At 61.8% G+C, this 57,671-nt stretch carries 46 protein-coding genes, 1 other RNA gene and 1 pseudogene (2 of these 48 only partly in view); 26 read left to right on the forward strand and 22 right to left on the reverse strand.

The window, feature by feature from the left end:
- Together AB1Z25_RS20895 and AB1Z25_RS20900 are read left to right on the forward strand one after the other, a co-directional pair.
- Nucleotides 1-20 carry the 3' end of a lytic polysaccharide monooxygenase gene (locus AB1Z25_RS20895; RefSeq protein WP_486636081.1) on the forward strand. The gene continues 1,144 nt to the left of window position 1, outside the view, so 20 of the gene's 1,164 nt are visible here — the last part of the coding sequence; its start codon lies beyond the left edge, outside the window; the stop codon is at nucleotides 18-20.
- A gap of 195 nt (nucleotides 21-215) precedes the next feature.
- On the forward strand, nucleotides 216-743 hold the full coding sequence (locus AB1Z25_RS20900) for a cytochrome b (protein ID WP_235085850.1): 528 nt from the start codon (nucleotides 216-218) through the stop codon (nucleotides 741-743).
- Here the strand turns inward: AB1Z25_RS20900 and yedA are convergent.
- The 3 genes from yedA to tsaC form a co-directional block, all read right to left on the reverse strand.
- A complete protein-coding gene (gene yedA, locus AB1Z25_RS20905; protein WP_227105589.1) occupies nucleotides 740-1,603 on the reverse strand; it encodes a drug/metabolite exporter YedA in 864 nt (287 codons plus the stop codon). The two genes, AB1Z25_RS20900 and yedA, sit on opposite strands and share 4 nt — an antisense overlap.
- A gap of 85 nt (nucleotides 1,604-1,688) precedes the next feature.
- Complete coding sequence (gene tolQ, locus AB1Z25_RS20910; RefSeq protein WP_019101077.1) at nucleotides 1,689-2,357, reverse strand: protein TolQ; 669 nt, start codon at nucleotides 2,355-2,357, stop codon at nucleotides 1,689-1,691.
- A gap of 26 nt (nucleotides 2,358-2,383) precedes the next feature.
- A complete protein-coding gene (gene tsaC / locus AB1Z25_RS20915) occupies nucleotides 2,384-2,944 on the reverse strand; it encodes an L-threonylcarbamoyladenylate synthase type 1 TsaC (protein ID WP_227105591.1) in 561 nt (186 codons plus the stop codon).
- Nucleotides 2,945-3,567: 623 nt separating this feature from the next.
- Between tsaC and AB1Z25_RS20920 the strand changes: the two genes are divergently transcribed.
- The 17 genes and pseudogenes from AB1Z25_RS20920 (at nucleotide 3,568) to rfbC (ending at nucleotide 24,297) form a co-directional block, all read left to right on the forward strand.
- Nucleotides 3,568-4,542 (forward strand): KpsF/GutQ family sugar-phosphate isomerase, encoded by a 975-nt coding sequence (locus tag AB1Z25_RS20920; RefSeq protein ID WP_486636082.1) that lies wholly within the window; start codon nucleotides 3,568-3,570, stop codon nucleotides 4,540-4,542.
- Entirely contained in the window at nucleotides 4,496-5,317 is an 822-nt protein-coding gene (locus tag AB1Z25_RS20925) for an ABC transporter permease (protein ID WP_486636083.1), read from the forward strand. The genes AB1Z25_RS20920 and AB1Z25_RS20925 overlap by 47 nt, the downstream gene beginning before the upstream one ends.
- Nucleotides 5,314-5,985: an ABC transporter ATP-binding protein gene (locus AB1Z25_RS20930; protein WP_227105603.1), complete on the forward strand. Its 672-nt coding sequence runs from the start codon at nucleotides 5,314-5,316 to the stop codon at nucleotides 5,983-5,985. Before AB1Z25_RS20925 ends, AB1Z25_RS20930 begins: the two co-directional genes overlap by 4 nt.
- Entirely contained in the window at nucleotides 5,969-7,087 is a 1,119-nt protein-coding gene (locus tag AB1Z25_RS20935) for a KpsE/RkpR family capsule polysaccharide export protein (protein WP_486636084.1), read from the forward strand. Before AB1Z25_RS20930 ends, AB1Z25_RS20935 begins: the two co-directional genes overlap by 17 nt.
- Before the next feature lie 4 nt (nucleotides 7,088-7,091).
- On the forward strand, nucleotides 7,092-8,750 hold the full coding sequence (locus AB1Z25_RS20940; protein ID WP_486636085.1) for a polysaccharide biosynthesis/export family protein: 1,659 nt from the start codon (nucleotides 7,092-7,094) through the stop codon (nucleotides 8,748-8,750).
- Between the two features lie 15 nt (nucleotides 8,751-8,765).
- The gene (wecB, locus tag AB1Z25_RS20945) at nucleotides 8,766-9,899 is read left to right on the forward strand and encodes a non-hydrolyzing UDP-N-acetylglucosamine 2-epimerase (RefSeq protein WP_486636086.1); all 1,134 of its coding nucleotides are present in this window, start codon (nucleotides 8,766-8,768) and stop codon (nucleotides 9,897-9,899) included.
- A gap of 8 nt (nucleotides 9,900-9,907) precedes the next feature.
- Nucleotides 9,908-11,278: a UDP-N-acetyl-D-mannosamine dehydrogenase gene (gene wecC, locus AB1Z25_RS20950; protein ID WP_486636087.1), complete on the forward strand. Its 1,371-nt coding sequence runs from the start codon at nucleotides 9,908-9,910 to the stop codon at nucleotides 11,276-11,278.
- Entirely contained in the window at nucleotides 11,268-13,967 is a 2,700-nt protein-coding gene (locus tag AB1Z25_RS20955; protein WP_486636088.1) for a glycosyltransferase family protein, read from the forward strand. Before wecC ends, AB1Z25_RS20955 begins: the two co-directional genes overlap by 11 nt.
- 172 nt (nucleotides 13,968-14,139) lie before the next feature.
- Complete coding sequence (locus AB1Z25_RS20960; RefSeq protein ID WP_486636089.1) at nucleotides 14,140-14,580, forward strand: hypothetical protein; 441 nt, start codon at nucleotides 14,140-14,142, stop codon at nucleotides 14,578-14,580.
- Between the two features lie 339 nt (nucleotides 14,581-14,919).
- The gene (locus tag AB1Z25_RS20965; protein ID WP_227105612.1) at nucleotides 14,920-16,371 is read left to right on the forward strand and encodes a glycosyltransferase family 2 protein; all 1,452 of its coding nucleotides are present in this window, start codon (nucleotides 14,920-14,922) and stop codon (nucleotides 16,369-16,371) included.
- 30 nt (nucleotides 16,372-16,401) lie between these two features.
- Nucleotides 16,402-17,274 (forward strand): UTP--glucose-1-phosphate uridylyltransferase GalU, encoded by an 873-nt coding sequence (galU, locus tag AB1Z25_RS20970; protein ID WP_227105613.1) that lies wholly within the window; start codon nucleotides 16,402-16,404, stop codon nucleotides 17,272-17,274.
- The gene (locus AB1Z25_RS20975) at nucleotides 17,271-19,310 is read left to right on the forward strand and encodes a capsular polysaccharide biosynthesis protein (RefSeq protein ID WP_486636090.1); all 2,040 of its coding nucleotides are present in this window, start codon (nucleotides 17,271-17,273) and stop codon (nucleotides 19,308-19,310) included. Before galU ends, AB1Z25_RS20975 begins: the two co-directional genes overlap by 4 nt.
- Before the next feature lie 13 nt (nucleotides 19,311-19,323).
- Entirely contained in the window at nucleotides 19,324-20,568 is a 1,245-nt protein-coding gene (locus AB1Z25_RS20980) for a capsule biosynthesis protein (RefSeq protein ID WP_486636091.1), read from the forward strand.
- A gap of 426 nt (nucleotides 20,569-20,994) precedes the next feature.
- Nucleotides 20,995-22,056 (forward strand): dTDP-glucose 4,6-dehydratase, encoded by a 1,062-nt coding sequence (gene rfbB / locus AB1Z25_RS20985; protein ID WP_227105619.1) that lies wholly within the window; start codon nucleotides 20,995-20,997, stop codon nucleotides 22,054-22,056.
- Nucleotides 22,049-22,975 carry a dTDP-4-dehydrorhamnose reductase gene (rfbD, locus tag AB1Z25_RS20990; RefSeq protein ID WP_486636092.1) on the forward strand — a complete coding sequence of 309 codons (927 nt, stop codon included), beginning with the start codon at nucleotides 22,049-22,051 and terminating at the stop codon, nucleotides 22,973-22,975. The genes rfbB and rfbD overlap by 8 nt, the downstream gene beginning before the upstream one ends.
- A pseudogene (locus AB1Z25_RS20995) lies at nucleotides 22,972-23,735 on the forward strand (sugar phosphate nucleotidyltransferase). The gene rfbD and the pseudogene AB1Z25_RS20995 overlap by 4 nt, the downstream one beginning before the upstream one ends.
- 16 nt (nucleotides 23,736-23,751) lie before the next feature.
- Entirely contained in the window at nucleotides 23,752-24,297 is a 546-nt protein-coding gene (gene rfbC / locus AB1Z25_RS21000) for a dTDP-4-dehydrorhamnose 3,5-epimerase (protein WP_486636093.1), read from the forward strand.
- A 69-nt stretch (nucleotides 24,298-24,366) separates the two neighbouring features.
- On the opposite strand, the gene purD is transcribed toward rfbC, so the two are convergent.
- The 6 genes from purD to rnpB all read right to left on the reverse strand — a co-directional run bounded on the left by purD (nucleotide 24,367) and on the right by rnpB (nucleotide 29,877).
- Nucleotides 24,367-25,644: a phosphoribosylamine--glycine ligase gene (purD, locus tag AB1Z25_RS21005; protein ID WP_107801027.1), complete on the reverse strand. Its 1,278-nt coding sequence runs from the start codon at nucleotides 25,642-25,644 to the stop codon at nucleotides 24,367-24,369.
- Between the two features lie 53 nt (nucleotides 25,645-25,697).
- Nucleotides 25,698-26,258, reverse strand: a complete 561-nt coding sequence (pagP, locus tag AB1Z25_RS21010; protein WP_486636094.1) for a lipid IV(A) palmitoyltransferase PagP — start codon at nucleotides 26,256-26,258, stop codon at nucleotides 25,698-25,700.
- Between the two features lie 65 nt (nucleotides 26,259-26,323).
- Nucleotides 26,324-27,901 (reverse strand): bifunctional phosphoribosylaminoimidazolecarboxamide formyltransferase/IMP cyclohydrolase, encoded by a 1,578-nt coding sequence (purH, locus tag AB1Z25_RS21015; protein ID WP_107801029.1) that lies wholly within the window; start codon nucleotides 27,899-27,901, stop codon nucleotides 26,324-26,326.
- A 73-nt stretch (nucleotides 27,902-27,974) separates the two neighbouring features.
- A complete protein-coding gene (gene fis, locus AB1Z25_RS21020) occupies nucleotides 27,975-28,211 on the reverse strand; it encodes a DNA-binding transcriptional regulator Fis (RefSeq protein ID WP_019100932.1) in 237 nt (78 codons plus the stop codon).
- Between the two features lie 30 nt (nucleotides 28,212-28,241).
- Entirely contained in the window at nucleotides 28,242-29,285 is a 1,044-nt protein-coding gene (dusB, locus tag AB1Z25_RS21025) for a tRNA dihydrouridine synthase DusB (protein WP_107801030.1), read from the reverse strand.
- 128 nt (nucleotides 29,286-29,413) lie between these two features.
- Nucleotides 29,414-29,877: RNase P RNA component class A (gene rnpB, locus AB1Z25_RS21030), an RNA gene on the reverse strand.
- Between the two features lie 106 nt (nucleotides 29,878-29,983).
- Between rnpB and AB1Z25_RS21035 the strand changes: the two genes are divergently transcribed.
- A complete protein-coding gene (locus AB1Z25_RS21035; protein WP_227105627.1) occupies nucleotides 29,984-33,163 on the forward strand; it encodes a bifunctional diguanylate cyclase/phosphodiesterase in 3,180 nt (1,059 codons plus the stop codon).
- A gap of 32 nt (nucleotides 33,164-33,195) precedes the next feature.
- Here AB1Z25_RS21035 and AB1Z25_RS21040 read toward each other — a convergent pair whose 3' ends face one another.
- Both AB1Z25_RS21040 and AB1Z25_RS21045 read right to left on the reverse strand, forming a co-directional pair.
- On the reverse strand, nucleotides 33,196-34,488 hold the full coding sequence (locus AB1Z25_RS21040; RefSeq protein WP_227105628.1) for an MFS transporter: 1,293 nt from the start codon (nucleotides 34,486-34,488) through the stop codon (nucleotides 33,196-33,198).
- A complete protein-coding gene (locus tag AB1Z25_RS21045) occupies nucleotides 34,485-35,672 on the reverse strand; it encodes a M20 aminoacylase family protein (protein WP_107801033.1) in 1,188 nt (395 codons plus the stop codon). The genes AB1Z25_RS21040 and AB1Z25_RS21045 overlap by 4 nt, the downstream gene beginning before the upstream one ends.
- A gap of 162 nt (nucleotides 35,673-35,834) precedes the next feature.
- On the opposite strand from AB1Z25_RS21045, the gene AB1Z25_RS21050 reads away from it, so the two are divergent.
- Complete coding sequence (locus AB1Z25_RS21050; RefSeq protein WP_235085836.1) at nucleotides 35,835-36,782, forward strand: LysR substrate-binding domain-containing protein; 948 nt, start codon at nucleotides 35,835-35,837, stop codon at nucleotides 36,780-36,782.
- Nucleotides 36,783-36,825: 43 nt separating this feature from the next.
- Here AB1Z25_RS21050 and AB1Z25_RS21055 read toward each other — a convergent pair whose 3' ends face one another.
- The 10 genes from AB1Z25_RS21055 to AB1Z25_RS21100 form a co-directional block, all read right to left on the reverse strand.
- Nucleotides 36,826-40,650 carry a translocation/assembly module TamB domain-containing protein gene (locus AB1Z25_RS21055; RefSeq protein ID WP_486636095.1) on the reverse strand — a complete coding sequence of 1,275 codons (3,825 nt, stop codon included), beginning with the start codon at nucleotides 40,648-40,650 and terminating at the stop codon, nucleotides 36,826-36,828.
- Nucleotides 40,651-40,663: 13 nt separating this feature from the next.
- Nucleotides 40,664-42,406 carry an autotransporter assembly complex protein TamA gene (locus AB1Z25_RS21060; RefSeq protein ID WP_235085830.1) on the reverse strand — a complete coding sequence of 581 codons (1,743 nt, stop codon included), beginning with the start codon at nucleotides 42,404-42,406 and terminating at the stop codon, nucleotides 40,664-40,666.
- A 318-nt stretch (nucleotides 42,407-42,724) separates the two neighbouring features.
- Nucleotides 42,725-44,521: a dihydrolipoyl dehydrogenase gene (gene lpdA, locus AB1Z25_RS21065; protein ID WP_486636096.1), complete on the reverse strand. Its 1,797-nt coding sequence runs from the start codon at nucleotides 44,519-44,521 to the stop codon at nucleotides 42,725-42,727.
- Nucleotides 44,522-44,635: 114 nt separating this feature from the next.
- A complete protein-coding gene (gene aceF / locus AB1Z25_RS21070; RefSeq protein ID WP_486636097.1) occupies nucleotides 44,636-46,303 on the reverse strand; it encodes a dihydrolipoyllysine-residue acetyltransferase in 1,668 nt (555 codons plus the stop codon).
- A 120-nt stretch (nucleotides 46,304-46,423) separates the two neighbouring features.
- Nucleotides 46,424-49,087, reverse strand: coding sequence for a pyruvate dehydrogenase (acetyl-transferring), homodimeric type (aceE, locus tag AB1Z25_RS21075; protein ID WP_235085826.1), 2,664 nt, complete (start codon nucleotides 49,085-49,087; stop codon nucleotides 46,424-46,426).
- Nucleotides 49,088-49,399: 312 nt separating this feature from the next.
- A complete protein-coding gene (locus AB1Z25_RS21080; RefSeq protein WP_107801040.1) occupies nucleotides 49,400-50,836 on the reverse strand; it encodes a M48 family metalloprotease in 1,437 nt (478 codons plus the stop codon).
- A gap of 57 nt (nucleotides 50,837-50,893) precedes the next feature.
- Entirely contained in the window at nucleotides 50,894-52,618 is a 1,725-nt protein-coding gene (locus tag AB1Z25_RS21085; RefSeq protein ID WP_486636098.1) for a SulP family inorganic anion transporter, read from the reverse strand.
- Entirely contained in the window at nucleotides 52,615-53,043 is a 429-nt protein-coding gene (locus tag AB1Z25_RS21090; protein ID WP_486636099.1) for a DUF6691 family protein, read from the reverse strand. The genes AB1Z25_RS21085 and AB1Z25_RS21090 overlap by 4 nt, the downstream gene beginning before the upstream one ends.
- 2 nt (nucleotides 53,044-53,045) lie before the next feature.
- Nucleotides 53,046-53,477 (reverse strand): YeeE/YedE family protein, encoded by a 432-nt coding sequence (locus AB1Z25_RS21095; protein ID WP_486636100.1) that lies wholly within the window; start codon nucleotides 53,475-53,477, stop codon nucleotides 53,046-53,048.
- Nucleotides 53,477-53,791 carry an ArsR/SmtB family transcription factor gene (locus AB1Z25_RS21100; RefSeq protein ID WP_043589439.1) on the reverse strand — a complete coding sequence of 105 codons (315 nt, stop codon included), beginning with the start codon at nucleotides 53,789-53,791 and terminating at the stop codon, nucleotides 53,477-53,479. Before AB1Z25_RS21100 ends, AB1Z25_RS21095 begins: the two co-directional genes overlap by 1 nt.
- Before the next feature lie 160 nt (nucleotides 53,792-53,951).
- Here AB1Z25_RS21100 and AB1Z25_RS21105 point away from each other — a divergent pair, with 160 nt between their 5' ends.
- From AB1Z25_RS21105 to rlmH, 5 genes are all read left to right on the forward strand, one after another.
- A complete protein-coding gene (locus tag AB1Z25_RS21105; protein WP_486636101.1) occupies nucleotides 53,952-54,989 on the forward strand; it encodes a DUF2804 domain-containing protein in 1,038 nt (345 codons plus the stop codon).
- A gap of 255 nt (nucleotides 54,990-55,244) precedes the next feature.
- Nucleotides 55,245-55,823: a beta-class carbonic anhydrase gene (locus tag AB1Z25_RS21110; RefSeq protein WP_107801045.1), complete on the forward strand. Its 579-nt coding sequence runs from the start codon at nucleotides 55,245-55,247 to the stop codon at nucleotides 55,821-55,823.
- Between the two features lie 4 nt (nucleotides 55,824-55,827).
- Complete coding sequence (nadD, locus tag AB1Z25_RS21115; protein ID WP_486636102.1) at nucleotides 55,828-56,466, forward strand: nicotinate-nucleotide adenylyltransferase; 639 nt, start codon at nucleotides 55,828-55,830, stop codon at nucleotides 56,464-56,466.
- A 173-nt stretch (nucleotides 56,467-56,639) separates the two neighbouring features.
- On the forward strand, nucleotides 56,640-57,008 hold the full coding sequence (rsfS, locus tag AB1Z25_RS21120; RefSeq protein WP_019101317.1) for a ribosome silencing factor: 369 nt from the start codon (nucleotides 56,640-56,642) through the stop codon (nucleotides 57,006-57,008).
- Between the two features lie 75 nt (nucleotides 57,009-57,083).
- Nucleotides 57,084-57,554 (forward strand): 23S rRNA (pseudouridine(1915)-N(3))-methyltransferase RlmH, encoded by a 471-nt coding sequence (rlmH, locus tag AB1Z25_RS21125; RefSeq protein WP_227105648.1) that lies wholly within the window; start codon nucleotides 57,084-57,086, stop codon nucleotides 57,552-57,554.
- A 15-nt stretch (nucleotides 57,555-57,569) separates the two neighbouring features.
- On the opposite strand, the gene AB1Z25_RS21130 is transcribed toward rlmH, so the two are convergent.
- Nucleotides 57,570-57,671 carry the 3' portion of a hypothetical protein gene (locus AB1Z25_RS21130; protein WP_486636103.1) on the reverse strand. The gene runs 57 nt beyond the window's last position, so only the last 102 of its 159 coding nucleotides appear in the window; its start codon lies off the right edge, out of view — the gene reads right to left on this strand; it ends in the stop codon at nucleotides 57,570-57,572.

The raw sequence follows: 57,671 nt of genomic DNA on the forward strand, positions 1-57,671 counted from the left end.
CCTTGTGGGCTCCGGCCTGACCGTCCCCTTGTCAGCGCGCGGGCTGAACGCCTGACGCGCTGACTCGCCGGCCTTCCCCGTCCCGGAAGGCCGGTCTCTCCCACACTCCTCCTGCCGCAGGCCCATTCCTTGGATGGCCACCGCGCCATGCCCGCGACGCAGGCAGGACGGCGGCCGCGCGTCGCCTGCCGGGATTCGCAAGAAAGCCGATTCCGATGGAAACTTCAACCCAGACCTATCCGCCCATCGCCGCCTGGCTGCACTGGATTTGCGCAGTCGTGATCCTGTGGGCGATGATCAGCGGCTTCGCGCTCGCCTCCGGCGCGCTGCCGCCCGCCGTCGCCGCGGCGATTCCGCCGTTCAACGTTGCGCTGACCACCTTGTTGATGCCGGTCTTCCTGCTGCGCGTCGTCTACCGCGCCAGCTTCCGCATGCCGCCGCCGGCCGGCGTTCCGCCCGCCAAGCACCGGCTGGCGCGCCGCGCCCACGCGCTGCTCTATCTGCTGAGCTGTCTATCGCTGGCCAGCGGCTGGCTGATGATGGAGCGGCCGGTCGACGTGTTCGGCCTGATCACGCTGCCGCCCAGCCTGGAAGCCGGCGCGGCCACGCGCGCGCTGGCCAGGCTGCACTTCGCCAGCAATGTGCTGCTGGCTCTGCTATTGACCGCCCACATCGGCGCGGTGATTCAACACCAGCGCCAAGGCCGGCGCCTGCTACGGCGCATGTCGCTGCTGACGGGCTAACGCCGCCAGCTGATCAAGACCACCGCCGCCACGATCACGCTCATCGCCAGCATCTCGTGCAGGCCGATATGCTCGCCGAGGAAGACCACGCCCAGCAAAACCGCGATCACCGGGTTGACGTAGGCGTAGCTGGTGGCGGCGGCCGGAGACACCGTCTTCAGCAAGTGCAGATAGGCGCTGTAAGCGATGATGGAGCCGAACACCGCCAGGTAAAACAAGGCCAGCCAGCTTGACAGCGTCGGCATCGCCTGCAGCTTCTCGCCATAAGCCTGGCTGGCCAGCAACAAGGCTGCGCCGCCGAAAATCATCATCCAGGCGCTGCCCATCGGTCCCTTGGGCTGAGCCAGATGGCGGCTCCAGGCCGAGCCCAGCGCCCAACCGGCGGAGGCCAGCAGCAGCAGCGCGGCGCCGCTGGGGCTGGCCTTCAGATTGGCCCCCATATTCAACAGCACCATGCCGCAAACGCCCAGACCGATGCCGGCCCATTCCACCTTGCGCGCCTTTTGGCCGAACATGCGCGCGAACAACAGGGTGAACAGCGGCACGGTGGCGATCACCAAGGCGGCCACGCCTGAGGACACGTCTTTCTCCGCCACCGTGACCAAGCCGTTGCCCACCGCCGGCATCAGCACGCCGAGCAAGGCGGCGCCGCCCAGCTCCCGCGCGTTCGGCATCGGGTATTTGCGCAAGCATAGATAGGCCAGCATCAGCCAGCCGGCCAGGGAAAAGCGCAGGCCGGCCATCATCATCGGCGGCCAGGACTCGATGCCTATGCGTATGCCCATATAGGTGGAGCCCCAGATCACGTACAGGGCGAAGAAAGCGGCTAAGGTCAGCGGGGGGATGCGCGAAAACGGCATGGTGCGGCTCGGGAAAGTGGAACCGGATACCATGCCGTATGGGAATGTCCGTGGCAAGTCCAATTTTGCCGCGGACGGGCCAGGCTTAACGCGTGGCCAAGCGCTGCAGGATGTTGGAGAACTCTTCCATATAACTGTCGAAGCGGGTAGCCAAGCGGTCGACGTCGGTGGCGAAGCGGTTGTAGGCCACCACCGCCGGAATCGCGGCGAACAGGCCGATGGCGGTGGCCACCAGCGCCTCGGCGATGCCCGGCGCCACCGTGGACAAGGTGGCCTGGCCGGCGTTGCCCAGGCCGATGAAGGCATGCATGATGCCCCACACCGTGCCGAACAGGCCGATGTAAGGACTGACCGAACCGACGGTGGCGAGGAAGGAGGTATGGCTGTCCAGGGCGTCCAGCTCGCGCTGCGCCGCCGCCTTCATCGCCCGGCGCGAGCCGGCCATGATGTCGGACAGCTCGGTGCCGTTGCGGCCGCGCAGCTTCAGGAACTCGGCGAAACCGGACTGGAAAATGCGCTCCATGCCCACGGTGTCGCTACGGCGGCTGGCGTCCTCGTACAAGCGGTTCAGGTCCGCGCCGCTCCAGAAATTACGCTCGAACTCATCGCTATTGCGCCGCGCCGCGCGCAGCACGGCGATCTTGTTGAAGATCAGGGCCCAGGACAGCACCGACATCAAGGCCAGGCCGGCCATCACCAATTGCACCATCAGGCTGGCGTCCAGGATCAGGCTCAGGAAGGAAATCTGTTGCACGGCAACTCCTCTTGTAATCGCCAGGCTCAGCGCAACACGCGGCCTGTTTCCAAATCAATGATGGTGGACGGTTTGCGCCGCTTGCCGATGCGGCCCGGCAGGGTCAGCACCCGCTGGCGGAAAGCCTCGCGGCAGGCCCGCGCGGTTTTCAGCGATTGCTGGCCGGCGCGGTTGGCCGAGGTGGACACCAGCGCCGTGCCCAGGCTGCGGCACAAGGCCGCCGCCTCGCCATGCGCTGTCACGCGCACGGCGATCTTGTCGTGTTTGCCGCGCAAGGCCGGCGGCACCCGGCTCGAGGCCGGCAGCAAAAAAGTATATGGACCGGGCCAGTAGCGCGCCAGTTCCGCGTATTGGGCGGCGCTCAACGGACGGATCAGATGACGGATCTGGGAGACGTCGGCCGCGATCACGATCAGCCCCTTGTGATTGGGCCTGGCCTTGATCGCCAGAATTTTGCGGATAGCGCGCACATCCAGCGGATTGCAGCCCAGGCCGTAGCAGGACTCGGTGGAATAGGCGATGACCTCGCCTTGCTTCAAGGCGGCGCGGGCCTGCTGTTGCAGGGCGCGGCCGGGCAGACGGGGCACGGGCCGCACCTGGCCTGGCGTGAACTTCATGATGGACGGCGATGCGAAAGTAAAGCCGCATTGTACCGCTGTCCGCGGCGGCGACCTAGCGCTTCGACGCCGCGTCGTCAACATCCTCCGGCGCCGGCCGCCAGGCGTAGCAGCGAAGCGGCGGCCTGTCGCTGCGAAATTGCTTCAACCAATACGCCAGCCGGCGCCAGCAGCGGCGCTCATGACGCAGGAAATATGTTAGTTGGCGACGCCAGCTCCCTGGCTCAGCAGCCTCTCCCTCGTCCACCTCCAGCATGATGCCTCCCTAGGGTATACGCGCCGCGAGTCCTGCAAGAGCCGCGGCCCAAGCCAGCGATCAGGCCTGACAGGGATACTCTACAAAAACACATATAAATATAAAATATAGATAAATATATATTTTATTAAGAAATAGAAAACAATCCTTTCAATATTAATATATTAATTAAAAATCATGAACAACCTCATGCTCAGCACAGACAGGCAAAACCTAGTTTTTTTAAGACTTTTCCTAATGATGATATTTCATGTCAATGCTAGCATCATGGGCAAACCTATAACCTACAACAAACAAAAGCTTATACAGCTTAAAACCCTCAAAAATTCATCAAAGGATGCGGCAACGAAAGCCCTATCTGGATATAAAAATCATGAATGCCATTCAAACCGGAATAAATGTCCTGCGCACGCAAGGACAGGCCTTGATCCGACAAGCCGACACGCTGTCGGCGTCCTTCTCTCGCGCCATTGACTTCATGTACGCCACCACCGGAAAAGTCATCGTTTCCGGCATGGGCAAATCCGGCATCATCGGCCGCAAAATCGCCGCGACCCTGGCCTCCACCGGCACCCCCAGCTTCTTTGTCCATCCCGGCGAAGCCTTTCATGGCGATCTTGGAATGATCATGTCCAATGACTGCCTGCTGCTGATCTCCAATAGCGGGGAAACCGAGGAGGTGCTGCGTCTGCTGCCCTATCTCAAACACATCCAGGCCAAGGTTATCGCCATCACAGGCAAATCGGGCTCCACCCTGGCCACGCAAGCCGATTTGTCGCTCCCCATCCCAGTGGAGCGCGAAAGCTGCCCCAACAATCTGGCGCCCACCACCTCCACCACGCTCGCTCTGGCCATGGGCGACGCACTGGCCATGGCGCTGATGGAAAGGCGCCAGTTCCAGGCCGAAGATTTCGCCCGTTTCCATCCCGGCGGCGCGCTCGGCCGAAAGCTGCTGACCAAGACGAGAGACGCAATGCAGGCGCGCGTTCCCTTCAATCTTCCGGACGATAGCTTCAAAACCATCGTCAGCTCCATTACCGAAGGCTGCCTGGGCTTAACCGTGGTAGGCGCTCCCGACGCCCCCGCCATAGGCATCATCACCGACGGCGATTTGCGCCGCGCCATTGAACAGCACGAAGACCTCAAATCGCTGCGCGCTCGCGACATCATGAGCCCATCGCCATTTCACATTGCCGCGGAAGCCATGCTGTCGGAAGCGGAAACGCTGATGCAGCAGCACAAGATCACGGCCTTGCTGGTCACCGATGAAGAGCGGCGAACCGTCGGCGTCATCAAATCGTTCGATATCTGATATGCGCAGCGGCTTCGACATCATGCGCACCACCGTGCACGCGCTACTGCTCAGAGAGCTGAAAACCCGCTTTGGCAAGTATCGGCTGGGTTATCTATGGGCGTTGTTGGAACCTGTGGCGCATATGGCCATCCTGTTGCTGGCGCTTGGCTTCATCATGCGACGCGCGATGCCCGGCGTTTCATTCCCGGTCTTTTTGCTCAGCGGCATTGTGCCTTACATGCTGTTCAGCAATATCTCCCTGCGCTCCTTGAACGCCATTGAGGCTAATCGCGGCCTGTTCAGCTACCGCCCGGTACACCCGCTGGACGCGGTACTGGCCCGGGCACTGCTCGAGAGCCTGATCTATGTGCTGGTTTACCTCATGCTGATGAGCGGCCTGTGGCTGGCAGGAGAAACCATACAGCTCAGCCAATTGCCGCTGCTGACCACGGCATGGCTGCTGCTGAGTCTGCTGGCCTTGGGCTGTGGCCTGGTCTTCATGGTCCTGGGCCATGCGTTCAAAACGGCCGAAAAACTGTTACCCATCTTGATGAAGCCACTTTACTTCCTCAGCGGGATCATGTTCCCCCCCAGCCTGATCCCCGGCGATTATCGCTGGCTGGTGGATTGGAACCCTCTGCTGCACGCCTTCGAATTGATGCGGCACGCGATCTTGCCCGGCTACCCGCTGAACGACGACAGCCTGTCCTACCTCTTCGCCTGGACGCTGGCCCTGCTGTTTGCCGGCTTATCTCTCTATAAGGGCCGGGAACCGGCCATGTTGCGCTCATGATCCAGATACACAAACTCAGCAAATCCTATAAGACGCCAAGCGGACGCTTCTATGTCTTCAAAGACCTCAACCTTGAGATTCCATCCAATGTCAGCGTCGGCCTGATCGGCCGCAACGGCGCGGGCAAATCAACCTTGCTGCGCATCATCGGCGGCATGGATCGGCCGGACGGCGGCAGCATCGCCACCCGGCACAGCATCTCCTGGCCGGTGGGTTTGGCCAGCGGCTTTCAAGGCAGTATGACCGGGCGGGAAAACGTCAAATTCGTCGCCCGGCTCTATGCCCCCAAAAACGCACTGAACGACAAGGTCGCCTTCGTCGAAGACTTTGCGGAACTGGGCAACTACTTCGATATGCCGATCAAAACCTATTCCTCCGGCATGCGATCGAGACTCGGCTTTGGCCTGTCGATGGCCTTCCCTTTCGACTACTACCTGGTCGATGAGGTCACCGCGGTGGGCGACGCCGCCTTCAAACGGAAAAGCGCGGCACTGATGCAGGAGCGCCGCCAACACAGCCAGTTCCTGATGGTGTCGCACTCCATGTCCGAACTGAAGAAATTCTGCGACGCCGGACTATTGATCGGCCGCTCTCAGGTCCGCTATTTCCAAAACATTGACGATGCAGTCCAAGCCTATCGGGAAGAAGAAAATGTCGACGTGGTTTGACCGTTTCCGGCCCCAGGCCCTGCTCGCCCACCTTGTCTCTCCATGGGTCTGCATCGGCCTGCCGCTAGCCTTGTGCGGCGGATATTTTGCCCTGATCGCCCAGGACCGTTATGTCAGCGAATCCAAAGTCATCGTCAAGCGCTCCGGCGATGGCGGCGGCGATCTGAACCTGAGCACGCTGCTGGGGGCCGGGGCCTCCACCATCCGGGAAGACGCCATGCTGTTGCAGCAATACATACATTCGCCGGACATGCTGCAGCGGCTGGAGCGGCGGCTGGCGCTCAAGCAGGCTTATCTCGCCGCCGGTCTGGACTGGCCGCATCAGTTGGCCAAATCGGCCAGCAAGGAAGACACGCTGGCTTTCTACCGTAACAAGGTCGGCGTCCAATTCGACGATAAAACCTCCTTGCTGACGATACGCAGCCAAGGCTTCACCCCCCAGTTCGCCCAACAACTGAATCTCGCCATCCTGCAAGAATGCGAGCGCTTCATCAACGGGCTGTCGCAGGCCATCAGCCGCAATGAACTGGCCTTCGCCCAGCAGGAGGCGGAACGCGCCTATCTGGGCCTGAACGCCGCCAAGGAAGCCTTGCTGAAATATCAGAACAGCCATGGTCAGCTCGACCCTGTCGCCCAAGCTCAGGCCGCCGGCCAACTCCTAGCGGAACTGCAGGCCAAGCAAACGCAGTTGGAGGCGGAGCTACGCAATTTACAAAGCTATCTGCAAAGCGATTCCCCACAAGTCACCGCTCTGACGGGTGCGCTCGAGGCGCTGAAAGCCCAGCTTCTCCATGAAAAGAGCAAGCTGGCCGCCCCCGAGGACGGAAAGCTGAATCGTCAAGCCGCCCAATATCAGGAACTGAAGTCAAAAGTCGACTTTCAAGCCGACCTGTACAAGTTGGCGCTGACCGCGTTGGAGAAAAGCCGGGTAGAGGCCAGCCATAAACGCAAAAGCCTTGCCGTCGTGAGCTCGCCACAACTGGCGGAAGACGCGGAATACCCACGCAAGCTTTATACCCTGGCCACGCTGCTGATCGCCTGCAGCCTGCTCTACGGCTTCGTACGCCTGGCCCTGTCCATCATCGAAGATCACAAGATTTAGCCCCATGATGCAACACGCCAAGATCCTCCCGTTTCTTTGCCTGGCCCTAAGCCAGGCCCACGCAGTGTCGCTTCTGCCCGGCTCGCAAGCAGAGTCGGAGCAGCCCCTGCGGCAGCAGGCCGCCGAGCGGGCAATACCGCCTCCGCCACAGGAGGCCCCGATCATCGTCCCGCCACAAGCGCCCGGTCGCATGTTCGGCTCGCAACTTTTTGGCGGCGCCTTCCGCAATAGCGCAGGCCAGGGCTTCAACCCCAACTACCAGCTGAGCATCGGCGATCGCATCGCGCTGCGCCTATGGGGCGCCTTCAACTTTGACGCGCAGCTGCTCATCGATCCCCAGGGCAATATTTTCATTCCGAACATAGGCCCCGTGTCGGTCGCCGGCATACGCAACGGCGAATTGAACGCGGCGGTGTCAAACCGAGTGCGTCGCGTCTACAAGGCCAACGTCAACGTCTACGCGGCGCTGGACATCGCTCAGCCGGTCAAGGTCTTCGTCACCGGCTTCGTCAAACAACCCGGCCTCTACGGCGGCATCGCGGCCGACAGCGTACTCAGCTATCTGGACAAGGCCGGCGGCGTCGACGCCGAGCGCGGCAGCTATGTCGACATTCAGATCAAGCGCGGCGACATCCTGCGCCAGCGCGTCAACCTCTACGACTTTCTGCTTCAGGGCCGGATGGACATGACGCAGTTCTCCGACGGCGACGTCATTGTGGTCGGCCCGCGCCAGCATACCTTCACGGTCAGCGGCGAGGTGTTCAATGCCTATGACTTCGAATTTGGACAGAACAGCATCAGCCTGCAGCAAGCCTTGCAAGTCTCCCGCCCCAAGCCCGGAGCCACTCACGCCAGCATCATTCGTCGCCAGGGCACGCAGAAGCGCAGCGAATACTACCCGCTGGAACAAGCTGGAAATGTGGTGTTGCAGGATGGCGATCAGCTATTGATCAGCGCCGACCGTTACGTCGGCACCATCCAGGTGCGAGTGGAAGGCGCCCATTCCGGCGAACACGCCATCGTACTGCCCTACGGAGCCAGCATGGCCGACGTGCTGGCCAAGCTACAAGCGAACAGCATGTCTCAGATAGAAGCGCTGCAGCTGTTTCGCAAATCTGTGGCCGAACGGCAAAAAACCATGCTGGAACAATCATTGCAGAAATTGCAGGAGGCTGCGCTCTCCGCCCGCTCCGCCACCAAGGAAGAAGCGGATTTACGGGTTAAAGAAGCCGAGTTGATTGAACGCTTCGTGGCCCAAGCCAGCAAGATTGAACCACGGGGACAAGTGGTACTGAATCAGGACAACCTGCAAACCACCTTGCTGGAGGATGGCGACATTATCCGCATCCCTGAAAAAACCAGCGTCGTGATGGTACATGGCGAGGTGCTGTTTCCCAATGCCGTTAGCTGGCAGAAAAACTTTAATGTCGGTGACTACATCAACCGTGTTGGCGGCTATTCCCAAGGGGCTGACCACTCCCGCCTGATCTTGATAAAACAAAACGGCGAAGTTCAAGCCGCGGCCTCTCGCGACCAGGTGGTTGCCGGTGACGAAGTCATGGTGCTGCCGAAAATTAGCAGCAAAAACATTGAAGTAGTACGCGGAATATCCCAAATCATTTACCAAATTGCCGTTGCCGCAAAAGTCATTCTCAATCTGTGATCGCTGGAGAACATCATGCGTGTTTTAACTATATTCGGCACTCGACCCGAAGCTATCAAAATGGCTCCTCTCGTTCAAGCACTGGCACGCAGCACCCAAATCGAGGCAAAAGTCTGTGTCACCGCTCAACATAGACAGATGCTGGATCAGGTACTTGAGCTATTCGATATTGCACCGGATTATGATCTGGACATCATGCGTCCAGGACAAAATCTACAAAGCATCACCACGGATATCATCACTAGACTCTCACCAGTACTTGACTCACTCCAACCCGACTATGTGCTGGTGCATGGCGATACCACCACTACGCTGGCTGCAGCTCAGGCCTCCTTCTACAAACAAATCCGCGTCTGCCATGTAGAGGCGGGGTTGCGCACTGGCAATATCCTCTCGCCATGGCCGGAAGAAGGCAACCGCCGCATCACCGGAGCGCTGGCCGCTTATCATTTTGCCCCGACGCTGAACGCCTATGACAATTTGCGCAGTGAGAACATCCCCTCTGACAAAATTCTTATTACCGGCAACACAGTCATTGATGCACTGCTGATAGCCATAGATAAGCTTGAAAATAATAGTAACTTACGTAACAGCGTGCACAAGCAATTTCCCTTCTTGGATAAAGGTAAACGCACAGTACTAGTGACAGCGCACCGACGTGAGAACTTTGGCGATGGCATTCTCAATATCTGCGAGGCCATAAAGCAATTGTCTAAAAAATATCCAGAAATCGATTTTGCTTACCCGGTGCACCCCAATCCAAATATCAAACAACCGGTAGAACAAAACCTCTCTAATCTAAACAATGTGCAGCTTATTCCCCCATTAGACTATCTACCCTTTGTCTATCTAATGTCCCGCTCCACGCTAATCCTGACAGATTCAGGAGGCATTCAAGAAGAAGCACCGTCGCTGGGTAAACCTGTACTCGTCATGCGGGATACGACTGAACGCCCGGAAGCGGTTGCCGCAGGTACTGCACGTTTAGTCGGCACTGATCCTCAACAAATTCTGCATGCTTGTAGCGAACTACTTGATCAGCCATTGCAGTACCAAAAAATGGCTCAAGCCCATAACCCCTATGGCGACGGTCAATCCAGTTCTCGCATTATCGATTTCCTCTTAAAAAACCATCAACACAACCTTTGAGACCACACATGATCAATAAAACCATTTCAGTTATAGGCTTAGGTTATATCGGGCTACCTACCGCTGCTATTTTTGCCGCCCAAAAAACTAAAGTCATTGGCATCGACATCAATCAACATACTGTCGACACTATCAATCAAGGCCGAATTCATATTGTAGAACCCGGTCTGGACAGCATTGTCCATACGGCCGTCACCGCAGGCTACTTGCGGGCATCCACGCAGCCAGAACCCGCTGATGCATTTTTAATCGCGGTGCCAACTCCATTTAAAGAAGATTACAAGCCAGATCTTTCTTACATTCAGGCCGCAGCAAAAAGCATTGCCAATGTGTTGAAACGAGGCGATTTGATTATTTTGGAGTCTACATCTCCCGTAGGTACAACAGAGAAGATGGCGGAATGGTTAAAGCAATGGCGGGAAGATTTAAAATTCGCTAATGCGAAATCAGAAGATTGCGATGTTTATATTGCCTATTGCCCAGAGCGAATATTGCCAGGTCAAGTTATTCGCGAACTAGTTGAAAACGATAGACTTATAGGCGGCATCAATAATATCTCAACACAGAAAGCCAAAGATATCTACAAAATATTTGTCAAAGGAGAGTTAATACCCACCAATGTGCGTACTGCAGAAATGGCAAAACTAACTGAGAACGCATATCGCGATGTTAATATTGCATTCGCCAATGAATTATCTTTAATTTGCGACAAACTGGACATCAATGTCTGGGAGTTGATTAGAGTTGCCAACCACCATCCGCGAGTCAATATTCTACAACCCGGCCCTGGTGTCGGTGGACACTGTATCGCTGTCGACCCTTGGTTTATCGTTCACAGCGCATTTGAACAAACCCGCCTGATCCGCTCTGCACGAGAAATCAATGACAGCAAGCCATTCTGGGTGATCCAACAAGTAAATCAAGCTATAGAAAATTTAAACCAACAAGGCATGTCCAAGAAAGACATCAAAATTACGTGTTTAGGTCTAGCTTTCAAGCCTGATATTGATGATCTACGCGGCAGTCCTGCACTCGACATCACTCTTGGTTTAGCCCAGCTTTACCCTGGCCAGATTCTTGCCGTCGAGCCCAATATTGAACACGTACCCACACAAATTCACGCCTCAGCGATTCCACTCGTCACATTAGAAACAGCTATTGCAAAATCTCACATACTAGTTTTTCTTGTGGCTCATAAAGATTTTAATCAGTCAACAAACATCCAGTCTGAAAGACCAATAAATCAACTAATTATTGATACTGTTGGTGCATACAATCGTCAACCATGTCGATTGGTATCGACAAATAAATCGAAGACGCAACACAACCTCCCCCTTCCAAAAATCACGCTGCCCGAAACTTTAAGTCATGAACATTAAAAAAACGCTGCAGGATAAAAACCTAAAGAGTGTCGTAAGAAAGTACGACGAAATACTTACGACCATTTTCGCCACCATCACAAAAAAAGTCGGAAGTAATATTTTTTCCGAGATAAATAGTTCATTTTTTTCATTTAATAAGAACACTCAGCTTACTCAATGGTCTGTCTCAGACACAACTCAAGCACACCTAATTAAAAATGTTGCTAGCGGTAATGATGAAATAATTGTAGAGGTCAAGACAGAGTCGGGAAAGAGCATCTACATCTATACTGATGCGGGATTCCTCGACTTACCACCTAAAGAGAAGAAATGGGCGGTTGAAACTAAGAAAACCTATCAAGTACATATACACTGTAAGTACGGCTCCAAGCGTCCATCCTGTGCAGTGTTTATAATTTTTTATGATGAAAAAATGAGAATTGGACACAAATACCAACTCATTTACAACAACCTTAACAAGGTTGAGTTTCAGCCCCCCGAAGAGACTAAAAGCTTCCGTCTCGCAATCAAACTCTCAGGAGAAGGATGCGTAACGATCAGAAAACCTTCCATGTGGATATCTCAGGAACCTGCATTGCCTGAAACAACCTTTGATGACACTGATCCAATAAATCAAATTAGTAAACAGGTCGAGTGGAAACTACAAACTATTCAAGAGTTACTCGCGGATGTCCCGCAAGGAGTCGAAGAGAAAGACAAGTATGAAGAACTGCTTACTAACAAACTTGCAAAAGCACTATATGAAAAAGAAAAACTAGCCTCCTCATTTCAATACCACCTTGGAAAGACGGTTGCGCAAATGGTAAGCGGCTCGTGGCACGATTTTTTCCTCACACCCAAACGTTTGATAAAAATTAGGGCGGCAAAGAAAAAAGGAAAGCTCCAAGCAAAACCATTCAACGACGAATTAAAGGCCAAACTTCTTGAAAGTGTTGGAATTATTTATTCAGGCAGGCGACGCGACAATGTCTCTTGGCCAGAGTTTGAAGCCAAAGGCCATAAACGCAATCAGCACCTCAACGTTGTATGTATTACCGATAAATTTACTTTTGACTGTTTCCATTACGAGGCCAACTTTATTCCTTTGACCAAAAGTCATTGGAGAGATGAAATTGACAATAACTCTCCGACAATGTTTTTTATTGAATCCGCCTGGAATGGAAACGATGGTGAGTGGATATACTCTATGTCGAGCTTTCAGGGAAAGCATGGAGACCCACTACGAGCCGTTATTCAATATTGCAAAATAAAAAATATTCCCGTGGTTTTTTGGAATAAAGAAGACCCTACTAACTACGATATATTTATTGATGTTGCTGCCGAATGTGACTACATTTTCACTACCGACTCAAATTTAATTGAAATCTATAAATTACGAGTGGGTCACAATCGCGTCTATCCACTCGCTTTTGCTGCTCAACCAGCCCTTCATAATCCAATCCGAAATAAGAAACTTCCAATATACGATATTTGTTTTGCTGGTAGTTGGTATAACAATGGCCATGACACTCGTAGAATACAGACAGAAATAATTCTCGATGGCATTTTGGACCGCCAGCTTCACATCTATGATCGCATGCTATATGCGACAAAACATCGAGAGTCTCGCATCTTCCCGATAAAGTACCAGCCTTTTATCGTGGGATCATTAGACTATGCGCAAATGATAACGGCCTATCGCCAGTATAAGGTCTTTCTGAATATTAATACGATACAAGATTCTCCAACCATGTTTTCACGCCGGGTATTTGAAATCTTGGCTTGTGGCACATCAATTATCTCTACTCCATCTAAGGGTATTGATGAGATGCTGGCTGGTCATGTAAAAATTGTCAACTCACAAGAACAAACCGCCGAGACCGTGAAATTTTTACTAAGTTCAGACCTTGAGCGTGAGGCAATGAATCATCAAGCAACTAGGCACTGTCTACAAAAACATACTTATGCGAAGAGATTCGCAGATATTGCTTATAGATTAAAACTCCCCGTTGAACAGGTCGAAGTCGACAAAGTCAGCACTATCATGTGCACTAACCGTCTACAAAATATAAAAATAATGATAGAGAATTACTGTAGGCAGCTTCATAAAAACAAAGAACTGATCATCATTCTGAATAATGATCAGTTCAATATTGGCCAAGTAAAAAACCAGGTTTCCCATCTTAAAAACACTCAGGTATTTCAATTACCACAAGAAAAAACTCTTGGCGAATGTTTGAATTTTGGCATTTACAAAGCCTCTGGGGATTATATTGCTAAAATGGATGATGATGATTTGTATGGCCCACATTACCTTACGGATAGTTTGATTGCACTTAATTACAGTGGCGCCGATATAGTTGGAAAACACACTTATTGGTATTTTGTTGAAGCAGCTCGTAGCATGGGAATAAAAAATAAAGGTCATGACAACATATATACTGACTTTATTTCTGGAGGCACTCTGATCATTAGAAGACACATCTTCAATACCGTACGCTTCCATGCCAAGAACCGCGGCGAGGACACTAATTTCCTTAGAGAGTGCAAAGAGAATGGTTTTCTTATTTATTCTTCTGACAAATACAATTTCATCCAAATGCGTCACAAGCCAACCACGCATACATGGTCAATTTCTGATGAAGAATATCTAAAAAATTGCACGCCTATATTCAACCACCTAAATACAGATGCTTCATTTATATGAACAAAATTCATGCAACCTATTAACACATCAAAAAAACCAGTTGCATTTCTGTAAAATAAATTCCAAGCATGATTTAAATTATCACTCGTGAGAGAGTCATTATTCAGCGTAAGTTATTATTTATTCTAAATGTAAAAATTACTTATCAATCACCAATCAGCAGTGAGGCCATATGATTTACTATGCCATACCTCTTAGATCAAAACACACATCCAACAATTGGAATAATGTATGTAGCCAACTAAAGTCCACCATAGAGTCTATTCATATATCAGGTGGAGAGTACTCCATAATTATTGCTGGGCATGAAAAGCCTGAATTCCTAGAAGACATAGCAGAAAACATATCTTTCATACAAGCCACCATCCCCATTCCAGAAAATCAACAAGGATATATGCTGGACAAAATGTCAAAGAAAACATTAGCCAAGAATAAAATATTATCGACAGCCAAACCTGGTGATCTTTTTATGTTTTTTGATGCTGACGATTTAGTTGCAAAATCTTTCTATACGGACATATCAAAAACATTCAATGAAAACCCCGCCATTGATGACATCGCCTTATACTCTGGGTATGTTTTTGATTACAACAGAAAAAAATATCCCATTTAGACGGTAAGTCGAAAATATTTTATAAAAACTGTGGAAGTTGTTTTATTTCTAAAATATCCGAGCTAGATATAATTGAATTCGATAGCGATAATTCATTTTTCTCATCATTGAAAGACCATACAAAATTCCCAACCTCATCAATAGCTTACGGCCGGAGCTTTGTAGCGTTGAAAGCCCCCATCACTTGTTACATTGTCAATCACGGATCAAATGACTCTGCGGAAAGAGTTGGAACAAAAGAAATTGAATTGTTTGTAGATCAGCACATATGCAAAGATAATTTTTTACTGGAAAATTTTCGCTCCCAATTTTCCAATGAATTATTCTAGATAAGAATATATGCTTCACTTTATTTGGCACTTCAATAAAAATCACTTCGTAAAAGCCCTGTCCTCTCTTCCATCCACTCAAAACTGGGCACTGACAAATTGTAAGCTATGGGCATTTTATCAATTGGGGGCCTACCTGACAGTTTCTCAAGCCGTATCCCACAAACTGGGTTGGCGTGGGGTGTTTGCTAAAACAGTGTCGTTAGCTGCCTGCGGCCAAATGGCAATGGCACGGCAGATGTTGAAACGATTCCGCCAGCAAGCTTGCTGGCGACAACACGACATTGCTCTGGCCGATGCGCTTTTACCATTCTTGCCAGAAGAGGCACTATCCTTGTTAAAAAACAGCCCGGCTCCCCCCTCCACTTTATTAGCCGCAGCCCTATTACGGAACGGCAAAACTATGGAGGCTCAACACCTGCTTCGGAACCAGTCGCAACACTCCCTGCAACAAGAACCTGAACTATATCTATTGCTCACTAATGCAGACGGAGGAACACCCCTAGACCAACTGCATCGGCTCAATGCCTTTCTAGCCGCGTATGAGGTACCCCGATTGTGGCTACTCGATACGTCACAGCCACCTTCTATACTGAACGTGACGGTTCTCCATGCTAGTACTTCGGTCATCGGTCCATTGGTCTCTGTGCTTATGACAACATTCCGGACGGGTACCCGCGCACTGGCAGCTATCGAATCCGTATTAGCGCAAAGTTATCGGAATTTGGAATTAATCGTGGTGGATGATGCCAGCGACGATCAAACGCCAGACCTGCTTACTGCTATTGCCAAGCGCGATACACGAGTACAAGTGATTCGCTTACCGAAGAATGTCGGTACCTATATTGCCAAGCGCATCGGCTTGGAACGCGCCAAAGGCGAGTTTGTCACTTGCCACGACTCGGATGACTGGATGCATCCGGAAAGAATTGCCCGACAGGTGACTCCATTATTGGCGGATAGCCGGCTTATCTGCACAACCTCCAACTGGGTACGCATTCAGGACGATGGCGTATTTTATGCCCGCCCTGTGCATCCACTCATGCGCCTCAATCCGGCTTCCCCACTGTTTCGGCGTGAGCGAGTTTTGTATGCAACGGGACCATGGGACTGTGTCCGAACAGGAGCGGACAGCGAGTTTCTGGCTCGACTACGTGTGGTGTTCGGTACCAAAGCGATCAAGAAAATCCGCCAACCATTGACGTTAGGCTGCCACCGCCCAAATTCACTGATGACCGCAAGCGATACCGGGTATTCAGATACCGCCATATCTCCACAGCGGCTCGCTTACTGGGAGGCTTGGTCCAACTGGCATCTCGAAATGCTCTCACGCAAACAAGTGCCCAGAATCAATGCAGACATTATCACTGCATTACAGCAGAGGCCCTTTTCCGCGCCAAGCAAAATTCTTGTAGAACCAAACGACGCGCTACAAAGCTTGTCAACCCTGCGCTCACAGTAACTTAATTTTTGATAACATCCGGATACTCTCATGACACGCAGAATTAAAAAGGCTGTTTTCCCCGTAGCCGGCATGGGTACGCGGTTTTTACCGGCCACCAAGGCCAGCCCCAAGGAAATGCTGCCAATTGTCGACAAGCCTCTGATTCAATACGCGGTGGAGGAGGCGATTGCAGCCGGCATGACTGAGCTCATTTTCATCACCGGCCGCAACAAGCGGAGCATCGAAGACCATTTCGACAAAGCTTACGAGCTGGAAACCGAACTGGAGCTGCGCAACAAACACAAACTTTTGCCACTGGCGCAAGGCATCCTGCCACCGCATGTCTCCTGTCTATATATCCGTCAAGCCGAAGCGCTGGGACTAGGGCATGCCGTATTGTGTGCCCAGCCAGCGGTAGGCAATGAACCATTTGCCGTGATTCTGGCTGATGATCTGATAGACAGTGAGCCTGGTGCCTTGGCGCAAATGGTAAAGCTATATGAACAGCAGCCCACTTCTATCCTAGGAGTGGAAAACGTGCCGCGCGAAGCCACCCGCTCTTACGGTATTGTGGAAACATCCATGCAGGATGAGAACGTGCAACGTATCACCAGCATTGTGGAGAAGCCTCACCCCTCCGTAGCGCCTTCCACGCTGGCCGTAGTGGGGCGCTATATCCTGACACCAGGTGTTTTTGACAGACTTAGGCATTTGAAACCCGGAGTAGGCGGTGAAATTCAACTGACCGATGGCATTGCGGCCCTCATTAAGGATGAACCAGTACTGGCACTTCCACTACAAGGCATTCGCTATGACTGCGGCTCCAAACTGGGTTATCTGCAAGCGACTGTAAAATTTGGCTTAAAACACCCTGAAACGCATCAAGCATTCTCCGCTTTTTTGGCGGAAAACCTGCGGTGACAATTGCCGTTCTTTCACATGGCATTGCCCGTATTCCTCATCTGCAGGAGTTGACCGGTCTGCCGGTCTGCCATCGCCGCTGGCCGCTGCTACTCCCAACTAGCCCTCTGACAGCCGTGGTCGGTTGGGGCTTGCGCCCATCCGCTCGTCGCGCCCGCGCCTTTGCGCTACAGCGCGGCCTGCCTTATATCGCACTGGAGGATGGCTTTCTGCGCTCGCTCGGCCTAGGCGTCAACGGCGAGCCGCCTCTGTCTCTGCTGATAGACGAGATAGGCATCTACTATGACGCTGGCCATTCATCACAGTTGGAACGGCTAATTGCTTCGACATCGCTATCCCCATCCGAGCAACTGGACGCTCAATGCGGCCTGAAACGGATGCGCCGTGACCGGCTCTCCAAATACAACCACGCCCCAGCCCTTGCCTTGCCCCCCAAAAACGGCCGCCCACGCGTATTAGTGCTGGATCAAACGACAGGCGATGTATCCGTCCAGTTGGGCGGCGCGGACGCGCTCACTTTCCAAGCCATGCTGGAAGCCGCCTGCCGCGAACACCCCACAGCGGAAATCTGGGTAAAGACGCATCCCGACGTGGTGGCCGGCAAGAAACGAGGCTATCTACCGCACCCGCCTCCCGGCATCCGCTCGATCGCAGAAGACGCCTGTCCCCAATCACTGCTGGCCCAGGTTGACGTGGTGTACACCGCCACCTCCCACATGGGCTTCGAAGCCTTGATCGCCGGCTGCCGGGTCGTCTGTTTCGGCATGCCCTGGTATGCGGGCTGGGGGCTGACCGATGACCGCCATCCTGAGATGTCCACGCTAAAACGGCGCCGACACGGCCGCCGAACCTTGGAAGAGTTGTTTCACGCCGCCTATCTGCAATACGCCCGCTATATTCATCCGGAAACCGGCGAAGCTGGCACCTTCTTCGATGTGGCGGAGTGGATTCATTTAAACCGAAGCTTGCGCCGGCAGACCAGCGGCGTACTGTGGTGCATGGGCATGAGTTGGTGGAAACGCGCGGTGGTGTGGCCCTTTCTGAAACAGCCCGGCAACCAGATCCGTTTCATCTCCAGACCAGACCGATTGCCGCCGCGGCTGCCTCCAGACAGCAAGCTGGTAGCCTGGGGCATGGCGCGGGACGCCGCCGCTCTGGCGGCACGGCGCGGCCTGCCCTTGCTCAGAATGGAAGACGGATTCATCCGTTCTCTCGGGTTGGGCTCCGATTTGCAGCCGCCCTTATCCGTGGTGGTGGACGACGCCGGCCTCTATTACGCGCCGACGCCCTCCTCTCGCCTGGAACAGCTGCTCGGCGAACTCGAACCGGAGCCTCTGCAGATTCTCCGTGCCCAGCGCCTCAGGCTGCGGCTGCTGGAACAGGGAATCAGCAAATACAATGTGGGCGCCGCGTTTGAGCTCTCCACCGAGGCCGCAGGAAAAACCATTGTCCTGATTCCCGGCCAAGTGGAAGACGACGCCTCCCTCCGCGAAGCTTCCCCCTGGCTCACAGACAATCTATCGCTGTTGCGCGAAGTGCGCCGGCGGCGTCCTCATGCCTGGCTGATCTACAAGCCCCACCCCGATGTCGCCTCCGGCAACCGGCGCGGAGCCATCCCCGATCAGGAAACGGCCCGCTTGGCGGACCAAGTGGCGGCCAGGGCCGACATCCTGGCCTGCCTGGCCGTCGCGGACGAAGTCCACACCATGACCTCCCTGACAGGCTTCGAAGCCCTGCTGCGCGGCAAGCCGGTGCATTGCTACGGCATGCCTTTCTATGCCGGCTGGGGCCTGACCCAAGACCTAAGACCCTTGCCCCATAGGCAACGCCGGCTCACTCTCGAGCAGTTGGTCTATGGAACGCTGATTGCCTACCCTCGTTATGTGATTCCGGGTCAGCCGGGCTTTGCCAGAGCCGAAGCCGTGGTAGAACACCTGTGGCGGCGCAAGCAGTCACTCGGACCCGCTCAAACCCGCTCGCACTGGCTGGCGAGACAGTGGCGCAAGGGCCTGGGCCTGCTGCGCACGCTGCTTTGAGCTCGCGCCCGTCATGCTCGCCGCTCAAGCCCTGCTCTCCCATCAACGCCTGCTGCTCTTGCAAGGGCCGATGGGCCATTTCTTCAATCAACTGGCCAGTTGGTTGAATCGCCACGGCGCGCACGTGGCCAAGATTAATTTCAACGGCGGGGACCGGCTATATCACCGGCATCTGGACGCCACCGACTACCGCGGGCGGCTGGAGGATTTCCCCCCCTGGCTACAGGCGTTTTTACGGGCCCAGCGTATCGACGCCGTCGTCTGCTTCGGCGATTGCCGCCGCTACCACAGCCTAGCGGCCCGGGTCTGCAAGGAACAGGCCATAGCCTTCTACGCCTTCGAGGAAGGTTATCTGCGCCCCGACTACATCACGCTGGAACAGGACGGGGTCAACGCCCACTCCCGCTTGGCCGCCAATCCGGCCGCGATGCTGCGATACGAAGCCAGCCAGCCGCCGGCCCCCACGCCCACCAGAGCGTCTTTTCGCCGGATGGCCTTCGACGCCGCCCGCTACTATGTTGCAGGCTGGTGTTGGCGCGCGCGCTACCCGCATTATCGGCATCACAAGGACTTCTCCCCTTTTCGCGAATGCTTCTTCTGGCTGCGCGCCGGCTGGCGCAAAGCGCTGTATCAGGCCTTGGAGCACAGACTGCGTCGCCATATCCTGCGCGAATGGGACCAACGCTATTTTCTGGTTCCCTTGCAGGTCTTCAACGACAGCCAGGTATTGCACCATAGCCCTTACTCGGATGTGCGCGAATTCATCGCGGAGGTGATCTTTTCTTTTGCCCAACACGCCCCGCAACATACGGCTCTGGTGTTGAAACACCATCCGCTGGATCGGGGCCATAGAAACTATTCGGCCTATATAGCCAGGCTGGCCAGACAAAACCGTATCGCGTCCCGCGTGTACTATATGCACGACGGTCATTTGCCCAGCTTGCTGAAACATAGCCTGGGCGTCGTCACCATCAATAGCACCGTAGGCTTGTCCGCCTTGCATCACGACAAGCCCCTGATCACCTTGGGGCGGGCGCTACACGATATTCCCGGCCTGACTTGCCAAACCGGGCTGCATCAATTCTGGAGCCGGCCGCCGCCGCCTCAGGCTTGGCTGTACCGGAAACTGCGCTCCTATCTCGTCAAACATACCCAACTGAACGGCGCTTACTTTGGCTATTCGCCTTGGCTGGAGCAAACATTGCTCTTGAGCCGCGCTCAGCGCCGCTTAAACCCGAAGCCCGATAGCGCTAGCTAAGCGCAGTTCTCTGCGGCGGCGGCTATTGGGACGCGTGAGATAAAGGTACATCGCTTACGCCACTGAGCATCCCACAGCCTTTCCGTCCGCAATGCTCCCGCTCAAGCAATAATGAGCAAACTCTCAAGTTACGTGTTGAACTCTCGAAGATTTAAACTCAAAATCAGAGGCTCAGTTTCATGCTTGGGTAAGTCCATCGTGGAGACGCTACCCTAAGAAGCGGTTCAAAGTCTGCAATGCTTCAGTGGAACAGTTGGCCAGAGGCGTTGGAAACGGCTTTGAAATGCTGATGTACCTACGCGTGCATTCCGCTTTTTCAGCGGTTTTCGCCTTGCCTCGCTCTGGCTCGCGAGACTTTGAACAGGCCCTAGGCATAGAGGCCTACTGTACTAAATTTTGAGCACGCAGCAACACTGAAAGAACAATATGAGCATTTTGGTCACTGGCGGCGCCGGCTTCATCGGCGGCAATTTCGTGCTGGACTGGCTGGCGCAGAGCGATGAGCGCATCATCAATCTCGACGCGCTGACCTACGCCGGCAATCTCGACACCCTGAAAACCCTGGGACAGGACCCGCGCCATGTCTTCGTGCGCGGCGACATCGGCGACCGCGCGCTGCTCGACGCCCTGCTGGCCGAACACCAGCCGCGCGCGGTGCTCAATTTCGCCGCGGAAAGCCATGTCGACCGCTCCATCCACGGACCGGGCGACTTCATCCAGACCAATGTGGTGGGCACCTTCAATCTGCTGGAGAGCGTGCGCGGCTACTGGACAGGGCTGGCGGACGCGGACCGCGCCGCCTTCCGCCTGCTGCACGTCTCCACCGACGAAGTCTACGGCACGCTGGGACCCGACGACGCGCCCTTCTCCGAGCGCCACCGCTATGAGCCCAACAGTCCCTACTCGGCGTCCAAGGCCGCGTCCGACCACCTGGTGCGCGCCTGGCACCACACTTACGGCCTGCCGGTGCTGACCACCAATTGCAGCAACAACTACGGCCCCTATCACTTCCCGGAGAAGCTGATTCCGCTGGTGATCCTCAACGCCCTGGCCGGCAAGCCCCTGCCCATCTACGGCGACGGCAGCCAGGTGCGCGACTGGCTCTACGTCAAAGACCATTGCAGCGCCATCCGCCGCGTGCTGGAAGCCGGCGTGCCCGGCGAAACCTATAATGTCGGCGGCTGGAACGAGAAAACCAATCTGGACGTGGTCAAAACGATCTGCGCGCTGCTGGACGAGTTGGCGCCTCAAGCCGACCCGGCGCGCCGCTACGCCGAACAGATCGCCTTCGTCGCCGACCGCCCCGGCCACGACCGCCGCTACGCGATAGACGCGCGCAAGCTGGAGCGCGAATTGGGCTGGAAACCGCAGGAAACCTTCGACAGCGGCATCCGCAAAACCGTGGCCTGGTATCTGCAACATCAGGACTGGGTCGCCAACGTCAGCAGCGGCGCTTATCGCGACTGGGTGAACCAGCACTATGGCTGAGCGCTCACCCACCATTCTGCTGACCGGGGTCAACGGCCAGCTCGGCCATCGGTTGCGGACCGCGCTGACGCCGCTGGGCGAGGTCGTCGCGCTCAGCCGGGCCGAACTGGACCTGAGCCGGGCAGACAGCATCCGCCAGGCGCTGGAACGCCACCAGCCCGACATCATCGTCAATCCCGCCGCCTACACCGCGGTGGACCGCGCCGAGAGCGAGGCGGAACAGGCGCATGCGGTCAACGCCGCCGCGCCGGCGCTGCTGGCGCAATGGGCGGCTCAGCACCAGGCGCTCTTGCTGCACTACTCCACCGACTACGTATTCGACGGCGCCGGCGAACAGCCCTGGCGCGAGGACGACCCGGCGCGGCCGCGCTCGGTCTACGGCCAAAGCAAATGGGCGGGCGAGGAGGCGGTGCGCGCCGCCGCGCCGCGGCACTTGATTCTGCGCACCAGCTGGGTGTTCGGCGCCCATGGCGGCAACTTTCTGAAGACCATTCTGCGCCTGGCGCAGGAGCGCGACAGCCTGAAGGTGGTGGCGGATCAGATCGGCGCGCCCACCTCCACCGCCTTGATCGCCGACGTCACCGTGGCCCTGCTGCGCGACTATCTGCGCGACCCGGCCGGCTTCGCCTACGGCAGCTACCACCTGGCGGCGCAGGGCGAAACCAGCTGGCACGGCTACGCCCGCTTCCTGGTGGCCGAGGCCGGCAGACTGGGCTATGCGCTGCGGCTGTCTCCGGCCGACATCGAGCCGATCACCACCGCCGACTATCCATTGCCGGCGCCCCGCCCCGCCAACTCCCGGCTGGACTGCGCCAAGCTGCGGCAGACCTTCGGCCTTGCGCTGCCGCACTGGGAAAGCGGCGTCAAACAAGTGCTGGCCGAACTTAGCGCCCAGCCGCAACAGAAAGACATTCAATGACTCAGGCACGCAAAGGCATCATCCTGGCCGGCAGCTCCGGCACCCGGCTGTACCCGGCCACCATTTCCGTCAGCAAACAATTGCCGCCCATCTACGACAAACCGATGATCTACTATCCGCTGACCACGCTGATGCTGGCCGGCATCCGCGAGATCCTGATCATCTCCACCCACAGCACACGCCTCGCGTCGAACAGCTGCTGGGTGACAACATCTATTACGGCCACGACTTTTCCGCCTTGCTGCAGGACGACAACGCCAAGCGCAGCGGCGCCAGCGTGTTCGCCTACCGCGCCAACGACCCAGAACGCTACGGCGTGGTGGCCTTCGACGCCGACGGCAAGGCGCAGTCCATCGAGGAAACGCCGGCGCAACCCAAGTCCAATTACGCGGTGACCGGCCTGTACTTCTACGACGAGCAGGTGGTGGACATCGCCAAGGCGATCAAGCCCTCGCCGTGCGGCGGACTGGAGATCACCGACGTCAACAACGTCTATTTGCAACAGGGCCAGCTCTCGGTGCAGACCATGGGCCGCGGCTACGCCTGGCTGGACACCGGCACCCATGAATCCATGCTGGAAGCCAGCCAGTTCATCGCCACCATAGAAAACCGTCAGGGCCTGAAAGTGGCCTGCCCGGAGGAAGTGGCCTACCGCTCCGGCTGGATAGGCGACGAGCAGGTACGCCGACTGGCCAAACCGCTGCAGAAGACCGGCTACGGCCGCTATCTGCTGGCGATGCTGGATCAGCCGGTCTATTGATCTTGACGAGCGATACATGAACATCATCGACACCAGCATTCCCGACGTCAAAATCATCGAACCTGCCGTATTCGGCGACGAACGCGGCTTCTTTTTCGAAAGTTTCAATCAACAGCGTTTCGAAGCCGCCGTCGGCTGCCCCGCGCCCTTCGTCCAGGACAATCACAGCCGCTCCACCAAGGACGTGCTGCGCGGCCTGCACTATCAGCTGGCGCCACACGCCCAGGGCAAGCTGGTGCGGGTGATCGCCGGCGAAGTCTTCGACGTCGCCGTCGACATCCGCCCCGGCTCCGCCAGTTTCGGCCAATGGGTGGGCACCTACCTGTCCGCCGCCAATAAACGTCAGCTCTGGGTGCCGCCCGGTTTCGCTCACGGCTTCCTTACCCTGTCGGACAGCGCCGAGTTCCTGTACAACACCACCGACTATTGGTTCAAGGAGCTGGAGCGTTCCATCGCCTGGAACGATCCGGAGCTGGCCATTGCCTGGCCGCTGGACGGCGAGCCGCAACTGTCGGCCAAGGACGGTGCCGCGCCCGGCCTGCGCCAGGCCGAACTGGGCTGAGCCGGAACCAAGCCCGAAAATGAAAACAGCGCCGCTTGCGGCGCTGTTTCTCTATCAAGCGGCAAGACGCTAATGTTTGCGGCCGATAGCGCGCGCGCCGATGTCGCGGCGCATCTGCTTGCCGGCGAACTGAATCTGGTCGGCCAGCACGTAAGCCTTGCCCTGCGCCATTTTGACGCTGTCGCCCAGGCCCACCGCGCACAACACGCGGCCGCCGTTGCTGCGCAGCTGCTTGTCCGCGTCCAGGCTGACGCCGGCGTGGAACACCATGCCGTCCTCGCTCTCCGGCGGCAGGCCGCTGATCAGATCGCCCTTGCGCGGCGCTTCCGGATAGCCTTCGGCCGCCAGCACCACGCCCAAGGCCACGCGCCGGTCCCATTCCGCCTCCACCTGGTTCAGGCGGCCGTTGACGCCGGCTTCCAGCAACACGGTGAAGTCCGACTTCAGACGCGCCATGATGGGCTGGGTTTCCGGATCGCCGAAGCGGCAGTTGAACTCGATGGTGTAAGGATTGCCCTGCGCGTCTATCATCAGCCCGGCGTAGAGGAAGCCGGTATAGCTGTGGCCGTCCTTCTTCATGCCCAGCACCGTGGGCAGGATGATTTCGCGCATCACCCGGTTGTGCACCGCCGGCGTCACTACCGGCGCCGGGCTGTAGGCGCCCATGCCGCCGGTGTTCGGGCCCTGATCCTGATCCAGCAAGCGCTTGTGGTCCTGGCTGGTGGCCATCGGCAACACGTGGTCGCCGTCCACCATCACGATGAAGCTGGCCTCCTCGCCCTGCAGGAAGTCCTCGATCACCACGCGCGCGCCGGCGCTGCCCATCTTGTTGCCCACCAGCATATCGTCGATGGCGGCGTGCGCCTCGTCCAGCGTCAGCGCCACCACCACGCCCTTGCCGGCGGCCAGGCCGTCGGCCTTGATCACGATGGGCGCGCCCTTGGCGTCGACATAGGCATGGGCGGCGGCGGCGTCGCTAAAGGTTTCGTACGCGGCGGTGGGAATACCGTGGCGCTTCATGAAGGCCTTGGCGAAATCCTTGGAGCTTTCCAGCTGCGCGCAATACTGGGTGGGGCCGAAGATTCGCAGCCCTTCGGCGCGGAAGGCGTCGACCACGCCGGCCGCCAGCGGCGCTTCCGGGCCCACCACCGTCAGTTCGATCTTCTCCTGCTTGGCGAAAGCCACCCACTCCGCCACGCTGCCGAGCTCGACGTTGGTCAGATTGGGGTCCAGCGCGGTGCCGGCGTTGCCGGGCGCGACGAAGACCTTGGATACCCGGCGCGACTTGGCGATGCGCCAGGCCAGCGCGTGCTCGCGTCCGCCGGAGCCGATAACCAGTACTTTCATGTTCGATGCTCCACTCGTTTTTACGGCGCGTCGCAACGCGCCGGATTCTTCACTCAGCCCAACTGCCAACGCAGCCAGGCGAACAAGACATTGCCGTTATTGTGCCCGCCCGGGATATAAGTGGCCTGCAAGGCCAGGCGGCGGTATTCCACCGACACCAGCGGCAGCACCGCCGGCAAGGGCGCGTAGCTGTAGTCCGAGCGCGCGGTGACGCCGGCGGTAAAGCCCGCGCCCAAGCGCCAGCCGTCCAATGGGCGCCATACTTTCTGGAAGGCGTAGCCGACGAAGGGCTCGACATCCTTGTGCGAATCCAGGAAGGCCATCGCGTACACCGCGTGCCAGTCGCCGTCGGCGTCGTAGCGATAACGTCCCGCGCCCAAGCCCCACGGCCGTTCGTTGAATTGCCGGATCTTCTCTCTATCGTAGAAGGCGCGGTTGTGCCACGTCACCGCCGGCACGTACAACTCGTACTGGTCGGAACGCCAGGTCGCCTCGATATTGGCGCGGCCGCGTTGCCAGAAACCTTGCGGCTCGGCGGCCGTCTCTTCGGCCTGCGCCGCCAGGCTGGCGGACGCCAACAAGCCGGCGCCCAGCCAACAAACAATTGCTCTCATCGGAAAAACAACAAATCCATGTAAAGAAGCCGGCATGCCGGCCTCCTCCGGTTAATCGGAACCGCTCAGTGGCGGAAGTGACGCACCCCGGTCAGCACCATCGCGATGCCGTGCTCGTCGGCGGCGGCGAACACTTCTTCGTCGCGCATCGAACCGCCCGGCTGAATGATGGCCTTGATCCCCTGCTCGGCGATCACGTCGATGCCGTCGCGGAAGGGGAAGAAGGCGTCGGACGACGCCACCGCGCCCTGCAGGCTCAAGCCGGCGTCGGCCGCCTTGCGCGCGGCGATGCGGGTGGAATCGACGCGGCTCATCTGGCCGGCGCCGATACCGGCAGTCTGACCATTTTTACAGAAAACAATTGCATTCGACTTCACATATTTGGCCACGCGCCAGGCGAACAGCAGATCGGACAGCTCCTGCGGCGTCGGTTGACGCTGGGTCACCACGCGTAATTCGTCCAGGCCCACATTGCGGATGTCCGGCGTCTGCACCAGCACGCCGCCGCCGACGCGCTTCAGTTCGAAGCGGTTGGCGCCGATCTCCAGCGGGATTTCCAGCACGCGCACATTCTTCTTGGCGGCGATCACGGCCTTGGCTTCCTCGGTGAAAGCCGGCGCGATTAACACTTCCAGGAACTGGCCGGTCACCGCTTCCACCGTGGCGGCGTCCACCGGGCGGTTGAAGGCGATGATGCCGCCGAAGGCGCTGGTGGTGTCGGTGGCGAAAGCCAGCCGGTAGGCGCTCAAGGTGTCGCCCGCCACCGCCACGCCGCAGGGGTTGGCGTGCTTGACGATGACGCAGGCGGTGTCGTCGAAGGTCTTCACCGCCTCCCAGGCGGCGTCGGCGTCGGCGATGTTGTTATAGGACAGTTCCTTGCCCTGCAGCTGACGGTAATTGGCGATGGAGCCGGCGGCCGGGTCCAGATCGCGATAGAAGGCGGCCGCCTGGTGCGGGTTCTCGCCGTAGCGCATGTCCTGCACTTTGACGAACTGGGCGTTGAGGCGCTTGGGGAAGGCCACGCGTTCCGGCTTGCCCGCCAGCGCGCCGTCGGCCAGGCTGGTCAGGTAGTTGGAAATCGCGCCGTCGTAGGCCGCGGTGTGGGTGAAGGCCTTCTTGGCCAATTCGAAGCGGGTGGCCTTGGACAGCGCGCCGCCGTTGGCGCGCATCTCCTCCGCCAGCGCCGCGTAATCGGCGGCGTCGGTGACGATGGCCACGTGCGCCCAGTTCTTGGCGGCGGAACGCACCATGGTCGGGCCGCCGATGTCGATGTTCTCGATCGCGTCTTCCAGTTCGCAGTCCGGATTGGCGATGGTGGCTTCGAACGGGTAGAGGTTGACGCAAACCAGATCGATGTTGCCGATCTCATGCTCGGCCATCTTGGCCACATGCTCCGGCAGGTCGCGGCGGCCCAGGATGCCGCCATGCACTTTCGGATGCAGGGTCTTGACCCGGCCGTCCAGCATTTCCGGGAAGCCGGTGTAGTCGGACACCTCGGTCACCGGCACGCCGGCGTCGGCCAGCAGTTTGGCGGTGCCGCCTGTGGACAGGATGTGCACCCCTTGGGAAGCCAGGGCCTGGGCGAATTCCAGAATGCCGCTCTTGTCGGAGACGCTGATCAGCGCGCGTTCGATTTTGCTCATGGTTCTCTACCGCGTTAACTAAAAAGGAACACAAAAAAAACCGGCCACCCTATTCGGTATGGCCGGTTTGTCTTCATATCAAATCATAAGACTTCATCTTTTTACGCAGGGTGTTGCGGTTCAATCCCAGCAACTCCGCCGCCCGGGTCTGATTGCCCTGGGTGTGTATCAGCACCACCTCGAGCAATGGCTTTTCCACGCAAGCCAACACCATGTCGTAGATGGCGGAGGGGTTCTCGCCATCCAGGTCCCTGAAATACTGTTCCATCGCCAGCCGCACCGACTGCGAGATATGGTCATTGTTCTGCATGGTTATTATTCTGTCCAAGTCTGATTGGAATTAGCCATCCACCACCGTCTCCGAGTCGTGGTCCAACGCTTCCCCAGCGCCATCCAAATACACCAGCCGTTCAGAGTCCCCGGCCAAACGGTCGAAATAGGCCGCCACGGCCAAGCGCTGCTCCGCCGTGGACTCGAGTTGGTACATCTGCTGGCGGAACGCGTTGCCGCCCTGCAGTCCCTTGGTGTACCAGGCGATGTGCTTGCGGGCGATGCGGCAGCCCGAATATTCGCCGTAAAACTGGTATAGCTCATCCAGATGCCCCAGCAAGAGCTGGCGGATCTCGCTCACTTCCGGCGGCGGCAGGCATTCGCCGCTCTCCAGAAAATGCTGGATTTCGCGGAAAATCCACGGCCTGCCCTGGGCCGCCCGTCCTATCATGATGGCATCGGCGCCGGTATGTTCCAGCACCCACTGTGCTTTCTGCGGGGTATCGATGTCGCCGTTGGCGATCAGCGGAATCCGGATCTGCCGCTTCACCTCGCGTATCGTGTCGTACTCGGCCGCGCCGCGATACATGTCCTCGCGAGTGCGGCCGTGCAAGGCCAGCGCGGCGATGCCGCAATCCTCGGCCAGCTTGGCCACCCGCAGCGCGTTGCGGTGTTCCGGGCTCCAGCCGGTGCGCGTCTTCAGCGTCACCGGCACGTCCACCGCCTTGACCACCGCTTCCAGGATGCGTCCCACCAGCGCCTCGTCGCGCAGCAAGGCCGAGCCGGCGGCCACATTGCACACCTTCTTGGCCGGACAGCCCATATTGATGTCGATGATCTGCGCGCCGCGCTCCACGTTGAGCCGCGCCGCCTCGGCCATCTGCGCCGGATCGGAGCCGGCGATCTGCACCGAGATCGGCTCCACCTCGCCGGCGTGGTCGGCGCGACGCAAGGTCTTGGCCGTGGTCCACAGCGCCTTGTTGGAGGTGATCATTTCCGATACCGCCATGCCGGCGCCCAATTGCTTGCACAGCATGCGGAACGGTCTATCCGTCACCCCGGCCATGGGCGCCACGATCAGCCGGTTTTTCAATGTGTACGAACCAATGCGCATGCTTGCGAAACTCTGGGATAGCTGACTGAAGGGCCGGTATTGTAAAGCTTTTTCCCAGGAACGTGGATTTTTTTTGCTTATTTTTTGAGCAAACCCCATAGCGTCAAGCCATGGGGTCGCGGGGATGAGGTGGAAGTTGGCCGATAAGCCGGGTCTTGTCGTTGGACAGTCATTCCTCTAGGCCTGCCGTTACCGACAGGCTCAAGCGACCTACCCGGGGATATACGCGAGCAACGTCAATTCCCCCTATTTGGTCTTGCTCCGGATGGGGTTTTGCCTGCCGTCCGTGTTACCACGTCCGCGGTGCGCTCTTACCGCAGAATAGGGCACCACACCCTATCTGTCCGACCGGGCTCTCGCCCGGCCAGTACACCTTTTCACCCTTGCCTGATCCGTCTCGCCGCTTGCGCGGCGAAATCAAGAGTCCACGTCCTTGCGGACGCTTCCTCCGGCCATCGGCGGTTCAGCTCTCTGCGCCACTTTCCATCGCCTCACGACGTCCGGCCATTAACCGGCATCCTGCTCTGCGGAGCCCGGACTTTCCTCCCCGTCCGTTCTTGCGAACGAACGCAGCGACTGTCTGGCCAACTTCCGGCCGCCATTCTACCCGATTCCGCCCCGGCCGGCCCGACATTTTGCCATGACAAACGCGATAATCCCTTATACTGGCGGGTCCATCGAGCGATAACGACAAAAACATGGAGTTGAATCAGGCCAAGCTGTCCCGTCTGCAATTGTTTGGCACGCTCGCCATTGTGTTCATGCTGGCGCTGACCTTGTCCAGCTACTTCCTGCTGAGCAGCTGGAACGATTTCCAGGCCCGCCAGCACACCATACGCCAGGACGCTTACGCGCGCGCGCGCGACTACCTGCGCTCCTACGCCGACCACGCCGCGCAAACCCTGTCCGCGCTGCGCGAACGCACCAACGACACCCTGAAGCAAAGGCTGCGCGAACAGGTGGACCAGGCCTGGAACCTAGCCGACGCCATCTGGCGCCAGGAACGCCTGCGCCGCCCGCCGCATCAGGTGCAGCGGCTGATCGCGGAGGCGCTGCGGCCGCTGCGCTACTTCGACGGCCGCGGCTATTTCTTCATCGACGGCCTGGACGGACGCTGCGTGCTGCTGCCCACCGCGCCGCAGCTGGAGGGCGGCTCGCTGCTGGCCAACCGCGACGATCAGGGCCGCTACATCATGCGCGCGCTGATCGAATCGGTGGACAACCCGCAACAGCGCGGCTTCAGCTCCTACCGCTGGTACCAGCCGGGCCGCGGCGAGATGAGCGAGAAAGTCGCCTACGCCCGCCGCTTCGGCCCCTACAACTGGCTGATAGGCAGCGGCGAATACCTGAACAACGTCGAAACCGACATGCAGAAGCAAGGCCTGGAGATGCTGGCGCGCATGCGCTTCGGCCACGACAGCGGCGACTTCATGATCATAGACCGCCACGGCGTGATCCTGCTGGACCCGTCCAATCCGGCGATGAACGGCAAGCACTACTCCGCCCTGCCCGGCGCCGACCGCGGCCGCATCGCCGAACTGATCCGCCGCGGCAAGCAAGGCGGCTTCATGGAATACCTGATCAGCAGCCTGGACGCGCCGCAAGGCGAACGCTATCTGTCCTACGCGCGCCAGCTGCCCGGCTGGGACTGGACCCTGGTCACCAGCCTGCGCGTGCAATCGATAGAAGACAGCAGCCAGCGAGCGCGCCAGGAACTGGAGCGCAGTCTGCGCGAACGCATCGTCGCCACCCTGCTGCTGACCCTGGCCGCCCTCTTGGTCGCCGCCGCTTTCTGCTGGTTCTTCCTGCGCTGGCTCAACGCGCTGGTGCAGCGCTACCGCCAGGACTTGCAGCAAAGCCACCTCTCGCTGGAACAGCGCTCGCGCGATCTGCGCCTCAGCCACTTCATGGTGGACAACGCCACCGATCTGATCGCGCTGCGCAACGCCGCCGGCGACATCGTCTACTGCAACCAGGCGGCGCGCCAACGGCTGGATTGCGGTTGCGACGCCGCGACGCTGACCCGCGCGCTGTTCCGCCCGGCCGCGGACGCCCTGCCCCACACCTTCGACGCCCGGCTGCAGTGCTGCGGCGAGGAGCAATGGCTGGAAGTCACCGTCAGTCCGCTCAACTACCAGGGCGAAGACTATCTGTGCGCCACCGGCCGGGACATCACCGCGCGCCGCCAGACCGACCGCCAGCTGCGCCTGGCCGCCAAGGTGTTCGAATCCAGCAACGAGGCCATCCTGGTCACCGACCCGGACAACCGCATCCTGGCGGTCAACCGCGCCTTCTGCGCGATCACCGGCTACGAGGAGGCCGAGGCGCTGGGCCAGACTCCCGCCCTGCTCGCCTCCGGCCGTCACGAACCGGCCTTCTTCGAAAACATGTGGCAGCAGCTGACCCAGCGCGGCCAGTGGTCCGGCGAGATCTGGAACCGTCGCAAGAACGGCGACATCTTCCCGGAATGGCTGAACATCAGCGTGCTGCAGAACGAACAGGGCGAGATCAGCCACTATGTGGCGCTGTTCACCGACATCTCCGAACGCAAGGAGCAGGAGGCGCGGGTGCAGCATCTGGCCGAATACGACGCGCTGACCGATCTGCCCAACCGCGTGCTGATCAACGACCGGCTGCAGCAGGCCATCCGTCAGGCCGAGTTGCGTCAGGGCCAGCTGGCGGTGCTCTTCGTCGATCTGGACCACTTCAAGAACATCAACGACACCCTGGGCCACGGCCTGGGCGACGAATTGCTGAAGCAGGCGGCCGGCCGCCTAAGCGCCGCAGTGGGCGCGCTGGACACCGTCGGCCGCACCGGCGGCGACGAGTTCGTGCTGATCCTGCCGTCCATCGACCAGCCCGGCGAGGCCGCGCAAGTGGCCGAGCGCGTGCTGGCCGCGATGCAGCGGCCCTTCGACATCGGCGCCCATCAGCTCAACGTCAGCTGCAGCATCGGCATCAGCCTGATGCCGGACGACGGCCGCGATCTGCAGAACCTGCTGATGAACGCCGATCTCGCCATGTACCACGCCAAGGCGCACGGCCGCAGCACTTTCCGCTTCTACACCCGGGAAATGAACGTGGAAGTGGCCGAAAGGCTGCATCTGGAAACCCGGCTGCGCCGCGCCATCGAACACGGCGAGCTCTACCTGGTTTATCAGCCGCAATTCAATATGAGCGGCGAACGCCTGCTGGGCTGCGAGGCGCTGGTGCGCTGGCGCGATCCGGAACACGGCCTGATCATGCCCTCGCGCTTCATCCCCATCGCCGAGGACACCGGCCTGGTGGTGCCGCTGGGGCGCTGGGTGCTGGGCGAAGCCTGCCGCCAGGCGGCGCAATGGTACGACAGCGGCCTGCGCCCGGTGCGCATGGCGGTCAATGTCTCGGCGCGGCAGCTGACGCGGCCGGACTTCGTCGACGATGTGCGCGACGCGCTGCAAAGCAGCGGCCTGCCAGGCTACTGCCTGGAGATCGAAGTCACCGAAAGCACGCTGATGGAGGACGCGGACTTCGCCGCTCGCCAGTTGGCGGTGATCAAGGCGATGGGGGTGCGCTTGTCGATAGACGATTTCGGCACCGGTTATTCCAGCCTGGCTTATCTGAAGCGCTTCGCGCCGGACACCATCAAGATAGACCGCTCCTTCATCATCGACCTGCCGCAGGACGAGGAAAACGCCGCCATCGTCTCCGCCATCGTCCACCTGGCTAACGCGCTGGGCATGGACACTCTGGCCGAGGGCGTCGAGCATCCGCAGCAGCAGGACTATCTGGGCAAGCTCGGCTGCTCGGCGATGCAGGGTTATCTGCTGGGCGCGCCGCTGTCCGCGGAGGCGATGGAGCAAAGAATGGACGCGCTGCGGCAACGGCTGTCCGTCTGAATCCGGCCCGGGGCGATGCCGGGCCGGCAAGCTCAGTCCAGCGGCCGGTTCGCCGTCTCAGGCACCATCGCCAGCCCTATCATCGACACCAGGATGCACAACACCGCGTACAGCGCCGGCGCGTTGGGATCGCCGGTCAGCCGGATCAGGCCGGCGGCGAAGAACTGGGCGAAGCCGCCGAAAATCATCACGCCCACGCAGTAGACGATGGACATGCCGCTGGCGCGGATGCGGCGCGGAAACAACTCCGGCAGCACCGCGATGCTCGGCACCGCGGTCAACACCAGCGGCACTGTCAGCAGCACCACGACCAAGAGCAGCGTCGGCAAGCCGGGCGCGGCGTTCAACAGCATGAAGCCCGGATACAGCAAGAGCAGCAAGACCAAGCGCGGCCACAAAATGGAACGGCGACGGCCGACGCGGTCGCTCCAGCGTCCGGCCGCCACCGACAGCAGCACTTGCAACAGGGCCGCGGTCGACGCCGCCCAGATCGCCACCGCCAGCGGCATGCCCAGCACCGTCACCGCGTGATTGGCCAGATAGTGGGCGATGATGAAGTTGGGCCCGGTGCCGCCTATGGTCAGCAATACCCCGGCCAATATCTGCCGCCCGTGCCGGCGCAGCAAGGGCCCGGCCGGTTCCGTCGTCGCCTGCGGCGCCACCGCCGAGGCCGCGGTCTCGTCCAGCTGGCTGCGGATATACTCGCCCACCGGAATCGCCAACACCCCGATGGCGAACACCAGCCGCCAGCCCCAGGCCTCCATCGCCGCCGCCGGCAACAGCGCGCTCAGCAAGCTCACCGTCAGCGTGCCGGCCAACACCCCCAGGCCCTGGCTGAACAGCTGCCAGCTGCAGTAGTAGCCGCGCGACTTGTCGTCGGCGTACTCCATCAACATCGAGGTGGCCGCCCCCACCTGGCCGCCGACGGCGAAGCCCTGCACCAGCCGTCCCAGCACCACCAGCGCCGGACCGAGCAGGCCGGCCTGGGCGTAGGTGGGCGCCACCACGAACAGCATGGAGCCTATCGCCATCAGCCACAGGCTCAGCCGCAGCGCCGGCTTGCGTCCCTTGCGGTCCGCGTACAGGCCGATGACGATGCCGCCTATCGGCCGGCTGATGAAGCCGGTGCCGAACACCGCGAAGGACAGCATCAGCTGCAGCAGCGGCTCGTCGCTGAACGGAAAGAACAAACGCCCCATCAAGGTGGCCAGCGCGCTGTAGACGATGAAGTCGTAGAACTCCAGCGCATTGCCCACGGTGATGGCGGTGATCGCGCGCCGGCTGGGAGCGGCCGGCCGCGCCGCCGACAACTGGGCGGCCGTCATTGCCCGCCCCCGGCCGCGCCGCCCAGATAGCGCTCCACCAGCTTGACCCAGTAGCTGGCGCCCACCGGCAAGGCCTGGTCGTTGAAGTCGTAACCGGGGTTGTGCACCATGCAGCCGCCCTCGCCGTCGCCATTGCCTATGATCAGATAACAGCCCGGCACCCGCTCCAGCCAGAAGGCGAAATCCTCGCTGCCGGTCAGCGGCGGCATCTCCGCCACCACCCCGCCCTCGCCCAGCCAGTCCACGGCCACCTGCCGCGCCAGCGCGGTGGCCGCCGCGTCGTTGACCAGCACCGGATAACCGTCCTGGTAATCCACCTCGGCGCGCGCGCCGAAGCCGGCGGCCTGGGCCGCGGCCAGCGTCTCGATGCGTTGGCGCAGCAAGGCGCGCACCTGCGGCCGCAAGGCGCGTATGCTCAGCCGCATTTCCGCGCTCTCCGGAATCACATTGGGGGCCTCCCCGGCCAGGATGGCCCCCACCGTCACCACCGCCATGTCCAGCGGCGACACATTGCGCGCCACCACGCTTTGCAGCGCCATCACCAGGGACGCGGCCACCACCACCGGGTCCACCGCCTTGTCCGGCACCGCGCCGTGGCCGCCGGTGGCGCGGATGCGGATCACCGCGGTGTCGGCGGAAGCCATGAAGGGACCGGGCCGGAAGCCCAGCTGGCCCACCGGGAAACCCGGCATATTGTGCATGGCGAAGATGGCGTCGCAGGGAAAGAGCCGGAACAGGCCGTCGTCCAGCATGCGCTTGGCGCCGCCCTTGCCCTCTTCCGCCGGCTGGAAAATCAGATGCACGGTGCCGCTGAAGCTGTCGCGCCGCGCCAGCTCGCAAGCCGCCGCCAACAGCATCGCGGTATGGCCGTCGTGGCCGCAGGCGTGCATTTTTCCCTCCACGCGGCTGGCCCAGGGCAGGCCGGTGGTTTCCTGGATGGGCAGCGCGTCCATGTCGGCGCGCAGGCCTATGCTCGGCCCCGCGCCGCGGCGCAGGGTGCCGACCACGCCGGTCACGCCCAGTCCTTCGTGGATCTCGTAGCCCCAGTCGCGCAGGCAGCGGATCACATGGCGGCGGGTCTCCACCTCCTCGAAGCCCAGTTCGGGGTGGGCGTGGATATCGTGGCGCAGCGCGATCATCGCCGGGGCGATATCGCGGATGCCGGGCAGAATGGGGGCGTTCATGGCGTCGTCTCCTTGGTGTCTATCACGCTCTTGTCGCACACTGTCGTGGCGACGACGGACGCGGCGCCGCGACTGCGATCCCAGACTAGCGGCAATAGTTAATAGGTGAATAGCCGCAGAACGGTGATCGAGAACACTTCTGGTTGTCGGCTTGGAGGAGAGATGAAACTGCAGCAACTGCAAGCGCTGATCGCGCTGGCCGACGGCGGCGGCATTCGCGCCGCCGCCCGCATGTTGGACCTGTCGCAGGCGGCGGTCAGCAAAACGCTGCGCGAACTGGAGGAAGAACAGCGGCTGCCCCTGCTGCAAAGGCACGCCAGCGGCGCGCGGCTGACCGAGGCGGGCCGGGCCTTGCTGATCCACGCGCGCCAAGTGGCGATGCAGCTGGAGCGCGCTCATGACGAATTAGAGGCGCTGCGCGGCCAGCGCGACGCCAGGCTGTGCATAGGCGTCACGCCTTGGCTGGTGCCCACGCTATTGCCCGAGGTGGTGTTGCGCTTTCGCCAACGGCTGCCGGCGATCCGGCTGGAATTGTTCGAAGGCCTGCTGGCGGTGGCGCTGCCGCGGCTGCGCGACGGCCAGATGGATTTCGCCATCAGCCCGCTGTTCGACCCGCTGGCTCAGGAATTCCATTGCCAGCCGCTGTTCAGCCACGGCGGCCGGGTGTTCGCCCGCAACGGCCATCCGGCGCTGCGCGCGCAGTCCTTGTCCGAGCTGCTGGAGCAGGATTGGGTGGTCAATTACAGCCCCTCCAGCTATCGCCACGTGCTGGACCGGCTGTTCACCCGCCACGGCCTGGCGATCGCGCCGGAACGGCTGATCTGCGCGCAATCCATGGCGCTGCTGGCCGGCCTGGTCCAGGCCGGCATGCTCAGCTACGGGCCGGAGCCCTTGCTGCTGTGCCCGGAATTCGCCGGCAAGACCCAGGCCTTGTCGCTGCGGGAAGACATGGAGGATATCGTCATCGGCGTAATCAGCCTGCAGGGGCAGGCCCACGGCTACGCCGCCCGCTGCTTCATCGACTGCCTGCGGCAGACGCTGCGCCAGCGCATGCGCTCGGCCCGGCCGGAGGACCGGGCCTTGGCGCGGATGCTGACGCTGCGGTTTTAGAGGCCGTTCTAAGCCTGCGCGCTTCGGCGACGCCGCGTCGCGCTCAATCGAAGCGCAAGGTGTAGCGCGACTCCACCGAGGCGTCGGTGCCGGCCCGCAACACCACCGACCAGCCCCTGCTCAGCTGATACGCCAGCTTCACCGCCTGGTTCGCGCTGGTCACGCCGTACTCGTAGCCCAGATACAGTTCGCGGGTCAGCTGGCGGCCCACCGTCACCACCTGCTCCGCCGGGCTCACCGTGCCGTTGGCCAAGGTCTTTTCCTTGCGGCTGGACACGCCCAGATCGTCGAACAGGCCGATCTGATCGTTGAGCGAGCCGGCCAGCATCATGCCGGCGGAGGCCGCCAGATCGTTGTCGTCGCGCTCGCCGCTGGCCGCCCGGCCCAAGACCAGCCAGGCCAGCTTGTCCTTTTCCGACATCGGCTCGTCGGCGATCAGCCGCACCTTGGGCACCGACACCGAACCGCTGACTTCCACCCCGGCGCCCACCGGCGACAGCCGGCGCTTGGCGCGCACATTGAGCAGGGGGTTGTCCAAGGGACCGTTGAAGGTGATGGCGCCGTACTCGATGTCCAGATCCTGGCCATAGGCCTTGTAACGCCCTTTGACCACCCGCACCTGGCCCTTGGCGCCCGGCGCTTCGCCCGGATTGGCGCTGACGCGCACCGAGCCGGTCAGATCCACGTTCAGGCCCTGGCCGGAGAAGCGGAAGTGGTCGCCCAGGTCCAGATCCAGCGCCACCGTCAGCGGCATGCTGGCGAAGGCCGACGGCTCCGGCCCCGGCCGGCCCTTGACCATCACATCGTCCCCCAGGCTGGGCGCGCCGAATTTGGGCAGGCCGATGCGGCCCTGGTCGGCGCGGATATGGCCGGTCAGCGACAATTTGCCGGCCACCATCGCCAGCTCCGTGCGGCCGGACACCACCAGGCGGCGGTTGGGCCGGTCGAACACGCCGAACTTGCGCAATTCCACCGCCACCCGCGCGTCCGGGGTGTCGCCGCTGAGATCCAGCGCGCCGCTGGCCGCCACCTCGCCTTCGCCGCCGGCGAAGCGCAAACGGTCCAGCACCAGCTTGCGGCCGTCCAGCCGCGCCAGCAGGCTGCCGTCGCCCAGGCGGATGCCGGTGCGGCGGTCGGCCAGCAATAATTTGTCGCCGCGTATCGTCCCTTGGGCCATAGGCTGGCTCAAGGCGCCGGTCAAAGCTAGATTGGCGCTGATCTGGCCGCCCAGCTCCAAAGAAGGGCCGGCGAAGCTGGCCAGTGTCGCCAGCGAAGGCACGCTGGCGCTGACCGTGGCGTTGAGCGGGGTCTTGGCGTCGATGGCGCCGCCGTTCCACGGCACCGAGCCCTTGCCTTGCGCTTGGGCGTAGCGGCTGTCCAGATTCAGGTCGAACAGCGCGCGCCCGCCGTCCAGCGTCAGGGTGACGGCGGCGGTCTTCAGACCCAAGGCCACGTCTTTGCCCTTGTCGCCCGGCAGCTGCACGTCGCCGCCGGCGCGGCGCAGCGTGAACTGGCCCTTGGCGTTGGCCGCCAGATTCAGGTTCCAGTCGGAATCGAAGCTCAGATCCTGCTTCACCGGCAGGCTGAGCAAGGGCCCCAGCTCCGCCAGCCGCAGGCCGCGCGCGGAGCCGCGGGTGCTGAGCGCGCCGTTGGCGCCGCGGTTGAGTTCGGCCAGGGTGATGCTGCCGCCCAAGGCCGACAGCCGGGCGTTGCCCACCTTGATCTGCTCGCCCAGTTCCAGCGCCACCGGCGCCAGCAGGCTAAGGCCGGGACGGCCGCTCAACTCCAGCTTGCTCAGGGTGCCGGCCCAGGGCCCGGCCTCGCCGCGCAGGCCGCCGCTGGCCGCCAATTGCAGCGCGTAAGGGTGGTCGGCCAGGCGGAAACGGCCGTCCAGTTGCAGACCATGGCGCGCGCGCGTGCCGTTGGCGCTGGCGCGCAGTTGCTCGGCGCGGAAACCGCCGGCTTGCAGCGCGGCCACGTCCAGCTTGAGTTGGAACGGGCTGTTCTGGTCGGCCTTGACGTTGCCGCTGAATTGCATGCTCTGCACGGCGATATTGCCCGGCAGCTTCAGTCGGTCGGCTTGCAGATTGGCGCTGATCAACGGCGCCTTGGGCGTGCCCGCCAACTCGCCCTGGCCCTTGACCACGCCGGAGAAACCGGGGCCGATCAGGCCGAGATTGGGCGCGTCGATCAAGAGTTTGAGCTTGTCGCCGGCGGCGCCATAAGCGCCGTTGGCCTGCAGCCGGTTCTGCGCCAGCTTCAGATCGGCGCTGAGCGACTTCAAGCGTTCGCCCTGCAGCTGTAGATCGGCCCCGCCGCTGAGCGGCGCGCCGGACAGCTTGCTGGGCGCGAATTGCAGCTTGGCCGCCACGCTCAGCGGGCTGGCCAGCTGGCCCTTGGCCTGCAAGCTGGCGTTGAGGTCGCCGCTGGGCAGGCCGGGCTTGAGTTTGGACGGGTCGGCGCGATTGAGCTTGCCGTTGAAATCAAACAGCTGCTTGCCGTCCAAGCCCAGTTGACCGGCCAGCGCCAGGGTGCCGACGCCGGCGGTCAACTCCGCCTGCCGGATCAGCAGCGCCGGATGCGGCGCCGGCGCGAAACCGACATCGGCCTTGGCTTGCAGGGTTTTGCCCTTGAGTTGGGCGAGGATGTTCGGCCCGCTCAAGGGGCCGTCCAGCGTCACCCGGCCGTCCAGGCTGTCGTCCGGCGCGTCCGCGTGCAATTGCCGCAGGCCCAGCTTGGAGACATCCAGCGCCAGCTTGAGCCTATCCGGCCGCAGCTGGCCGGCCAGGCCGATTTCGCCGCCGGCGATCCGGGCGTGGGTATTGAACAGCTCCAACGCCTTGTCGTCGGCGCGGAACTCGCCGGCCAGCAAGGACAGCGGCAGCCGCTGCTCGGACAAGGGGCCGGCCAGCTCATTGAGCAGGGTCAGGCCGCCCTTGACGCGCTGGCCGGCGTCCGGCTCGGCGAACACCGCCAAACTGAGCTTGGCGCGCGGCCATTCCGGCAGGATGGCCTGCGGATTGATGCCGGCCATGCGCGCGTCCAGCCGGGTGAAACTGTTGAAGGGATTGCTAGCGAAGGGCAGCAGGCCGCCCTTGACGTCGGCCACCAGGTCTTTGCCGGACAGCTCGCCGTCAAAGCTCAGGTGCAGCAGATCGCCGCCCAGCGCCAGCCGCGCCTGATAGGGAATCTTGTCCAGCTCGCCGTCGGCGCTGAGCTTGCCCTGCAGCGCGAAGGGCTTGGCGTCGGCCAATTGCAGCGCCGCCGCGGCCTCGCCCCAGGGCGAGCCCAGGCGCTTGAGCTTGAGATCGTGGCGCCGGCCGTCGTAGACGTAGCCGGCTTCGAGGCCGTAGAGCCGCAGCTTGGCCGGTTCCAGCGTCACGCTGGCCACGCTCAGCCGGTCCAGGCGGACGCCCAGGGGCAAGGCCAGCGATTCCGGCGCGCCGCTGGATGGGGCGGCCGGCGTCGGCTTGACCGCCACCTTGACGTGGCCCACCGCCAATTGCCTCACCCACAATTGGCGCTGCCACAAGGCGCTCGGCCGCCAGTCCAGCTGCACGGACTCGATGTCCACGTCGCTGCCGGCGCTGCGCACGCGCACCTCGCTCAGTTTGAAGCCGTCCCACAGCGTGCCTTCGGCTTGCTTGACGCTGACGGCGTTGCCGCTGAGGCCGCCCAGCGACTGCATCAGCCAGGCGAAGCCGGCGCGGCTGCCGGTCAGCCAGGCGCTGGCGGCCAGCAAGAGCGCGATCAGCAGCAAAGGCAGCCACAGCAGCCAGCGCCAGCGGCGGCGCTTGGGCTTGGCCGGCGGCGGCGGCGGCGGCGGCGGCGCGGTGTCGGGAGTTTGGGGAGTGTCGGTTTCGCTCATGAATGCATTCGGGTCAGAAAGCCAGGCCCAGGCTGAGGTTCCAGCGGATCTTGCCGTCGCGCTCCGCCTTGGCGAAGTCGAAGGCCAGCGGAGCCACCGGGCTCATCCAGCGCACGCCGACGCCGTTGGCGCGCTCCACTTGGAAGCCTTTCCAGCTCTGGCTGGCGTTGCCGGCGTCGGTGAACAGCGCCAGATACCAGTCCGGCTTGATCGGGATTTGGTACTCCAGGCTGCCGGTGGCCACCACGCGGCCGCCCAGCACCGAGCCGTTGGGGCCCGGCAGGCCCAGGCTCTGGTAATCGTAGCCGCGCACGCTGTTGGCGCCGCCGGCGCGGAACAGGATGGAGGACGGCACCGCGTCCTTGTCGTTGGCCCACACCTGGCCCAGTTCCAGCCGGCCGACGAAGGTGCCGTACTTGGGAAACGGCGACCAGTATCCGACGGTGCGGGCGTAGCCGCGCACATAGGAGGTGGAGGACAGGGCGCTGCCTACGGTGCCGGAGAGCTGGAAGTCCAGCAAAACGCCGGAGCGCGGCCGCATCAAATCGTCCACCGCGCGCTGGGTCCAGCCGTAGACCAGCTGCAAGGCGCGGGTGTCCTTATTGGACACGCCGCCGGCCTCTTCGCTTTCCAGCAGATATTGCAGGCCGAGACGGGCCTCGATATTGCCGCGGGTGCGGGTGCGCCAGCCGCCCACGTCGCTGCTGCGGGTTTTCAGGCCCTGCACGTCGTCGGTCTTGAAAGCGCTGGTGATGGAATGGGAATAGCCGTCGGACTGGCGCGGAAAGCCCAGGCCCAGCGACAGCGATTGCTGGTTTTTCTTCCAGTTGGTCACCAAGGAGCCGGTGTAGCCGCGGCGGAAAATATTGTAATGGTCGTAGCCGACGCGCAGGCCGGGGCCGTCGCCGGAGTCGTAGATCAAACCCAGCTCCAGCTTCTGGCGCGGCATCTCGGTGACGTCCACCTCCACCGGCACCCGATGGGTGTCCGGGTCGATATGGGCCATGTCGGGGCTGACCACCACATTGGAGAAATGCGGCGCCTGCTCCAGCGCCGACTGGTAATCGAAGATCTTCTGCAGCCGGTAGGCGGTGCCGGGGGAGAAATCGGCCAAACCGGTGGCGATCTTCTCCGGATAACGCTTCATGCCTTTGACGGTGATCTCGCCGAACAGGATCACCGGCCCGCTGTCGATGTCCACCAGCAATTGCGCGCGACGGGTGGCCGGATCGATTTCCGCCGCGCTCTTGCTGATCTGCGCCTTGGGAAAGCGATCGGCGGTGATGAGCCGCATCACCGCGCGCTTGCTGCCGTCCCAATCGGACTGCCGGTAAGGCGCGCCCATGGGCAGCGACCAGGCCTCCAGCACCGCGGCGAAGCGTTGCTGGAAGTCGCCTTCGTCGCGTATCGGCCCGTTGAGGCGGATGACCACGTCGTCTATCAGCGTGGGCTCGCCGGGCTTGACCTCGATCACGTACTGCCGGGCGCTTTCTTCGCGCACATTGACGCGCGCGTCGAAATAACCCTCGGTCTCCAACAGCTTGCGCGCGTCCTCCGGGGTGCTGCGCACCAACTCGGTCAACAGCGTCTCGTCCATTTCTTCTTCCAGACGGCTGGTGACCAATTCCAGATTGTCTTGCAGCAAGCCGGCCAGGCCGGAAGGCGCGTCGACGCGCACGCTGTAATCGAGCTTGGCCCAGACGGGCGTCGCCGACAGCAATAAGATCAATGAAATAAGCAGGCGGGAGCTTGGCATGGTCCGATTCGTTTGGTGTCGAGGCCATGGTAACGAAACTTGCGGCGGCTGGCGAGAAGCGGCGGGGCGGCTTCAAAATCGCGGGAACAGACCGGCGTTTTCTTAAACCAAAAGCTTAATTTATATTCAACCGTAATTCAGGTTCACACGCGACAGCCATACGTTTTTCTCATGGCGGCCGCTCACGCGCGCCGATTACGGGCGCAGGGCGGTGTGACAGGCGAAATCGGCAATAGTTTTGCCGCCCCGTCATTTAAGACAATGCGCATAAAAAAGGGCGGACCCGAAAGTCCGCCCCTCATCCTTGCCGCGCCGCGCTTACTTCTTGCGCTGCGGCGGCAAATCGGTGCAAGTGCCGTGCGCCACTTCCGCCGCCATGCCGATGGACTCGCCCATGGTCGGGTGCGGGTGGATGGTCTTGCCGATGTCGGTGGCGTCGCAGCCCATTTCGATGGCCAGGCAGACTTCGCCTATCATGTCGCCCGCGTGCGGGCCGACAATGCCGCCGCCGATGATCTGGTGGCTTTCGGCGTCGAAGATCAGCTTGGTGAAGCCTTCGTCGCGGCCGTTGGCGATGGCGCGGCCGGAGGCGGCCCACGGGAACACGCCCTTCTCGATCTTCAGGCCCTGTTTCTTGGCCTCGTCCTCGGTGACGCCGACCCAAGCCACTTCCGGATCGGTGTAAGCCACGCCCGGAATCACGCGCGCGTCGAAGTAGGACTTCTGGCCGGCGCAGTTTTCCGCCGCCACATGGCCTTCATGCACGCCCTTGTGCGCCAGCATCGGCTGGCCGACGATGTCGCCGATGGCGAAGATGTGCGGCACATTGGTGCGCTGCTGCTTGTCCACCGGGATGAAGCCGCGGTCGGTCACCGCGATGCCGGCGTTCTCGGCGCCCAGCAGCTTGCCGTTGGGCGCGCGGCCGGTGGCGTACAGCACCAGGTCGTAGCGCTGCGGCTCTTTCGGCGCTTGATCGCCCTCGAAAGTCACCCACACGCCGTCGTCCTTGGGCTCCACGGCCACGGTCTTGGTGTTGAGCATGATGTTGTCGAAACGGTGGGCGTTCCACTTCTGCCACACTTTGACCAGGTCGCGGTCCGCGCCCTGCATCAGGCCGTCCATCATTTCCACCACGTCCAGGCGCGCGCCCAGCGTGGAGTAAACGGTGCCCATTTCCAGGCCGATAATGCCGCCGCCGATGATCAGCATGCGGTTGGCCACGCCCTTCAGCTCCAGCGCGCCGGTGGAATCCACCACGCGCGGATCGTCCGGGATGAAGGGCAGCTTCACCACGCGGGAACCGGCGGCGATGATGGCGTTCTTGAATTTGACGATCTTCTTCTCGCCGCTCTCTTCGCGTCCCTTGCCGGTGGTGGCGGACACTTCGATATGATGCGGATCGATGAAATGGCCGTTGCCGCGCACGATGTCCACCTTGCGCGCCTTGGCCATGCCGGCGAGGCCGCCGGTCAGCTTGGCGATTACTTTTTCCTTGTAACCGCGCAGCATGTCGATGTCCACTTCCGGCTTGCCGAACTTGATGCCGTTGGCGGCCAGATGGCTGACTTCGTCGATCACCGCCGCATTGTGCAGCAGGGCCTTGGACGGGATGCAGCCCACGTTCAGGCAGACGCCGCCCAGGGTGGCGTAGCGCTCGACGATGACCACTTTCAGGCCCAGGTCGGCCGCGCGGAAGGCGGCGGAATAACCGCCGGGGCCGCCGCCCAACACCATCACGTCGCACTCGATGTCGGCGCCGCCGCTATGGCTGGCGGCCACCGGAGCGGCTTGCGGCGCGAAACCGGCCTGGGTGGTGGCGGATGCGACGCCGGTGGTTTCCACCGGCTTGGGCGCGGCCGGAGCCGCGGCGGCGCCGGCGGCTTCAACGATCACGATCACATCGCCTTCGGACACTTTGCCGCCGACGGCGATCTTGACTTCTTTTACCACGCCGGCGGTTTCCGCCGGCACTTCCATCGTGGCCTTGTCGGTTTCCAGCGTGATCAGGCTGGCTTCTTTCTCGATCACGTCGCCCGGCTTGACGAAGACTTCGATCACGTCCACGTTGTCGTGGCCGCCGATGTCCGGGACTTTCAGTTCAATCAGATTGCTCATGGTTTTCCATCCGCAACGTAAGGCGGAAGCCCGGGGGCCCCCGCCGCTATTCAGCAGAGTCGTTCGCTTGGGCGGCGCGCTCCGGCCAGGCCGGGGCGTCCGCCCGGCTGGCGATTACAGAATCAGGCGGCGCACATCGGACAGCAGTTTGCCCAGATGCACGGTGAAGCGCGCGGCGGCGGCGCCGTCGATCACGCGGTGATCGAAGGACAGCGACAGCGGGCACATCAGACGCGGCGCGAATTCCTTGCCGTTCCACACCGGCTTGATCTGCGATTTGCAGACGCCGAGGATGGCCACTTCCGGCGCGTTGACGATGGGCGTGAAGCTGGTGCCGCCAATGCCGCCCAGGCTGGAGATGGTGAAGGTGGCGCCCTGCATGTCGGTGGGCTTGAGCTTGCCTTCGCGCGCCAGCTTGGACAGGTCGGTCAGTTCCTGGGCGATCTGGCGCAGACCTTTCTTGTCCGCGTCCTTGATCACCGGCACCACCAGGCCGTTAGGCGTGTCGGCGGCGAAGCCGATGTGGTAGTACTGCTTCAGCACCAGATTGTCGCCGTCCAGCGAGCTGTTGAAGTTCGGGAAAGCTTTCAGCGCCTCGGCGGCGGCCTTGATGATGAAGGCCAGCGGGCTGATCTTCAGGCCGGACTTTTCCCATTCCTTGCCCACGGTCTTGCGGAAGTCTTCCAGCTCGGTGATGTCGCACTCGTCGTTGAAGGTTACGTGCGGGATCATCACCCAGTTGCGCGACAGATTGGCGCCGGAAATCTTCTGGATGCGGGACAGCGGCTTGGTTTCGATCGGGCCGAACTTGGCGAAATCGACTTTCGGCCACGGCAGCAGATCCAGACCGCCGCCGGAGGAGGCCGCGGCGGCCGGAGCCAGCGCCGCCGGGTTCTGCATCACGCCCTTGACGAAGGCTTTGACGTCTTCTTCGGTAATGCGGCCCTTGCGGCCGTTGCCCTTGACCTTGCCCAGGTCCACGCCCAGTTCGCGCGCCAGACGGCGCACGGACGGACCGGCGTGGGCTTTGGAGAAGGAGGCTTCGTCGATGGCGGCGGCGGCCTTGGCAGGAGCGGCGGCGGGCGCGGCGGCCACCGGGGCCGGGGCAGCCGAGGCGGCGGCAGGAGCCGGGGCGGCGACAGCTGCGGCTGCCGGAGCGGCGGCGGCGGCGGCGGCGGCGGCGGCAACGGCGCCTTCGACCACCACGATCAGATCGCCTTCGCTGACCTTGTCGCCCACTTTCACTTTGACTTCCACCACGCGGCCGGCGGCGGAGGCCGGCACTTCCATGGTGGCCTTGTCGGTTTCCAGCGTGATCAGGCTGTCGTCGACGGCGATCTCATCGCCGACCTTGACGGTCACTTCGATCACGTCGACGCCGTTGTGGCCGCCGATGTCCGGCACGCGGATTTCGCTGCGGCCGGAAGCCGCCGGCGCGGCAGGCGCGGCGGCGGGAGCGGCTGCAACCGGAGCCGGAGCCGCGGCCGGGGCGGCGGCGGGCGCCGGCGCGGCGGCGGCCGGGGCCGGCGCGGACGCTGCGGCGCCCACTTCCAGGATGGCGATCACGTCGCCTTCGGAGATCTTGCCGCCAACGACGGCTTTGACTTCCTTGATCACGCCCGCGGTTTCCGCCGGCACTTCCATGGTGGCCTTGTCGGTTTCCAGCGTGATCAGGGAATCGTCCACGGACACGGTCTGGCCCGGGACGATGAATACTTCGATGATGTCTACATTGCTGTGACCGCCGATGTCGGGCACTTTCAATTCGATCAGATTGCTCATGAGCTTTCCATTCGTAAGGCGGAAGCCCCTGTCGGGGCTTGCCGCCGGATATCCGCTACAGATTCGCTTGCCATGCAAAGGCGGAAGACCCCGGCCTGAACCGGGGCTTCCACTCTGCGATTACACCTTCCAGCTAGGCAGCTTGTCGGTCTTGATGCCGTACTTGGCGATCGCCTCGGCCACCTTGGACGCTTCGATCTTGCCGTCGCGCGCCAGTGCGGACAAGGCCGCCAGGGCCACGTGGTAGCGATCCACCTCGAAGAAGGACCGCAGGTTGGCGCGGCTGTCGGAACGGCCGAAGCCGTCGGTGCCCAGCACCACGTAACGGCCCGGAACGTATTCGCGGATCTGGTCGGCGTAGTTGCGGATGTAGTCGGTCGCGGCCACCACCGGACCCTGACGGCCGGACAACTGCTGGGCCACGTAGGAGGCCCGCGCTTCGGCGGTCGGGTTCAGCAGGTTGTGACGCTCGGCTTCCATGCCGTCGCGGCGCAGCTGGTTGAAGGAGGTCACGCTCCAGATGTCGGCGCCGATGCCGAAGTCGGCCTTCAGCAGATCGGCCGCGGCCATCACTTCGCGCAGAATGGTGCCGGAGCCCATCAGCTGCACTTTCACCTGGGCGTCGCCGCCGTCCTGCAGCAGATACATGCCTTTCAGGATGCCCTCTTCCGCGCCCGCCGGCATGGCCGGGTGAACGTAGTTTTCGTTCATCAGGGTCAGGTAGTAGAAGACGTCTTCCTGCTCCGCGTACATGCGGCGCAGACCGTCCTGCACGATCACCGCCAGTTCGTAGGCGAAGGTCGGGTCGTAGCTGATGCAGTTCGGGATCAGGCCGGCCTGGATGTGGCTGTGGCCGTCTTCGTGCTGCAGGCCTTCGCCGTTCAGCGTGGTGCGGCCGGCGGTGCCGCCCAGCAGGAAGCCGCGGGCGCGCATGTCGCCGGCGGCCCAGGCCAGGTCGCCGATGCGCTGGAAGCCGAACATCGAGTAATAGATGTAGAACGGAATCATCTGCTGGCTGCTGTTGGCGTAGCTGGTCGCCGCGGCGATCCAGTCGGCCATCGCGCCCGGCTCGTTGATGCCTTCCTGCAGGATCTGGCCGTCCTTGGATTCCTTGTAGAACATCAGCTGGTCATGATCCTGCGGCACGTAGTTCTGACCCTGGGTGGACCAGATGCCGTACTGGCGGAACATGCCTTCCATGCCGAAGGTGCGGGACTCGTCCGGCACGATGGGCACTACGCGCTGACCGATGTTCTTGTCCTTCATGATGGTGCCCAGCATGCGGACGAAGGCCATGGTGGTGGAGAACTCGCGGTCGCCGGACGCTTGCAGCTGCGCGTCGAACACGGACAGTTCCGGCGTTTGCAGCGCGGTGGTCACCGGCTTGCGGGCCGGCAGATAGCCGCCCAGCGCGGCGCGGCGTTCGCGCATGTACTTCATTTCCGGGCTGTCTTCGGCCGGCAGGTAGTACGGCACGTTCGCCAGATCCTCGTCGGACACCGGAATGCCGAAGCGGTCGCGGAATTTGCGCAGCGAATCCAGATCCATTTTCTTGGCCTGGTGCGCGATGTTCTTGGCTTCGCCGGACGCGCCCATGCCGTAACCCTTGATGGTCTTGGCCAGGATCACGGTCGGACGGCCGTTGGCGCTGTTGGACGCCTCGTGGTAGGCGGCGTACACCTTGTGCGGGTCATGGCCGCCGCGGTTCAGCGCCCAGATCTCGTCGTCGGACATATTGGCGACCATTTCGCGCAGCTCCGGGTACTTGCCGAAGAAGTGTTCGCGAACGTAAGCGCCGTCCTTGGATTTGAAGGTCTGATAGTCGCCGTCCACGCACTCGTCCATGCGCTTCTTCAGCAGGCCCTTGCTGTCCATCGCCAGCAGCGGGTCCCAACGCGAGCCCCAGATCACTTTCAGCACGTTCCAGCCGGAACCGCGGAAGTCGCCTTCCAGCTCCTGAATGATCTTGCCGTTGCCGCGCACCGGGCCGTCCAGACGCTGCAGGTTGCAGTTGACCACGAAGATCAGGTTGTCCAGGCCTTCGCGGGCGGCCATGGAGATGGCGCCCAGGGATTCCGGCTCGTCCATCTCGCCGTCGCCGCAGAAACACCAGACTTTGCGGCCGTGGGTCTTGGCCAGACCGCGGCTTTCCAGGTACTTGAGGAAGCGGGCTTGGTAGATGGCCATCAAGGGGCCCAGGCCCATCGACACGGTCGGGAACTGCCAGAAGTCCTTCATCAGCCACGGGTGCGGGTAGGAGGACAGGCCGTTGCCGTCCACTTCCTGGCGGAAGCTGTCCAGCTGCTCGGCGGACAGGCGGCCTTCCATGAAGGCGCGCGCGTACACGCCCGGGGAAATGTGGCCTTGGAAGTAGATCAGGTCGCCGTCTTGCTCATCGTTCTGGGCGCGCCAGAAGTGGTTGAAGCCCACGTCGTACAGGGTGGCGGAGGATTGGAAGGAGGCGATGTGGCCGCCCAGCTCCAGATCCTTCTTGCCGGCGCGCAGCACCAAAGCGGCGGCGTTCCAGCGGTTGATCGAGCGGATGCGATGCTCCATCTCGTGGTTGCCCGGCGACTTCACTTCTTTGCCGAGCGGAATGCTGTTCTGGTATGCGGTGGTGGCGTCAAACGGCAGATGGGCGCCGCGGCGGCGGGTGCGCTCGACCAGTTTCTCCAACAGGTAATGCGCGCGTTCCGGGCCTTCGGCATCCAGCACCGACTCCAGCGCTTCAGTCCATTCCTGGGTTTCCAACGGATCGATATCGTCAGGGAAAGTTGCAGCCATCTCTGGTCCTCACAGCAAGGTGGATCGGGGGCCGTATGTAGCACTGCGCGGCCCCGCGTTATTGCAATCGGCTCGAATTCGAACCTATTTATTAGCTTCAGATTATAAACGAACGCAATCGCAAATAAAAATGTTCATTTGCGAAAAGAGCGCCGTATCTTGAGCAAGTGTACGTCTTCCGGCTTTCACAAAGGAATAGGTCAAGCGTACTAACGCTTGTTTCGGGGCGGAAAACAGCGGTTATTGCGCCGCACCATGTTGTTTTTTTGCGATTTACTGTCGCAAATTGAAACATTCGTTTCAGTTGCGCGCTTACTTCTTTCTCTCGTCCCGGACGAGCCGGTCCAGTTCGCGGATGCGCGCTTCGATTGAGGAGCGCAGGTAGAAATCGTCGCCCTTGGCCTTGCCGGCCAGTTGGAACTGCTCCATCGCCGGCTGGTAGCGCTGTTCATGATAGAAGGCGTTGCCCAAGGCCGCGTGGTAACGCAGCGGGTCGCGGTCGGCGTACAAGCTGGCCTGGCGCCGATACAGGCCCGGATTGTCCGGATGGCGGCTCAGCTGGGTCTTGATCAGGGCCAGCGCGCCCTGGCTGTCGCCGCTGGCGATGGCGACGTCGATGTCCAGCAACTGCAGCGACAGGCTCTGCGGAAAACGGGCCAGCCCGGCGCGCGCCGCGTTGCGGGCGGCCGGCCAGTCCTTGCGTTCGCGCTCTATCGCCACGTCCAGGCCCCGCAGCATCGGGTGGTCCGGCAGCTTGGTCCGCGCCTTGGCCAGCGCCTGGCGCGCGCCGGCGATATCGCGCTGACGCAGCTTGACCTGGGCCAGACCATACCACTGCGCGCCCTCGTTCAGGTACAGGCCGCGGTCCAGCGCCGCCTCGTAATAGCGCTCCCCTTCGTCCGGCGTCAGCGTCGCGGCGCGCAGTTTCTCGCGCACCAGCAGGTAATCGACGCTGTCGGCGCGCATCTTCACCGGGTAGTCCAGCGCGCGGTTTTCCGCTTCGCTGATGCGCTCCAGCGTCACCGGGTGGGTGCGCAGGAAGGCCAGCGCCGCGTTGTCGCTGTAACGCTCGTTCAGCTGCAGCCGCTGAAAGAAAGCCGGCATGCTGCGCACGTCGAAGCCGGCCTGGCTCATGTATTGCATGCCGACGCGGTCGGCTTCGCGTTCGAAATCGCGCGAAAACGCCAGTTGGTTGGAAATCGACAGTCCCATGCCGGCGGACACCACGCCCATCGCGCCCTGACCGCTGCCGGCCTTGGCCGCCAGCGCGGCGGCGATGATGGTGCCCAACAACAGCAAGGGACTGGTGGCGCTGCTGGCCGCCTTCATCCGCGCGATGTGGCGCTGGGCGACGTGGGCGGTTTCATGCCCCAGCACCGAGGCGAGCTCGCCTTCGCTCTGGGTCGCCAGCAGCAGTCCGATATTGATGCCGATATAGCCGCCGGGCATGGCGAAGGCGTTGATGCCGCTGTCGTTGACGCAGAAATAGGTGAAACCGACGCCGGGCAGCTTGACGCCGCTGGAGAGCCGGCCGCCGATATCGTTGAGGTAATCGTTGACCTCCTGATCGTCGACGATGTCTCCCGCCTCCAGCATGGCGCGCCAGGCCTGGCGGCCGATGCGGTTTTCATCCGCCAGCGTCAGCGAGGCGTCCGACACCTCGCCCAGATCGGGCAAATCGGCATAGCTGACGGACGGGTGCAACAAGCTCAGCGCCAGCACGCCGGCCAGCAGGGTCTGTTTGGTCATCCGGCTATGATAGCCAGGTTCGCCCACAAGTTGCATGAGGCGGCGCAACATCAACTGTCAAAGAGTATGAGCGTCCCCGCCGTCCCGCCGCGGCGCGGTCAGCGCCTCCCACGCCGCTTGCGCGCTCAAGTGCACGCGGCCGTTGAAACCGGCCAACAGGCCGCCGCCCTCCATCCGCTGCGCCACCGGCCCCTTGATCTCGGCCAGGTGCAGCGTCACGCCGCGCGCCGCCAGCTCCGCGTCCAGCCGCGCCAGCATCAGCAAGGCGCTGGTATCCACGCGATTGACCGCGCTCATGATCAGCACCAATCGCGTGCTTCCGGCCTGGGCGGCCAGCCGGCGCAGCGTCTCGCCGCGCACCTGGCGGGCGTTGCCGAAGAACAGGCTTTCGTCCACGCGCAAAAACAGCGCGCCGGGCAGGCTCTCCACCGCGAAACGCAGCCGATTGCGGAAATGATGACTGCCCGGCAGCCGGCCCAGTTCGGCGATATGCGGCCGGCTGCTGCGCCACAACATGGCCGCCAGCGACATCAGCACGCCGGCGACGATGCCGGAGTCCACTCCCAGCCACAGCACCAGAACAAAGGTCAGCGCGAACGCCGCCGCATCGGCGCGATCGACGCGCCAGGCCAGGCGCAGGCTGTCGAAACGTATCATGGCGCTGACCGAGGCGATGATCATCGCCGCCAATACCGATAGCGGCAGCAAGGCCAGCGCCGCGGCGGCGAAGCCGGCCAGCAGCATGAGGCCCAGGGCGGCGATCACCGAGGCCAGTTGAGTCTGGGCCCCGGCCTCGGCGTTGACCATGGAGCGGGTCAGCCCGCCGGTGACCGGGAAGCCGCCGGACAGGCCGGCGCCGATATTGCACAGGCCCAGCGCCAACAGCTCCCGGTCCGGATCCACCTCGTCGCCGCGGCGCTGCGCCAGCGCCTGGGCCACCGCCAGGCTCTGCACGTAATTGATCAGCGCGATGAAAAAGGCCGGCAAGGCCAACTGCGACCACTGCTCCAGGCTCAGCCCCGGCCAGGTCGGCGCCGGCAGGCCCGGCGGGATCTCGCCCACCACCGGCAAGGCGGAGCGCAAATCCAGGCCGGCCACCAGCCCCATGCCCAGCAGCACCGCCAATAGCGGCGCCAGCCGCAGCCATAATTGCCGCACCGGCGCGCTCAGGCCACAGCGGCGCAGCAGCGGTTCACCCAGCCAACGCGCCAGCAGCAGCAAGGCCAAGGCCGGAGCGCCGAGCAAGAGCGCGGCGGAATTGAACCCTTCGGCCGCTCGCCACAGCCCGGCCAGCAGCTGCGGCAAGGACGCGCCGCCGGCCTGCACGCCCAGCAAGGGCGCCAGCTGCGACAACACGATCAGCAAGGCCGACGCCGAAGTGAAGGCCGCCAGCACCGGCTCGGACAAGAGATCGGCGACGAAGCCCAGCCTCAGCAGGCCCAGCGCCGCCAGCATCGCGCCGGACAACAGCGCCAGGCCGATGGCCAGCGCCAGATAATCTCCCGAACCCGGCTCGGCCAGCCGCGACAGCGTGGCCGCCACCAATAAGGAAGTCATCGCCATCGGCCCCACCGACTGCGCGTGGCTGCGGCCGGCCAGCGCGTAAATCAGCAAGGGCGCAATGCTGGCGTACAAACCCGCCTGCGCCGGCAAGCCGGCCACCAGCGCGTAAGCCAGCCCTTGCGGCGCCAGCAAAAGGGTCACCACCAGGCCCGCGCCCAGATCCCCCGGCAAGTAAGCGCGCCGGTAGCCGCGCAGCCAGGCAGGCAACCAAAGCCTCATCCGCGCCGCTCCAGTCGTCCGGCCAGCCACAGGCCGGCCGCCATCGCCGGCAAAAACCAAGCGCTCTGCGGCGACAACATGCCGCCCAGCAACAAGGCCGGCCCCGGACAGATGCCGGCCAGGCCCCAGCCAATGCCGAACAACAGGCTGCCGCCTATCAGCCGGCGCGTCAGCGGCGTCTTGGCCGGCCAAGACGCCGGCTCGCCCAAGAACGCGCGCGGGCGGCGCTCGGCCAGATGGAAAGCCGGCCAGGCCGCGACGACAGCGCCGGCCATCACCAACGCCAAGCTGGGGTCCCAAGCGCCGCCCAGATCCAGAAAGGCCAGCACCTTGGCCGGATTGGCCATGCCGGACAGCAACAGCCCCAGGCCGAACAACAGGCCCGCGCCCACCATCGACAATAAGCGCTTCCACTCCGCCGCCATCTTCACGCCCCCCAATGTCTGAACACGGCCACCACCACGAAGCCGGCGAACATAAAGGCCGCCGTCGCCGCCAAGGAGCGCGGCGACATGCGCGCCAGCCCGCAAACGCCGTGGCCGCTGGTGCAGCCGGAACCCAGGCCCGCACCGAGGCCCACCAGCAAGCCGGCGGCCAGCAAGCGCAAGCCACCGGCCTCGATCTTGACGACGGGCAATTCGCCCGCCGCCAGCCACCACAGCGCCGGCGCGGCCGTCAGGCCCAGAAGAAAGGCCAAGCGCGCGCGCCAGTCCGCCCGCCGTCCCAGCAGGCCGGCCACCATGCCGCTGATGCCGGCGACGCGGCCGTGCGACAGAGCCAACCAGCCCGCCGCCGCGCCTATCAACGCCCCGCCCGACAGGGCGGACCACGGCGTGAACACCGCCCAATCCACGACCATCACGCCGCCCCTGCCGGCTGGTCGGCGCAGAACAGCGCGTGCAAGGCGTTCAGCAAGGCCAGGGCGTCGGCGCTGGCCACGCTGTAATACACCCATTTGCCTTCGCGCCGCGTCGCCACCAGGCCCTCATTGCGCAATACGCCCAACTGCTGCGACAAAGAGGGCTGACGGATGCCGGTCAGACGCTCCAGCTCCGACACCGATTTCTCGCCGTCCACCAGCTGGCACAGCAGCAGCAGCCTGTCCTCGTTGGCCAGGCCCTTCAACAATAAGGCGGCGCGGCCGGCATTGGCGCGCAGCATGTTCAAATCCATATTTCGTTCTCCCGCCGCCGCGATCCGGCGTCGCAAACATTATGTTTTATAATATAATGTAAATCAACTAACTGTTACCGCCGCGCCACACTGTCCGCCCGTCGCCACATGGCCTATCAGTCACCATCGCACCGGGAAAAACTGTTGTAGACTCAAGGCCATGAACCTATTTCCAGCCGCGGCGCCGGCCCGGCCCAGCACCGCCATGGCCTCCACCCTCCTCCCGCCCGCCCCCAGGCAACTGGTGCACGAGCGCGGCATTCCCGCCTTCGGCGTGTACCAGGGCATCATCGAGCGGCTGGACTGGCGCGCGCTGAAAACCACGCCTTACCAAAGGCTGACGCGCCGGCTGCATCACAAGCGCTGGCAATACGCGGCCATCGCCCACCCGGCCTTTTTCATCGGCGTCGCCATCGTCGACGTCGGCTGGACCGGCACCGCCTTCGCCTATCTGTTCGACCGCAAGAGCGGCGAAGTCATCGCCGCCGCCAGCGCCAACGGCCTGCCCGGCCTGTCCACGCGAATCGAAGACCGCGCCTTCGGCGACGCCGCCTTCCAGGCCGGCCGCTGCCGGCTGAGCTTCCACCGCGACGGCGAGCGGCTGGAACTGGCGGTGGACTCGCCACAGTTGAAGCTGGCCGCGCACATTCAATTGACGGACATGCCGCCGGTGCTGGCGGTGATCGCGCCGGCCAACTGGCTGGCCCACTCCACCCATAAAAGCGGCGGCCTCAGGATCAGCGGCTTCGCCGACTGCCAGGACCGGCGCTACTCGCTGGACGGCGCGGTGGCGGCGCTCGACTATTCCAACGGCCTGCTGGCGCGGGAAACCCGCTGGCGCTGGGCCAGCGCGCATTCGCTGGAACTGGGCTTCAATCTGCAGCAAGGCTATATGGGCGACACCGAGAACGCCGCCTGGCTGCGCGGCAAACTGATCCGGCTGGGGCCGGTGCGCTTCGACTACCAGCCGGAGGATCCGCTGCTGGGCTGGCGCATGCAGAGCGACAACGGCTTGCTGGACCTGAGCTTCGCCCCGGAGGGGGCGCGCCGCGAAGACAAGAATCTGCTGATCGCCGCCAGCCGCTATGTGCAGCCTATCGGCCGCTTCAACGGCCAGATCCGCGACCCGGACAACGGCGCCGTCCATGTGGTCGACGACTTGCTCGGCGTGACCGAGGACCATCTGTCGCGTTGGTGAGCGTAGCCCGCTCGATGCGGCGCGCCAGCGCCCATTCGCCGCCATTGTCTGGAGTTCATCGAAATTCCCTGCTGTAGTCAGGGAAATCCCTGGTTTGCGAAAACACAAGACCGGCCGGAACAACAGTGGTAGGATGCGCCCGCAACCGAGTATTTTCTCTAAACGACCCAATGCCGCGTCAGAGCCTGTCCATGATCCTTTTGCGTCTCCGCGCCAGAACGCTCATGAACAGACTCTCAGTAGGAGATTGCCATCATGGATAGATTAAGCGCTCTGCTCGAACACAACCGCCACTTCGTGGAAAACCGCGAATACGAGCAGTTCAAGACCGACAAATTCCCCGGCAAAGGCCTGGCCGTCCTGGCCTGTATGGACGCCCGGCTGGTGGAACTGCTGCCCAAGGCCATGGGCCTGAAGAACGGCGACGCCAAGCTGATCAAGAACGCCGGCGCGCTGATCACCCACCCGTGGGGTTCGGTGATGCGCAGCCTGATCATGGCCGTATACGAACTGCGCGCCGACGAGATCTGCGTGGTCGCTCACCGCGACTGCGGCATGCGCGCGGTCGATCCGCAGCGCGTGCTGGACCATGCGATGGAACGCGGCGTGTCGGAAGACACCATCGCCACGCTGCGCGCGGCCGGCATCGACCTGGACGGCTGGCTGAAGGGCTTCGACAACGTGTCCGACAGCGTGCGCCACACCGTGCACACCATCCGCAACCATCCGCTGATGCCCAAGGACGTTCCGGTGCACGGCATGGTGATCCATCCGTCCACCGGCCGGCTGGAAGTCATCGTCGACGGCTACCAGAACGACGACGCTCCGGAGTAAGCCGGTGCGTCTGGGCCTGTTCGGCGGCACCTTCGACCCCATCCACAACGCCCACCTGCGCATGGCCAACGCCTTCGCCGCGGAGCTGGCGCTGGACGAGGTCAGGCTGATTCCGGCCGGCCGGCCCTATCATCGCAGCCACGGCCCGTACGCCGCGCCGGCCCAGCGCCTCGCCATGGCGGAGCTGGCGGCGGCGGATCATCCGCGGCTGACGGTGGACGAGCGCGAAGTGCGCCGCCCCGGCGCGGCCTACACCATAGACACCCTGGAAGAACTGCGCGCCGAGCTGGGCCCCGCCGCCGAATTGTGGTTTTTGATCGGCGGCGACTCGCTGGCCACGCTGCACACCTGGAAGCGCTGGGACGAACTGTTGCGTTTCGCCAACCTGGCCGTAGCCTTGCGCCCCGGCTTCAATCCCGCCTCGCTGCCTGCGCCGGTGCGGCCCTTGTGGCGCGCCCGGCAAGTCTCTGATTTTTCAAATCGAACCGCATCCGGTACAATCCGCCCCTTGGCCTTGCCGCCGGTGGACATCGCGGCCACCGACATCCGCCAGCGCCTGGCGCGCGGCGACGCGGTGGACGATGTGCTGCCACCCGCGGTGCTGGCCTATATCCGCCAACACCGGCTATACCAGACAGTGTAGCCGCCGTGTCCGGCCACTTTCCGCCAGGCCGTCAGCAGACGGCCGGCAGCGATTCACTTTAAAAGCAATACGGCGGGTCTGCCGGCCGCTTGCGCGCGCCGGCCCGCCCGCCATTTTGCGGCCGCTTTGCGCCGGCTCTGGCCGACGCGGACCCCGCATAGGAAAAGGACATTATGGAAGTGCAAGACATTGCCAAGCTGGCGATCGAAGCCCTGGAAGACGTCAAGGGCAAGGACATCATCGAACTGGACACCAGCAAGCTGACCTCGCTGTTCCAGTGCATGATCGTGGCCACCGGCGACTCCAACCGCCAGGTCAAGGCGCTGGCCAACAGCGTGCACGTGAAGCTGAAGGAAGCCGGCGTGGACATCGTTGGCAGCGAAGGCCACGAAAGCGGCGAATGGGTGCTGGTGGACGCCGGCGACGTGGTGGTGCACGTGATGCTGCCCGCGGTGCGCGACTACTACGACATCGAAGCGCTGTGGGGCGGTCAGAAGCCCAGCTTCCTGCCGGCCGGCGGCCGTCCGTGGTCGGCGACCTGATCCGGCTGCGCTAAGCCGCCATCAAGAACGGGGACGCAAGTCCCCGTTTGCGTTTTACTCCCTGGCTCACACACGATGAAAATCACTATTCTCGCCGTCGGCACCAAGATGCCACGCTGGGTCGACGAAGCCTACGGCGATTACGCCAAGCGCTTTGGCCGCGACATCACGCTGGAACTGAAAGAAATCAAGCCGGAGAAACGCGGCGGCGGCGTCACCGCCGAAAAAGGCATCGCCGCCGAACACGAGCGGCTGCTCGCCGCCCTTCCGCCGCGCGCGCGGCTGGTGGTGATGGACGAGCGCGGCAAGAACTGGACCTCGGTGCGGCTGGCCGAAGGCCTGAAGGAATGGATGGCCGGCGGCGACGATGTGGCCTTCATCATCGGCGGCGCCGACGGCCTGGCCGCGGAATTGAAACAACGCGCCGACGTGCTGCTGCAACTGTCCGCGATGACGCTGCCGCACGGCATGGTCCGGGTGATGTTGGCCGAGCAGATCTACCGCGCCTATTCCATTCTCAACAACCACCCCTACCATCGCGAATAGACGGACGCTGGCGGATCAAGCCGGCGGCGAGACCTGGGCCGCCAAGGGCGGCGGCAAGGGCTGCGGCGCCAATCCGGCCCATTCCACCGTGACGGAATCCTCGCGCAGCGGCAGCGC

The organism is Chromobacterium sp. HL1 (assembly GCF_057418835.1).

Coding starts and splice junctions, on each gene's coding strand:
- AB1Z25_RS21090 (WP_486636099.1), bottom strand. CDS start 53,043: ATGGCGGCGGAGTGGAAGCGCTTATTGTCGATGGTGGGCGCGGGCCTG.
- wecC (WP_486636087.1), top strand. CDS start 9,908: ATGATCAATAAAACCATTTCAGTTATAGGCTTAGGTTATATCGGGCTA.
- AB1Z25_RS21105 (WP_486636101.1), top strand. CDS start 53,952: ATGAACCTATTTCCAGCCGCGGCGCCGGCCCGGCCCAGCACCGCCATG.
- AB1Z25_RS21110 (WP_107801045.1), top strand. CDS start 55,245: ATGGATAGATTAAGCGCTCTGCTCGAACACAACCGCCACTTCGTGGAA.
- galU (WP_227105613.1), top strand. CDS start 16,402: ATGACACGCAGAATTAAAAAGGCTGTTTTCCCCGTAGCCGGCATGGGT.
- AB1Z25_RS21050 (WP_235085836.1), top strand. CDS start 35,835: ATGAAACTGCAGCAACTGCAAGCGCTGATCGCGCTGGCCGACGGCGGC.
- dusB (WP_107801030.1), bottom strand. CDS start 29,285: ATGCGCATTGGTTCGTACACATTGAAAAACCGGCTGATCGTGGCGCCC.
- AB1Z25_RS21055 (WP_486636095.1), bottom strand. CDS start 40,650: ATGAGCGAAACCGACACTCCCCAAACTCCCGACACCGCGCCGCCGCCG.
- AB1Z25_RS20930 (WP_227105603.1), top strand. CDS start 5,314: ATGATCCAGATACACAAACTCAGCAAATCCTATAAGACGCCAAGCGGA.
- AB1Z25_RS21045 (WP_107801033.1), bottom strand. CDS start 35,672: ATGAACGCCCCCATTCTGCCCGGCATCCGCGATATCGCCCCGGCGATG.
- AB1Z25_RS21035 (WP_227105627.1), top strand. CDS start 29,984: ATGGAGTTGAATCAGGCCAAGCTGTCCCGTCTGCAATTGTTTGGCACG.
- AB1Z25_RS21085 (WP_486636098.1), bottom strand. CDS start 52,618: ATGAGGCTTTGGTTGCCTGCCTGGCTGCGCGGCTACCGGCGCGCTTAC.
- AB1Z25_RS21040 (WP_227105628.1), bottom strand. CDS start 34,488: ATGACGGCCGCCCAGTTGTCGGCGGCGCGGCCGGCCGCTCCCAGCCGG.
- rfbB (WP_227105619.1), top strand. CDS start 20,995: ATGAGCATTTTGGTCACTGGCGGCGCCGGCTTCATCGGCGGCAATTTC.
- AB1Z25_RS21060 (WP_235085830.1), bottom strand. CDS start 42,406: ATGCCAAGCTCCCGCCTGCTTATTTCATTGATCTTATTGCTGTCGGCG.
- purH (WP_107801029.1), bottom strand. CDS start 27,901: ATGAGCAAAATCGAACGCGCGCTGATCAGCGTCTCCGACAAGAGCGGC.
- wecB (WP_486636086.1), top strand. CDS start 8,766: ATGCGTGTTTTAACTATATTCGGCACTCGACCCGAAGCTATCAAAATG.
- AB1Z25_RS20920 (WP_486636082.1), top strand. CDS start 3,568: ATGCGGCAACGAAAGCCCTATCTGGATATAAAAATCATGAATGCCATT.
- aceF (WP_486636097.1), bottom strand. CDS start 46,303: ATGAGCAATCTGATCGAATTGAAAGTGCCCGACATCGGCGGTCACAGC.
- AB1Z25_RS21080 (WP_107801040.1), bottom strand. CDS start 50,836: ATGACCAAACAGACCCTGCTGGCCGGCGTGCTGGCGCTGAGCTTGTTG.
- AB1Z25_RS20965 (WP_227105612.1), top strand. CDS start 14,920: ATGCTTCACTTTATTTGGCACTTCAATAAAAATCACTTCGTAAAAGCC.
- rfbC (WP_486636093.1), top strand. CDS start 23,752: ATGAACATCATCGACACCAGCATTCCCGACGTCAAAATCATCGAACCT.
- AB1Z25_RS20900 (WP_235085850.1), top strand. CDS start 216: ATGGAAACTTCAACCCAGACCTATCCGCCCATCGCCGCCTGGCTGCAC.
- lpdA (WP_486636096.1), bottom strand. CDS start 44,521: ATGAGCAATCTGATTGAACTGAAAGTCCCGGACATCGGCGGCCACGAC.
- AB1Z25_RS21100 (WP_043589439.1), bottom strand. CDS start 53,791: ATGGATTTGAACATGCTGCGCGCCAATGCCGGCCGCGCCGCCTTATTG.
- rlmH (WP_227105648.1), top strand. CDS start 57,084: ATGAAAATCACTATTCTCGCCGTCGGCACCAAGATGCCACGCTGGGTC.
- AB1Z25_RS21095 (WP_486636100.1), bottom strand. CDS start 53,477: ATGGTCGTGGATTGGGCGGTGTTCACGCCGTGGTCCGCCCTGTCGGGC.
- fis (WP_019100932.1), bottom strand. CDS start 28,211: ATGCAGAACAATGACCATATCTCGCAGTCGGTGCGGCTGGCGATGGAA.
- rfbD (WP_486636092.1), top strand. CDS start 22,049: ATGGCTGAGCGCTCACCCACCATTCTGCTGACCGGGGTCAACGGCCAG.
- AB1Z25_RS20925 (WP_486636083.1), top strand. CDS start 4,496: ATGAAGAGCGGCGAACCGTCGGCGTCATCAAATCGTTCGATATCTGAT.
- pagP (WP_486636094.1), bottom strand. CDS start 26,258: ATGAGAGCAATTGTTTGTTGGCTGGGCGCCGGCTTGTTGGCGTCCGCC.
- AB1Z25_RS20940 (WP_486636085.1), top strand. CDS start 7,092: ATGATGCAACACGCCAAGATCCTCCCGTTTCTTTGCCTGGCCCTAAGC.
- AB1Z25_RS20960 (WP_486636089.1), top strand. CDS start 14,140: ATGATTTACTATGCCATACCTCTTAGATCAAAACACACATCCAACAAT.
- AB1Z25_RS20955 (WP_486636088.1), top strand. CDS start 11,268: ATGAACATTAAAAAAACGCTGCAGGATAAAAACCTAAAGAGTGTCGTA.
- purD (WP_107801027.1), bottom strand. CDS start 25,644: ATGAAAGTACTGGTTATCGGCTCCGGCGGACGCGAGCACGCGCTGGCC.
- AB1Z25_RS20980 (WP_486636091.1), top strand. CDS start 19,324: ATGCTCGCCGCTCAAGCCCTGCTCTCCCATCAACGCCTGCTGCTCTTG.
- AB1Z25_RS20935 (WP_486636084.1), top strand. CDS start 5,969: ATGTCGACGTGGTTTGACCGTTTCCGGCCCCAGGCCCTGCTCGCCCAC.
- aceE (WP_235085826.1), bottom strand. CDS start 49,087: ATGGCTGCAACTTTCCCTGACGATATCGATCCGTTGGAAACCCAGGAA.
- yedA (WP_227105589.1), bottom strand. CDS start 1,603: ATGCCGTTTTCGCGCATCCCCCCGCTGACCTTAGCCGCTTTCTTCGCC.
- rsfS (WP_019101317.1), top strand. CDS start 56,640: ATGGAAGTGCAAGACATTGCCAAGCTGGCGATCGAAGCCCTGGAAGAC.